We start from the raw sequence: 55,813 nt of genomic DNA on the forward strand, positions 1-55,813 counted from the left end.
CCCCGCAAGCGCCGCCACATCGGCCGCCGGATCGCCCTGGTCCTCGTCCTGCTGCTGGTCCTGGTGATCGCCTGGCCGATCGGTCTCGGCTTCTGGGCCAACGGCAAGATCCAGCACGTCGACGCGCTCTCCGGTGCCGCGAACACCCCCGGCGAGACCTACCTGCTGACCGGATCGGATTCGCGCGCCGACGGCGCGATCGAGGACACCCAGACCGTCGGCGCCCGGACCGACACCATCCTGCTGCTGCAGGTGCCCGACTCCGGTCCGCCCGCGCTGATCTCGCTGCCCCGGGACACCTACGTCGACATCCCCGGCTACTCCCCCGGCAAACTGAACGCCGCGTTCTCCTGGGGCGGCGCACCGCTGCTGGTGCAGACCGTCGAGCAGCTCACCGGCCTCACCGTCGACCACTACGTCGAGATCGGCTTCGCCGGGGTCGAGGGCGTCGTCGACGCGGTCGGCGGCGTCGACCTCTGCCTCGACGACTCCGTCCTGACCTTCCCCGTCGCGGACACCAACTCCGGCCTGTTCTGGGATGCCCCCGGCTGCAAGACCGTGGACGGTGTGACCGCACTCGCCTTCGCCCGGATGCGCTACTCCGACCCGACCGGCGACATCGGCCGGGGCCAGCGCCAGCGCCAGCTGATCAGCGCGATCACCCAGGCGGTCGCGACCCCGGGCACGGTGCTGAACCCGAACCGGCAGATCTCGCTGATCGACGCGGGCACCAGCGCCCTGACCACCAGCGAGGGCACCGACATCGTCGACATGGGCAAACTCGCCCTCGCCTTCCGTTCCGCCAGCGGTGAGGGCGGCATCACCGGCACCCCGCCGATCAAGAGCCTGGACTACCGGCCCGGCGGAGTGGGCTCCACGGTGCTCCTCGACCCGGACACGACACCGACGTTCTTCGCCCAGATCCGGGACGGTGAGCTCGCACCCGGGGTGTACGGCGGGATACCCGGTACCTGAGTCGCGGTCCACGCGACCAGGACCGTCCGGTCGACAGGTCGCTCGCGATGTGCCCCGGCGGTCTCAGCCGGCCCAGCCCACGCCCACGAGCCGCCGGCCGCCGCGCCACGCCTGCACCGCCCCGTCCCGCAGCCGCTCGCAGCCCCGGGTGGTCGCCCTCCGCAGGCGCGGCCCGAACGGCTTCTCCACGAACCGGTGCACCAGCCAGGCCAGCACCAGCGACAGCGCGATGGCCGCGCCCAGCACCGCCCACACCGGCAGGCGGTCGTGCAGCAGGTGGATCACGTACAGGCCCCAGTACTCGTGCAGCAGGTACAGCGGGTAGGTCAGCGCACCGGCGGCGGTCAGGCCGGACCAGGTCCACCGGTTGACCGGGCTGAGCGCCACCACCGCGACCAGCGCGATACAGGCCAGCAGTGCGAGCGCGAGTCCCAGGGCGACCGGCGGGGCGACCGAGTTCCGGCCGAGCGAGTCCATCCGGGCGGGGACCAGGGCCGCCAGCACGAGGACGGCGTTCCCGGCGACGATCAGCCACGGCAGGACCGCGTGACCACACCGATGGATCACGTAGAGCGCCATCCCGGCGGCGAACAGCGGGGCGTAGGGCGCGACCAGCCAGGTCACTCCGTCCGACCAGCCGAGCACCCGGGCGCCCATCGCCGCCAGCGGCCACAGCGCCGCGAAGGCCAGCACCCGGCGGCGGGTGATGCCGAAGGCCGCGAACACCGCGATCAGCAGGTAGAAACGCAGCTCGACCCAGAGGGTCCAGTACACGCCGTCCACGTGACCGACGTCGACCATCGACTGCAGCAGGGTCAGGTTCACCAGCACCTGCCCACCGGTGATCTCCTTGCCGGGCCAGATGGCCAGCAGCAGGAACCCGGTGGCCAGCACGGCCACCCAGTACCCGGGGTACAGCCGCCCGATCCGGGACCCGATGATGTCCGGCACCGAGCGACCCCACGCGGTCATCAGGATGACGAACCCGCTGATCACGAAGAACAGCTCCGGGCCCAGGGACAGGTAGGTCGCGACCGGGGCCAGAGCGGGCGCGACCTCGGCCAGGTCGCGGCCCCAGGCGTCGGTCTCCCGCGCGGTGAAGTGGTAGAGCAGCACGCCGAGCGCGGCCAGGAACCGCAGGCCGTCCAGCGCGGCCAACCGGGAGGCCGGCCGCGCCGTGGCGTGCTCCGCGCGGGGAGCCGGCACGGTGGGCAGGCTCCCCGTCAGGACGGCAGGGCTGCTGATCGTGGTCGGTGCGCTCACGCTGCGACGCTAGGTCGGCCGCTCCGGGACCGCCCGTCGAGACCGTGGCCTCAGCGCGATCCGAACCGGACCTTCACAACGTGCCGAACCCGATCGACGGGCCCACACCGCCCTGTCCGTGCCGGGCGCGCAGCTTCTCGCCCTTGGCGTCGGCCTGGGCCCGCAGGTCCTCCTGGAACCGGACCATCGCGGCCGCGACCCGGGTGGCGACGTCGTCGGTGCCGGACCCGAGGATCCGGGCGGCCAGCAGCCCCGCGTTGCGCGCACCGCCGATCGACACGGTCGCCACCGGGACCCCGGCGGGCATCTGCACGATCGACAGCAGCGAGTCCAGGCCGTCCAGCCGGGCCAGCGGCACCGGGACGCCGATCACCGGCAGCGGGGTGACGGCGGCCAGCATGCCGGGCAGGTGCGCGGCTCCCCCGGCCCCGGCCACGATCACCCGCAGCCCGCGAGCCGCGGCGGTCCGGCCGTAGTCGACCATCTTCTCCGGCTGCCGGTGCGCGGAGACCACGTCGACCTCCACCGGGACGTCGAACTCGGCCAGGGCCTGTGCGGCGTCCGCCATCACCGGCCAGTCCGAGTCGGACCCCATCACGATGCCGACCAATGGCTGTGTCACGCGTTCTCTCCCCTCACGAGGTCCGCCGCGGCACGGGCCCGCGCCCGCACGCTGTCCAGGTCGTCGCCGGTGACCGTCACGTGCCCGAGCTTGCGCCCCGGGCGGACGGCCTTGCCGTACAGATGGATCTTGACCTCCGGGTCGAGCAGGGCCAGGGCGTCGGTCAGGGACTCCCGGCTGCTGCCGAGCACGTTGACCATCACGGTCCACGGCGCACGGGCGGCGGTCCCCCCCAGCGGGAGGTCCAGCACCGCCCGCAGGTGCTGCTCGAACTGGCTGGTCACCGCTCCGTCGATCGTCCAGTGCCCGGAGTTGTGCGGCCGCATGGCCAGCTCGTTCACCAGCAGTCCGCCGTCGGGCAGCTCGAACAGCTCCACCGCCAGCACGCCGGTCACGCCCAGGCCCTCGGCGACGGCACGGCCGATCCGCTCCGCCTCGGCCGCGGTGGCCGGATCCAGGTCGGGGGCCGGGGCGACCACCTCCGCGCACACGCCGTCGCGCTGCACCGACTCGACGACCGGCCAGGTGCGGACCTCCCCGGAGGGGGTGCGGGCGACCAGCACGGCCAGCTCCCGGGTGAACGGCACCAGCTCCTCGGCCAGCAGGGGCGCCCCGGTCCCGGACGCGGCGGCGTCGAACCAGTCCCGCACCTGGTCGGCGTCCCGCACCACCCGCACGCCCTTGCCGTCGTAGCCGCCGCGGGCGGTCTTGACCACCGCGGCGCGTCCACCGGTCGCCCCGTCCAGGAACCGGTCCAGGTCCGCGGCGGAGTCCAGCGCCGCCCACCGTGGGCACGGGACCCCGAGCGCGGACAGCCGGGTGCGCATCACGATCTTGTCCTGGGCGTGCACCAGGGCATCCGGTCCCGGGTGCACCGGCACTCCGCGTCGGCCGAGTTCGGCCAGCAGCTCGTTCGGCACGTGCTCGTGCTCGAAGGTCAGCACCGAGGCGCCGGACACGAGGCGTTCCACCGCCACCGGGTCGCCGGCCTCGCCCACCGGCGCGTCGACCACCACCTGCGCCGCCGACGACACCGCGTCCTCGACCAGCACCCTCAGGTGCAGGCCCAACGCGGTCGCCGCGGGTGCCATCATGCGGGCGAGTTGCCCACCACCGACCACTGCCACCACGGGAGCTGCCACGACCGGAACCCTAGTCGACGGACCGGCGGGCACGGGACCTTCGCTCAGCACGCACTCAGGAGCCCGGGATACCGTGGGCGGATGACCTCCGGCTCACCGACCCTCCTCGACGGTCCGCGCACCTCGCGGACGTTCCGGGACCGGTGGAACGACACCCTGCGGGCCCGGGCGGTGGAGCTGGCGCGGTTCGGTTCGGTGGGCTCGGTGGCCTTCGTGGTCGACATGGGCACCTACAACCTGCTGCGCTTCGGGCCGGTCGCGCTGTTCAGCGAGAAGCCGATCACCGCCCGGATCGTCGCCGTGGTGATCTCCACCCTGGTGTCCTGGCTGGGCAGCCGGTACTGGACGTTCGCGGATCAGCGCTCCGCGCGTCAGGGCCGCGAGTTCGCCCTGTTCGGCGCGATCAACGTGGTCGGGATCGCGATCACGGTCGGTGCTCTGGCGTTCTCGCACTACGTGCTGGGCCTGTCCGGACCGTGGTCGGACAACATCGCGAACATCATCGGCATCGTGCTCGGCACCATCGTCCGCTACCTGGGCTACAAGGCCTTCGTCTTCACCGGGACCGCGACGCTGCCGACCCAGCTGGCCGAGATCGGTCAGCAGTCCGCCGAGCCGCAGGTGGTCGAGGTCATCGGCATCACCCCGGCCCAGGTCACCGAGGACGTCCGGCAGGCCACCGCGGACTAGCGCCGGCGGCGTTCCGCCCGCGGGGAGATCACCGAACCGCGCGGCAGCACCACGTCCGGGTCCATCGCCTTGGGCACACCGGTGAGGAACAGGGCGAAGACCGCCGGTCGGCGCTGCGCCAGCTCCAGCCGGGCACCGTCCCCCGCAGCCAGGTCCCGGGCCAGCGCGAGACCGAGGCCGGTGCCCTTCCCGCTGGTGACCTCGCGTTCGAAGATCCGCGGCGCCAGCTCGTCGTCGACGCCCTCGCCCTGGTCGGCGACCTCCAGGACCACAGCCCGGGAGGCGCCCTCCCGGGAGCGCACCGTGGTGGTGCCGCCGCCGTGCCGCAGCGAGTTCTCGATCAGGGTGGCCAGCACCTGTGCCAGGCCGCCCGGCGTGACGAGCACCTGCGCCCGGGGGTCGACCTCGATCACCAGCTCGCGGCCCTCGGCCTCGAAGGTGGGCCGCCACTCCTCCTCCTGCTGGTGCACCACGTCCAGCAGCCGCACCGCCTCGGTGGTGCCGCCCTGGGCCCGGCGGGAGTTGGTCAGCAGGTCGTCGACCACCCGGACCAGTCGCTCCACCTGCTCCAGCGAGATCCGGGCCTCCTCGCGCACCGCCTCGTCGTCGGTGGCGAGCATGATCTCCTCCAGCCGCATGGACAGCGCGGTCAGCGGTGTGCGCAGCTGGTGCGAGGCGTCCGAGGCGAACTGCCGTTCCGCGGCCAGCCGTCCCGCCATCCGGTCCGCGGACCGCGCGAGCTCGGCGGCCACCAGGTCGATCTCCTCCACGCCCGAGGGCTCCAACTGGGGACGCACCTGCCCCGAGCCGAGCTGCTCGGCGGACGCGGCCAGGTAGACCAGCGGCGCGGCCAGGCGGTTCGCCTGCCAGATCGCGGTCGCGATGCCCGCCGCGAAGGCGACCAGGGCGGCCGCCACCACCAGCCCCACCACCCGGCCGCTCAGCAGGAACAGGTCCCACCACTCGGCGTACAGGGTGACCCGGGCACCGCTGGCCGAGGTCTCGGTGACCGTCTCCGGCCGTGACGGCACCTCCGGGCCGGCCTGGAACCGCGCACCGTCCTCGGTCACCACGTAGATCGACACCGGGGTGCCGTCCCGTTCGACGTAGGGCTCGAGCATGGCGTCGGACAGCGGGGTGCCCTCGGCCAGCCGGTTGTCGATCATCCGGGCGACGTCACTGGCCCGGGTCTGCAGCTGGGAGACCTCGGTCTCCCGGATGTACTGGGCGCCGATGAACGCGAGCGGGAAGCCGAGCAGCACCACCGCCACGGTGACGGCCGCGATGGTGGCCTGGAGGACACGGCGACGCACAGATCAGCCCCGCTGACCCTCTCCGGTCTCGAACCGGAAGCCCATCCCGCGCACCGTGCTGATGTAGCGCGGCGAGCTGGCGTCGTCACCCAGCTTGCGACGCAGCCAGGAGACGTGCATGTCCAGGGTCTTGGTGGAGCCGGTCGGGTCGGAGCCCCAGACCTCGCGCATCAGGGTCTCGCGGGCCACCACCGTGCCGACCGAGCCGACCAGCACCCGCAGCAGGTCGAACTCCTTGGCGGTCAGGTGCAGCTCGCGCTCCCCCTGGAAGGCCCGGTGCGCGGCGACGTCCACCCGGACGTCCTGACCGCGCAGCTCTTCCTCCTCGGCCGGGTCCTGCCCGGTCCGGCGCAGCAGCGCCCGGACCCGGGCGAGCAGCTCGGCCAACCGGAACGGCTTGGTCACGTAGTCGTCGGCGCCCGCGTCCAGGCCGACCACCAGGTCGACCTCGTCCGCTCGGGCGGTCAGCACCAACACCGGGGTGGTCAGGCCCTGGTTCCGGATGGCACGGGCCACGTCGAGCCCGTCCATGTCCGGCAGCCCGAGGTCGAGCACCACCAGATCGGCCTCGGAGGCCCGGTCGATGGCACCCTGTCCGGTGCCCTGCACACGCACGTCGTAACCTTCACGGCCGAGCGCGCGCGCCAAAGGCTCGGCAATCGCGGGATCGTCCTCAGCCAGCAGCACCTGGGTCATTGCGCCATGTTAGGTCACGGAACGGTCGAGGACACGGCGAGATCGGGCATGGATTCGGTCGAGTCGCGGTGAACCGCCTCCGACCGGGGTCGTGGAGGCGGTCAGACCACGGGTGCACGCGCGCGATCCGGTCTCCTGCCTACCCTGATCCGCGTGAGCTGGTGGGAGCGCGTGACGCAGTGGCAGGAGCGCCACGGATTCGCCATCGACCTGTTGGTGGTGTTCCTCAGCGCGCCCGTCGTGGTGGCGCTCGGCTGGAGCACGCAGGGGCGGCTGGTGGACGCGCTGCTGGCCGCGGGGCTCTGGCTGCCGCTCGGCTGGCGCCGTCGCAGCCCGGTGGTCTCGGTCGTGCTGGTCTTCGTCGCCGGGGTGTTGTGCCTCCCGGTGAACGGGCCGGTGTTCTTCCCCGGCACCTTCGCCGTCCTGATCGCGCTGTACTCGGTGACCATCTTCGGCCCGGCCTGGGCGCACCGGACCGCGATCATCTCGGCCGTGGTCGGCTGCGCGCTGCTCGGCGTGATGTTCGGGCTGACCTCGATGGGCAACGGCTACGGCACCGTCGAGGCCGCGATCGGGGTCACGGTCCTGGTCGGCGGCTTCAGCATGGCGCTGTGCATCTCCACCTGGGCCTTCGCGCTGACCCGGCGCTCGCGACGTGAACTGATCACCACCCTGCGCGACCGTGCCGAGCGGCTGGAGGTCGAGCGGGACCAGCAGGCCACCATCGCCGCGGCCGCCGAGCGCACCCGGATCGCCCGCGAGATGCACGACATCGTGGCGCACTCGCTGTCGGTGGTCGTGGCGCAGGCCGACGGTGGTCGCTACGCCGCCGCCGCGGACCCCGACGCGGCGGTGCGCTCCCTGACCACGATCGCCGAGACCGGCCGCGCCGCCCTGGCCGACATGCGCCGGCTGCTCGGGGTGCTGCGCGAGGCGCCGGAGCCGCGCACGGGCGCGATCCCGGCGGTCTCGACCCTGGCGCCGTCCACCCCGCAGCCCGCCGAGCACGATCTGGAGCAGTTGGTCGAGCAGGTCCGGGCCAGCGGCGTCCGCGCCTCCCTGGTCCGGATGGGCACCGCCCGCCGACTGCCGCCCGGCATGGGCCTGACCGTCTACCGGATCTGCCAGGAGGCGCTGACCAACGTGCTCAAGCACGCCGGCCCCACGCCCGCGGTGACCGTGCTGGTGCAATGGGGACCGCGCTCGTTGGTGGTGGAGATCGCCGACGACGGACGCGGCGCCAGCGCGGACTCCGACGGCATGGGCCACGGACTGCTCGGCATGCGCGAGCGGGCGGCGATGTTCGGCGGCACCGTCAGCAGCGGCCCCCGGCCGGGTGGCGGGTTCCGGGTCCGTGCGGAGCTGCCGTTGCCGACCGGCTCGGCCACCTAGGCTGACCGGCATGAGCGACGTGATTCGGGTCGGCCTGGTCGACGACCAGCAGCTGGTGCGCGCCGGGTTCCGGCTGGTGATCGACTCCCAGCCCGATCTCGAGGTGGTGCTGGAGGCGGGCGACGGTGAGCAGGCGGTGCGGGCGCTGGTCCCGGATACGCCGCAGTCGCGCAGCCTCGGCCCGGTGGACGTGGTCCTGATGGACGTCCGGATGCCGCTGATGGACGGGTTGAGCGCCACCGCGCGGATCATCGACGCGGCCACACCCGAGCACCCGGCGCCCAAGATCATCGTCCTGACCACCTTCGACCTGGACGAGTACGTGATGAGCGCGATCCGGGCCGGGGCCAGTGGCTTCCTGCTCAAGGACGCGCCGCCGGAGGACATGCTGCAGGCGATCCGCACGGTGCACGCCGGGGACGCGGTGATCGCGCCGTCCTCCACCCGGCGCCTGCTGGAGCACCTGGTCACCGCGCTGCCCGCCGAGCAGCCCGAGGCCGGTGCCGCGCAGGAGGCGCTGGCCAGCCTCACCGACCGCGAGCGCGAGGTGCTGGTCCTGATGGCCCGCGGCCGGTCCAACACCGAGATCGGCGCCGAGCTCTACGTGGCCGAGGCCACCGTCAAGACGCATGTCGGCCGGGTGCTGGCCAAGCTCGGCGCCCGGGACCGGGTGCAGGCCGTGGTCGTCGCCTACGAGACCGGTCTGATCGTCCCCGGCAGCTGATCAGACCCCGGGATGACACCGGGTCCGGCCTCCGGGCTGACGACCGGCATCGCCGCGCTCCGTAGCGTCAGAGACGACAGTTCGACGTCTCGCACCAGGAGCATCCCGTGGACACTTCCCTCGACCCGCATCCCCGATCCGCCGTCCGGGCCCGGGCCCTGACCAAGGTCTACGGCACCGGCGCCGCCCAGGTGCACGCGCTGGCCGGGGTGGACGTCGACTTCTCCGCCGGCCGGTTCACCGCGATCATGGGCCCGTCCGGCTCCGGCAAGTCGACGCTGATGCACGTGCTGGCTGGGCTGGACGCCGCGACCTCCGGCGCCGCCTACCTGGGCGAGACCGACGTCACCACCCTGAACGACGACGCGCTGACCCGCCTCCGTCGCGACCGGGTCGGATTCGTCTTCCAGTCCTTCAACCTGCTGCCGATGTTCACCGCCGAGCAGAACATCCTGCTGCCGCTGGAGCTGGCCGGGGCCTCGCCGGACCGGGCGTGGTTCGACACCCTGGTCGCGACCCTGGGTCTGGGCGAGCGACTCAGCCACCGCCCCTCCGAGCTCTCCGGCGGCCAGCAGCAGCGGGTCGCGATCGCCCGGGCGCTGATCGCCAAGCCCGAGGTGGTCTTCGCCGACGAGCCGACCGGCAACCTGGACTCCCGCTCCGGCGCGGAGGTGCTGTCCTTCCTGCGCCGGTCGGTCCGCGAGCTGGGCCGCACCATCATCATGGTCACCCACGACCCGGCCGCCGCCGCCTACGCCGACCGGGTCGTCCTGCTGGCGGACGGACGGATCGCGGGCGACATCCAGGACCCGACCCCCGAGGCGGTCCTGACCGGCCTGGACGCCCTGCGTCAGCTGGAGACCACCAGCCCGGCGGTGGAGGCCTGATGTTCCGGCTCACCCTGGCGCAGATGCGCCGCAGCATCGGCCGTCTGGCCGCGGCCGGGATCGCCGTGCTGATCGGCACCGCGTTCGTCGCCGCCACCCTGCTGGCCGGCAGCGCGATCAGCTCGATCAGCACCGATTCGATCACCGCCTCCTTCGGGCAGGCCGACCTGGTCGCGCGCTCCGACTCCAGCCTCACCGACGAGCAGCTGTCCGCGTTGCGCGCGCTGCCCGGCGTCGCGGCCGTCGACCCGCAGGTGCAGGCCTACGGGGTCACGTTCAGCTCCGGGGACGCCTCGGTCAACCAGACCGTCATCCCGGTGTCCAGCTCCTCGCAGCTGCAGAGCCAGGAGCTCACCGACGGCGCGTTCCCCACCCGGGACGGCGAGGTCACGCTGCCGACCGACACGGCGGAACGGCTCGGCCTGGACGTCGGGGACACGGTGACCGTCGACTACTACGGCTGGGCCGCCGCGGACACCCGCACGACCGACGCCGAGGCCGTCCCCACCGCCGGCGCGACCGGCGAGGACTCCACCACCGACGACAGCGAGGTGATCAGCGTCGCCCGGCAGGCCGAGGCCACCGTGGTCGGCCTCACCGACGACCCCCACTCCGCATGGGCGTCGGTCGGCGGTGCGGCCGAGGCCACCCTGCACGACACCCTGGTCTGGGCGAGCGCCACGGACAGCACCGAGGACGGAGTGCCCGTGCTCGCGGCCTCCGCCACCTACTGGCTCACCGTCGCGCTGCGGGACGGCGCCGACCCGGCCACCGTCCGCACCGAGCTGACCTCGATCCTCAGCACCGGGGATCCGGCGGACACCTCCGCCCCGGCCGGGGTCTTCACCCGCCAGGAGGCCGCGGAGCAGTCCCTGGGCGGTGACGGCGGCCTCGGTCCGGTCACCGCGGTGGTGCTCTCCTTCGCGGCGATCGCGCTGCTGGTCGCCGGGCTGGTGATCGCCAACACCTTCCAGGTGCTGGTCGCCCAGCGCACCCGCACCCTGGCCCTGCTGCGCTGCGTCGGTGCGGTGCGCGGACAGATCCGCGGATCGGTGCTGCTGGAGGCGGCGATCCTCGGCCTGGTGTCCTCGGTCGCCGGGCTGGCGGTCGGCACCGGGCTGGTCCAGGTCACCCTGTGGGTGCTCGGTCGCACGGATCTGCCGTTCCCGGTGCCGCACTCCGTGCAGGTCACCGCGGTGAGCGTCCTGGTGCCGCTGGTGGTGGGCGTGCTGGTCACGGTCGTGGCCGCCCTCACCCCGGCCCGGGTCGCCACCCGGGTGGCGCCGATCGCAGCGCTGCGTCCGGTCGACGCCCCCGCCGCCCGCAGCACGGCCGGCCGGGTCCGCCTGGTCCTCTCGCTGCTGCTGATCGTCGGCGGCGCGGCGCTGTTGGCCGGCGGGGTGGCCATCGTGGTCCACGCCGGCCAGATCGCCGGGCTGGGGCTGTCCCTGCTCGGCGGTGCCGCCTCCTTCGTCGGACTGCTGGTCAGCGCCACGTTCTGGATGCCCCGCGTGGTCGCCGGGGTCGGTGCCCTGGCCGGACGGTTCGGCATGCCCGCCCGGCTCGCCACCGCGAACACCGGTCGCAACCCGGCCCGCACCGCCGCCACCAGCACCGCGCTGCTGATCGGCGTCACCCTGGTCGCGATGATGAGCACCGGCGCGGTCAGTGCCCGGTCCACCCTCAATCACGAGTTGGACAGCCGCTACCCGGTCGACGTGGCGGTCGGCGGCGCGACCACCGTGGACGCACAGGGCGACGCGTCCTACGCCGCGCTGCCCGCCGGTGCGGTGGAACAGCTGGACGAGCTGCCCGGGGTCGAGTCCGTCGCGGGACTGGTGTCCCAGGACATCGAGGTCGGCGGCTCCTCCACTCAGTCGCTGGTGATCTCCACCGAGCAGGCGGCGACCCTGCTGCGGAACGACGCCGTGATCACCGCCGTCGCGGACGACGCGGTGGTGATGCCGACGGCGATGGCCTCCGTCGACGGAATCTCCGCCGGGGACACGGTCAAGCTGACGCTGGACGGCGAGGTGGTCGAGCGCACCGTGCGTACCGCCGAGCTGGACGGCTGGAACGTGCTCATCACCCCCGCGACCGCCGACGCACTCGGGTTCGGTACCGACCCCGCGGTCGCCTGGGTCAAGCTCGCCGACGTCAACGACTCCGGGGCGGCGGTCCAGGACATCCAGTCGCTGTTCCTGAACGACGCACTCCCGGTCACCGGCGCCGCGGTGGAGCGGGCCGGGTACCAGCGGGCGATCGACACCGTGCTCGCGGTGGTGATCGGCCTGCTGGCCGTAGCGGTCGTGATCGCCCTGGTCGGCGTCACCAACACGCTCTCGCTGTCCGTGCTCGAGCGTCGGCGCGAGTCGGCCACCCTGCGGGCGCTCGGCCTGACCCGGCGCCAGCTACGGGCATCCCTGGCGATCGAGGGCGTGCTGATCGCCGGGGTCGGCGCGGTGACCGGGATCCTGCTGGGCCTGCTCTACGGCTGGGCCGGGGTCGCGTCCGTGCTGTCCGTGGTCGGTCCGGTCACCCTCGCGGTGCCGTGGTCCGACCTGGGCCTGGTGCTGGCGATCGCGCTGGCCGCCGGGGTGCTCGCCTCGGTGATCCCGGCCCGGTCGGCGGCCCGCACTCCCCCGGTGGCGGCACTGGCCGAGGCCTGAGCCAGGAGGTCACGGGCCCACGACGCCCCGGACGGACACAAGTCCGTCCGGGGCGTCGTGGCAGGGGCGGCGCGATCGGCGCGCGTCCTCACGCCCGAGGGCGATCCGGGCGCATCGTCGTGCGCGAAGCACGACCCGGGCTGCCGATCGCCGGGTTTCCCTGCACTGACCGGTCAGTGCGTGGCGGGCAGCGTCCAGGCGACCGTCGGCTTGAGCACCAGCGTCACCGCGGACACCGCCGCGACCAGCAGCACGAGCACGGTCCAGAGACTCGCCTCGACGCCCATCCAGCCGAGCGACAGCACGATCAGCAGCACCTGCCAGAACATCACCGGCGACCGGGCCCAGCGCTGACCACCCCGCCACACGGCCCGGAGCGCCGCGACCAGCAGCAGGCCGATCCCCACCGCGACCACCGCCATGAACACCAGCGGACCGGGCAGATCGCTCCCCCGCACCACCGTCACGACCGAGGCGACGGCCGCCACCACCAGGGCCGCGACCTCCAGGACGAGCAGGCCGCACAGCACGACGACGGCAGTGGGTCGAGCGGCGGGGGCGGTGATGGCACGGTCATCGGGACGATCGGTCACGGCCCGACCCTACGCCGAGCGGGACGGTGGTCCCGGGTGAGAGCCCGCTGACCGCGCCGGTCAGAGTGCGGGTCCGGGACCCTGGTCCCAGCAGCCGGACATCTCGGGGCCGGGATTGGTGTCGGCGCGGCAGACCGGGGTACCGTGCACACCAGGCGTTCTGGACTCACACAGCTGTGACCGACGCCTCAACGGTTACGCGCCAGAAACCTCCGCGTAACCCCTTGTGCGCTGCGAGTCCGCCGTGTGACCCTTGAGGCAGCAGTGATCCCGAGCGCCGACGCTCACGTCCCCCCACGAAATGTGTCGTGAGTCGGTCGTGTCCGTTCGCGCCAGCCGCCCCACCCCCCACGAGGCGGCTCCCCCCTGTGTGCTGAGGAGTGTTCGAGATGGATTGGCGCCACGAGGCTGCGTGTCTGACCGAGGACCCGGAGCTGTTCTTCCCGATCGGGAACACCGGCCCGGCCCTTCTGCAGATCGAAGAGGCGAAGGCTGTCTGCCGCCGGTGTGACGTCGTCGACACCTGCCTCAAGTGGGCGCTGGAGTCCGGTCAGGACGCCGGCGTCTGGGGCGGCCTGTCCGAGGACGAGCGTCGCGCGCTGAAGCGCCGCACCGCCCGCCAGCGCCGCGCCAGCTGAGACTTCCGCCCTCCACGCGGACCCGCGATGCCCGCCACTCCTTCCGGGGTGGCGGGCATCGCGCGTTGACCCCCGAGGCGGCACGGTGTTCCGCCGGGTAACGGAGCACGCCGCGAGATCGGTACATCGGTCGTGAGGTCGGTACCCCGGGGACCGAAGTGGCCACCGATGTACCGATGTCGCGGAGAGCCGACGTCGCTTGGGAGCGTCTGCCACCGGGACGCACAGGCGTCGAACGGCCGGACGGCGTCCCCACCTGGAGTCGCCGCGCGTCGGCCGGTGGTGACCGCACCTGCGGGGCGAGCCCGCACGGCGGCCAGCCCGAGGTCGGCCCTTCACCCTGAGGTCGGCACTTCACCGCCGTCCCATAGGACGCAACCGCCGACCTCGGCGACGGGCAGCCCCGTCGCCCGCCCCCGGAGACCCTCGGAACCAGGGCCGGGCAGCGAGGTGCGCCGCGAATTCGGTACCTCGGTCGTGAGATCGGCACCTCGGAGACCGAAGTGGTCGCAGATGTACCGAAGTCGCGGGGGGACCGAAGTTGGGGGGGCCGACGCCGCGCAGGGGGACCGGAGCCGAGCAGGAGGTACCGACGGCGCGTAGGGGTCACCGACGGCGCGTAGGGAGCGACTCTCCCCGGGCACCGCCCACGCGCCCGCCCCACCGGACGGTGTTCGCCGCGCAACCGGTCGGATCCCGCACCCAGGCGGTTCCCGCTCCCCGACGGTCAGGCGACCGTGTTCGCCTCGCGCCCCGGTGCTCGCAGGTGTGCGCGCAGCAGGACCTGCGTGCCTCCGCCCGTGCGCGGGGCCCAGTCGATGGAGCCGCGCAGCTCGTTGGTGACCAGGGTCGAGACGATGGTGGTGCCCAGACCCGTGCCGGCACCGGCGTCGGCGGGGATGCCGGCGCCGTCGTCGGAGACCGTGACGGTGAGCTCGTCGTCCTGGCGGTCGGCGCTGATCTCGACGGTGCCGGAGTCGCGTCCGGCCAGGCCGTGCTCGACCGCGTTGGTGACCAGTTCGGTGAGCACCAGCGCGAGTGCGGTGGCGTCCTCGGCCGAGACCGCGCCGAACGAGCCCTGCACGACGGTGCGGACGCTGGCGCCGGCGGAGGCGACGTCGGCCGCCAGACGCAGGCTGCGACCGACCAGATCGTCGAACTGGACGGTCTCGTCCAGGGTCTGGGAGAGGGTCTCGTGCACCAGGGCGATGGTGGCGACCCGGCGCATCGCCTCCTCGAGCGCGGCGCGGGCCTCCGGCACGTCCATCCGGCGGGCCTGCAGGCGGAGCAGAGCGGCCACGGTCTGCAGGTTGTTCTTCACCCGGTGGTGGATCTCCCGGATGGTGGCGTCCTTGGTGATGAGCTCCCGCTCCCGACGGCGCAGCTCGGAGACGTCGCGGCAGAGCAGGACGGCACCGATCCGCTCCTTGCCCTCGGACAGCGGGACCGCGCGCAGGGAGAGCGCCACGCCGTGCGCCTCGATGTCGGTGCGCCAGGGCGCGCGCCCGGTGAGGACCAGCGGCATCGACTCGTCGACCTGGGAGTGCTGCTGCTCGATCAGATCGGCGACCACCTCGACCAGGGAGCGGCCGACCAGGTCGTCCATGGCGCCGAGGCGGTGGAAGCAGCTGAGGGCGTTCGGGCTGGCGTACAGCACCTCCCCCTCGGAGTTCAGCCGGATCAGGCCGTCGCCGACCCGGGGGGCGCCACGCCGGGGACCGGTGGCGGCGTCCGGCAGCGGGAACTCGCCGCGGGCGATCATGCCCATCAGGTCGTCGGCCGCCTCGACGTAGTTCAGCTCCAGGCGGCTCGGGGTCCGGACACCGCCGAGGTTGGTCTGCCGGGCGATCACCGCGACGGCGCGGCCGTCCCGGACCACCGGCACCGCCTCCTCGCGCACCGCGTAGGAGCCGAACCAGCGCGGTTCGCGGGAGCGCTGGGCGCGCATCTCGGACAAGGACTGCCGGAGCTGACCGCGCTGGCCCTCCGGCGGGTGCGAGCCCACGACGTCGTCGTAGTGCACGGTGGCGCCGGTGGACGGACGGCACTGGGCGATCGCCACGAAGTCGCCGTCCCGGGTGGGCAGCCACAGCACCAGGTCCGCGAAGGCCAGGTCGGAGATGACCTGCCAGTCGCCGACCAGCAGGTGCAGCCATTCCAGGTCGGCCGCATCGAGGTCGCTGTGGCGCTGCACGAGTTCGCTGAGGGTTGACACCGGTCCAGGGTAGGCGGCGTCGCTGAACGCCGGGCGACGCGTCCGGGTCCCGGGCTAGAGTCGTCCCCACCCCGAACGTCCCGAAGGAGCCTTCGCCGTGCACCTGCAGGTCCCGCTCGCCCTCGACACCGATGCGCTGTCCGCCGGCCGGATGCTGGCCGATCCGGTGTACGTCCGGGCCAAAGTCGCGGCGGGCGGCGGCGAGGTGCTGCACGTGGACGTGACCCCGGGCGACGGCGGCGCGTTCACCGTCACGACCCGGCGGTCACTGCCGACCGACCTGATCCCGCCGCAGGCCCGCGCGTTCATCGGCGACCGGCTGGAGGTGCGGCAGGCCGAGGCATGGGAGGCCGCGGGGCCGGACGGCGGCCGGCGCGGGACGGTGGCGGTGGAGATCGCCGGCGCTCCGGTCCGGCTGACCGGCACGGTGGCCCTGATCCCGGGCGGCGAGTCCTCCCGGGTGGTCTACGACGGCGACCTCAAGGCGAACGTCCCGCTGTTCGGCGCCTTGGTGGAGGAGGCCGCCGCGAAGGCGGTCCGGTCCGCGCTGGAGGCCGAGGAGGCCGTGGCCCGCGAGTACGTCCGCACGACCGAGGCCTGAGCCGCCCGAGGCGACGGCCGACTGCACAGCCGAGGCATAACGATTCCGTAACACAGGCCGGGGCTTCGACGCTCTGACCAGTGGTTTCGCACCGTGGGATCGCTTCCATCACCCCGTTGCCGCGGCAGCCGCTTGACACTGTCCCACGATTCGGACGAGAGTCGGCCGCACGCCGTGGGAACGCTCCCGCACCCTCCTTGGGAACGCTTCCACGACCGGCATCGACGCCCCCCTCGGGCGTCGTTACTCAACGGCGATGACGCCGTTCGATCGACAAGGGAGTCCCCAGTGCGCCGAAGCACGAGAACCACCTGGATGGCCATCGCCGGAGCCACCTCCGTCGCCCTGCTCGCCACCGCCTGCTCCTCCGGCGGCTCGGGTGACAGCGAGAGCAGCGACGGGAAGATCACGCTCACCGTCTCCACCTTCAACGAGTGGGGCTACGACGACCTGCTCGACGAGTACATGGAACTCAACCCCGACATCACGGTCGTGCACGACAAGGCCGCGACCTCGGACGAGGCCCGGGAGAAGTTCAACACCGGGATGGCCTCCGGTTCCGGCCTGGCGGACGTCGCCGGCGTCGAGGTCGACTGGATGCCCGAGATCATGCAGTACGAGGACCAGTTCACCGACCTGACCTCGGACAGCGTCGAGGGTCGCTGGCAGGACTGGAAGACCGCCCAGGCCACCACCCCGGACGGCAAGCTGCTCGGCTACGGCACCGACATCGGCCCGGAGGCCATCGCCTACCGCGCCGACCTGTTCGAGGCGGCCGGCCTGCCCAGCGACCCGGCCTCGGTCGCGGAGCTCTTCGGCGGCGACAGCTCCACCTGGGACGACTTCTACGACGTGGGCGACCAGTTCATGGCGGCCGGCACCGGCGTGCCGTTCTACGACGCCTCGTCGACCATCTACCAGGGCCAGATCAACCAGGTCGAGGAGTCCTACGAGGACCCCGACACCAACGAGATCATCGCGCTGGACAACCCCGAGGTGAAGGACATCTACCAGGGCGTCCTGGACCACGCGGAGCTGTCCGCCGGTCTGAGCCAGTGGTCCGAGGACTGGGTCGCAGCGTTCCAGAACAACGGCTTCGCCGTGATGCTGGCGCCGTCCTGGATGCTCGGCGTGATCGAGGGCAACGCGGACGGTGTCGAGGGCTGGGACATCGCCAACGTCTTCCCCGGCGGCGGCGGCAACTGGGGCGGTTCCTTCCTGACCGTCCCGGCGCAGTCCGAACACCCGGAGGAGGCCCAGGCGCTGGCCGACTGGCTGACCGCCCCGGAGCAGCAGATCAAGGCGTTCCAGACCACGGGCAACTACCCGAGCCAGGTCGAGGCGCAGAAGTCCGAGGAGCTCGCCGGCATCACCAACGAGTTCTTCAACGACGCCCCGATCGGTGAGATCTTCGCCGAGCAGGCCGACCGGATCTCGGTGAACCCCTACAAGGGCCCGAACTACTTCGCGATCAACTCCGCGATGGCCGACGCCATCGCCCGGGTGACCGTCGACAAGACCGACGACGCGGACTCCTCCTGGAAGCAGTTCGAGGACGCGGTGAACGCGCTGGGCTGATCCTCGCCCCTCGCGGAGCGGCTCGTCGGCTGACCCCAGCCGGCGGGCCGCTCCCCCGCCCCGCCGTTCCCACTCGTTCCGCGAAGGACCCCCATGGCCACCTCGACAGCCTCAGCTCCGGTCACCCCCGGCAGCGTCGACGACCCCCGCCCGCCGCGGAAGATCGGCTTCCGGCAGCAGCTGGGCAAGTGGGACGTCAAGCTCTCCCCCTATCTGTACATCTCCCCGTTCTTCCTGCTGTTCGCCGTCGTCGGTCTGTTCCCGCTGATCTACACCGCGTGGGTCTCGGTGCACGAGTGGAGCCTGCTGGGCGGCCAGGGCGAGTTCGTGGGGATGGAGAACTTCCAGTTCATCCTCGGCCAGCCCAACTTCTGGAAGGCGCTGGGGAACACCTTCAGCATCTTCGTGCTGTCGACCGTGCCGCAGATGATCGCGGCCCTGATCATCGCGGCGATGCTGGACGCGAACCTCCGCGCCAAGACCTTCTGGCGGATGGGCGTCCTGCTCCCCTACGTGGTGGCCCCGGTGGCCGTCGCGCTGATCTTCTCCAAGCTGTTCGCGGACGGCTCCGGCGTGATCAACACCCTGCTCGGCCAGATCGGCATCGACCCGATCGGCTGGCACTCCCAGTCGCTGCCGTCGCACATCGCGATCTCGACCATGGTCAACTTCCGCTGGACCGGCTACAACGCGCTGATCTTCCTGGCCGCGATGCAGGCCATCCCGCGTGATCTCTACGAGGCCGCCACCATCGACGGCGCGGCCCGCTGGCGTCAGTTCCGGTCGATCACCATCCCGATGCTGCGCCCGACCGTGATCTTCGTGGTCATCACCTCCACCATCGGCGGTCTGCAGATCTACGACGAACCCCGGATGTTCGACCAGGCCGGCAAGGGCGGGTCCAGCGGCCAGTGGCTGACGCTGACCCTGTACCTGCGCGACCTCGGCTGGCGGACGAACAACCTGGGCCGGGCCGCCGCGGTCGCGTGGCTGCTGTTCCTGGTGATCATCGTGTTCGCGATCCTGAACTTCACGCTGACCCGGTTGATCGCGTCCAGCGGTGCGAAGAAGGACAAGAAGGGACAGCTGCGGGTGTCCGCCTCGGGCGCCGCGATCCCGTCCGCTCCCTCCCCCGCCTCGACCCCGGTGGTCGAGACCAGTCCGGCGACCGGCGAGCCCGGGTCCGGCACCGACGGCACCACCGGAAGGACCGCGCGATGAGCACCTCGATCCCCATGCTCGAGCAGAGCGCCGGACGTGGCGCCGCCCGGGCCGCCGCACGCCGGCGCAAGCACCAGACCCAGACCTCCGAGGGCCGCCGCGCCGGGTGGGTGACCTACACGATCCTCGCGATCGTGGTGCTGGGCTCCGCCTACCCGCTGTACTACTCGCTGCAGCTGGCCAGCTCGACCGCCAGCCAGATCGCGCAGAACCCGATCCCGGGCCTCGGCCTGGGCGGCAACCTGCTGGAAAACCTTCAGCGGGTGATGGACGCGAACATCAACCTGCCGCAGGCGTTCGTGAACTCGGTGATCGTCGCCGTGGTCACCTCGGCCTCCGTGGTGCTGTTCTCCACGCTGGCCGGATTCTCCTTCGCCAAGCTGCGGTTCCGTGGCCGCGGTCCGCTGCTGGTGTTCGTGATCGCGACGATGGCGGTGCCGACCCAGCTCGGTGTGGTGCCGCTGTTCATCGTGATGCGGGAGCTCGGCCTGGTCGGGAACCTGCTCGCGGTGATTTTGCCCGGCCTGGTCACCGCCTTCGGGGTGTTCTGGATGACCCAGTACCTGGAGTCGGCCCTGCCGTACGAGCTGATCGAGGCCGCCCGGGTGGACGGCGCGTCGATGATCCGGACGTTCTGGCACATCGCGCTGCCCGCCGCCCGACCGGCCGCAGCGATGCTGGCGCTGTTCACCTTCATCGGTTCCTGGACCAACTTCTTCTGGCCGTCCATCGTGCTCGGGACCCAGAACCCGACCCTGCCGGTGGCGTTGCAGCTGCTGCAGGCGTCCTTCTTCAAGGACATGTCCCTGATCATGGCGGGCGTGGTCATCTCGGTGATCCCGCTGCTGGTGCTGTTCGTGATCGCCGGCCGGCAGCTGGTCGCCGGGATCATGGCCGGCGCGGTCAAGGGCTGACGCTAGGCTGCCTCGCGGGGCCGGATCCCCGGCCCCGCGTCCCAGCCGCGTATCCACTACTGCGACGTCGTCCGACGAGCACCATCAGCAGAGGGGGACCATCGTGGTCGACCAGGCGATGACGCCGCTGCACACCGCTCCCACACTCGAACAGGTCGCCGAGCGCGCCGGGGTCTCCCGGTCCACCGCCTCCCGCGCGATCAACGGCGGCGACCGGGTCTCCCCGGAGGCGATGGCCGCCGTGGCCGACGCCGTGTCCGCACTGGGCTACACCCCGAACCGCGCGGCGCGGTCCCTGGTCACCCGGCGTACCGACTCGGTGGCGCTGGTGGTCCCGGAGCCGGACGAGCGCGTGCTCTCCGACCCGTTCTTCGCCGGGGTGCTGAACGGTGTCAGCCTGGCGCTGTCCGACTCCGACCTCCAGCTGCTGCTGCTGATCGCCCGGCCGGACGACGCCGCCCGCACCGTGCGCTACCTGCGGGCCGGGCACGTGGACGGCGCGATCATCGTCTCCCACCACCGCGACGACACCATCGACCGGGCCCTGGAGGACTCCGGCCTGCCCACGGTGTTCATGGGCCGCCCGTTCACCACCCGCACGCAGCTGTCGCTGATCGACACCGACAACGTGGGCGGCGCCCGCCTGGCCACCGAGCACCTGATCGAGCGCGGACGCCGCCGGATCGCCACCATCACCGGCCCGGCGGACATGAGCGCGGGCATCGACCGGCTGGAAGGCTGGCGGCAGGCGCTCCGCGCCGCCGGGCTGTCCGACGACGCGGTCGTGGTCGGCGACTTCACCCTGGACGGTGGCGCGTCCGCCGCCCGTGAGCTGGTGGAGCGCTTCCCGGACGTCGACGGGGTGTTCATCGCGTCGGACCTGATGGCGGCGGGCGCCGTGCCGGTGCTGTCGGCGGCCGGGCGCACCATCCCCGACGACCTGGCGATCGTCGGCTACGACAACAGCGGCCTGGCCGTCACCACCAAGCCCGCGCTGACCACGATCACCCAGCCGGTGGTCGCGATGGCCCGGGCCGCCGGTGCCGAGCTGATCGCCCAGCTGCGCGGCGAGCTGCCGCGCACCGCGCCGATGATCTTCGAGCCCGAGCTGGTGGTGCGCGACTCCGCGTGACCCGGTGCCGCGACGGGGGCCGGACCTGGTGGTCCGGCCCCCGTGCTGTCAGCGGGTGGGGTCGATGTGCCCGAACCGGTGCCGGGTCCGGCTGACCGCCTGCTCCCGCAGCACCGTCAGCAGCTCGCGCTCCCCCGACGCCAGCACCGGTCCGTCCAGCACGGTCACCTCCCCGACCCGTCCGGCGGCCGCCTCGCGCAGACCGGGCGCGGAACCGATCACCCGGATCCGTCCGGTGATCTCCCCCGCCGCGACCCGCCGCTCGACGTCGTCGCCGCGCAGCACGGTGACCGGGACGTCCGCGACCCGGGCAGCCGCCAGCACCCGGCGCAGGTCCCGCTCCCGGCCGTCGTCGCCGACCCGCACGGTCAGGGACGGGATCGGCCGGTAGCGCAGCGTGTTCTCCTCCGAGGCGAGCCCGGTCGGGTCGTGGTCGATCCCGAACTCCTCCGCCCAGCACCGGGCGTCGTCGCGCACCGCCCAGGCCAGCCAGGCGTCGTCGTCCAGCGCCGCGACCTCCGGGTCGTCCTGCCAGCGACCCAGCTGCGCCACGTAGTGCGGACCACCGGCCTTCGCCCCGGGTCCGACGACCGAGGCCTTCCACCCGCCGAACGGCTGGCGCTGGACCACCGCGCCGGTGATGTGCCGGTTCACGTAGGCGTTGCCGACCTCGACCCGGTCCAGCCAGTGCGCGATCTCCGCCGGGTCCAACGAGTGCAGCCCGCCGGTCAGGCCGAGGGCGACGTCGTTCTGCACCGCGATGGCCTGGTCCAGGGTGTCCACCCGGATGACGCCGAGCACCGGGCCGAAGCACTCGGTGCGGTGGAACCAGGAGCCGGGCCGCACGTCGACCTTGACCCCGGGCGACCAGAGCCGGCCCTCCTCGTCCAGCCGCCGCGGCTCGACGAGCCAGTGCTCGCCCGCGTCCAGCGTGGTCAGGGCGCGCAGCAGCTTGCCCTCGGCGGGTGCGATCAGCGGGCCCATCGTGGTGCCCAGGTCGTCGGCCGGCCCGACCCTGAGCGAGGTCACCGCGTCGGCGAGCTGGCGCCGGAGCCGGTCGGACCGGCCGGCGGAGCCGACCAGGATCGCCAGTGAGGCCGCCGAGCACTTCTGCCCGGCATGGCCGAAGGCGGAGCGCACCAGGTCCGCCACCGCCAGGTCGACGTCCGCCGAGGGCGTGATGACCAGCGCGTTCTTGCCCGAGGTCTCGGCGAACACGTCCAGCTCCGGCCGCCAGCCCGCGAACAGCCGGGCGGTGTCCAGCGCGCCGGTGAGCAGCAGCCGGTCGACGCCGGGGTGGGTGATCAGGTGCCGGCCGGTGTCGTTCTCCTCGGTCAGCACCACCTGGAGCGCGTCCTCGGTCACCCCGTGCGCGTCCAGGGCGCGCTGCACGGCCGCCATCGCCACCCGGACGCAGCGCGGGGTCTGCGGCGCGGGCTTGATCAGCACCGGCGAACCGGCCGCGAGCGCCGCCAGCACCGAGCCGGTCGGGATCGCCACCGGGAAGTTCCACGGCGGGGTGACCAGGGTGACGCCCTCGGACCGGAACCGGGCACCGGGCACCGCGCCGTCGGTCAGGTCCAGCGCCCGGGCGGCGTAGTACCGGGCGAAGTCGATCGCCTCGCTGACCTCCGGGTCGGCCTCGGCGACGGTCTTGCCGCCCTCGTGCACCATCGTCGCCACCAGGTCGCCGCGCACGGCCTCCAGTTCGGCCGCGGCCCGGTGCAGCACCGCGGCCCGCTCGGCCGGGGGGCGGGCCGACCAGGCGGGGGCCGCGGCCCGGGCCCGGTCGACGGCGGCGTCCACCTGCTCCGGGGCGGTCAGCTCCTGGGCTCCGGGCGGGGCGGCGACGTCGTGGGCGACCAGGGCGGCGGCCCACTCCCGGGAGGCCGACACCGCGGGGTCGGTGTCGCTGGCGTTGCGGAACGGACCCGGCTCCCCGGTCGGATCGACCGCCGGGCGGGCCACCCGGCGCGGGGTGGTGTCCACCGTGGCCGCGTCGGCGACCGCGGACCGGAAGGCGGCCAGCTGTGCGTCCAGCCCGGTGACCTGCTCCCCGGCGAACAGGGCGTGCAGGAAGTTCTCCGGCGCCGCGTTCTCCTCCAGCCGCCGGACCAGGTAGGAGATCGCCACGTCGAAGTCGTCCCGGGACACCACCGGCGTGTAGAGCAGCACCTGCCCGGCGTCCCGCTGCACCGCACGGGCCTGTGCGGGCGCCATGCCCTGCAACATCTCGATGTCGACGCCCTCGCCCACCCCACGGTCCGCGGCCAGCAGGTGGGCGTAGGCGACGTGGAACAGGTTGTGGCTGGCCACGCCGACCCGCAGCGCGCCGATCCGTGCCGGGTCCAGCGCTGTCGACACCAGGCGCAGGTAGTGGGCGTCCACCTCGGGCTTGCCGGCGAACGGAGCCTGTGGCCAGTCGTGCTGGGCGGCCTCGACCCGCTCCATCGCCAGGTTGGCGCCCTTGACCAGCCGCACCTTCAGCGGTGCGCCACCGGCGGCGGTCCGGCGCAGGGCGAGCTCGGTCAGCTCGTCGAGCGCGGCGGAGGTGTCCGGCAGATAGGCCTGCAGCACGATCCCCGCGGAGTGGTCGCGCAGCTCCGGGTCCGCGAGCAGCCGGTCGAAGACCCGGACGGTCATCTCCAGGTCCCGGTACTCCTCCATGTCCAGGTTGAGGAAGGTCCCGTGCGCCGCGGCCACCCGGTAGAGCGGGCGCAGCCGGTCGACCACCCGGTCCACCGATCCCGCGGTGTCCCAGGTGGAGAGCTGACTGGCGACCGCGGAGACCTTCACCGACACGTAGTCGACGTCCGGCCGCACCACCAGGTCCTGCACCCGGCGCAGTCGGCGACGGGCCTCGTCCTCCCCGAGCACCGCCTCGCCCAGCAGGTTCAGGTTCAGCCGGAAGCCGTCCCGACGGGCGCGGGCGATGTGGCCGGCCAGGCCCGGACCGGCGTCGGCGACCAGGTGGCCCACCAACTGCCGGAGCCGGATCCGAGCGGCCGGGACGACCACCTGCGGCAGCAGCGGGGCGACCCGCGACCCGATCGTCAGCAGTCCGCGGTCCGCGGCGCCGAGGAAGCCCCGGGCGTCCGCTGCCCGGTCGCCGAGCTCGACCAGCTCCTGCGCGGCCACCCGCACGTCCTCCGGCCGGGCGACCCGGTCGACGAACCGCACCGCCAGCTCCAGTCCCGCCGGGTCCGCGACCAGCGCGGCCAGCCGTTCGGTGGCCCGGCGCTCGGCGGGGGTGGCGTCCGCCTCGGTGGCCTCGGTCCACCGGCCCGCCAGCTCGATGGCACGCTCGGTCAGGTCGGCGCGCGGCGGCGCGGCCGGCTCGTGGGTCGTCGTCATGGCCTGATCGTTCCCGTCCACCCCCGGCCGCGTCTTGCACCGATCCGCGCTCACCGCGCCGGGGATCCGTCCTGTCGACCTGCTGACCGCCTACGCTGCCCCGATCATGGTCAGCCGTCCACCGCATCCCGTCCCGCCGCTGGTGCGCGCGCTCACCCCCGCCCTGCTCACCCTGGCCGAGGACCTGACCGGCACCATGTTCTGCGCCAAGGACACCGAGGGGCGCTATCTGCTGGTCAACGACGCCTTCGTCCGGCGGACCGGCGAACGGTCCCGGCGCGCGGTGGTCGGCCGGACCGCGGACCAGCTGTTCGACCCGCTGCTGGCCGCCCGGTACGACGAGCAGGACCGCGCGGTCCTGACCGAGGGCCGGGAGCTGCGCCGTGAACTCGAGCTGATCCGTCGTCCGGGCGGCACCCCCGGCTGGTACCTCACCTCCAAGTCACCGGTGCGGGCGGAGGACGGCGCCGTGCTCGGCCTGGTCTCGATCTCCCAGGCGCTGCGCGGCCAGGACGCCGACCCGGCGACCGTGGCGGCGCTGACCCGGGTGGCCACGCTGGTCCGCGACCGGATCGCCACCCCGCCGACCGTCGCCGAGCTCGCCGCCGCGGCGGACTGCTCCCCCGCCACCCTCGACCGCCGCCTGCGCCGGGTGTTCGCGCTCTCCCCGCAGCAGTACGTGCTGCGCGCCCGGGTCGATCACGCGGCCACCCTGCTCGGCACCACTCGGCTGCCGGTGGCGGAGGTCGCCCGGGAGTCCGGTTTCTACGACCAGGCGTCCTTCACCCGGACGTTCGGGCGCCTGACCGGGGAGACCCCCGCGCAGTTCCGCCGCGCGGCCCGCGACGCCGGCACCGGGCACCCCGTCACCGGCGGACTCCCCTGGCCGACACCGCCCGGGCGGGACACGATGGAGACATGACCGCAGCGAACATCCCCACCATCCAGCTGCCGAACGGCCCGATGCCCCTGCTCGGGCTCGGCACCTGGCAGTCCGAGGGCGACGACGCCGAGCGTGCGGTGATCACCGCACTGGAGCTCGGCTACACCCACATCGACACCGCCACCGGCTACGGCAACCAGGCCCAGGTCGGACGTGCCCTGGCCGCCGTCGGCATCGACCGGGACAGCGTGTTCGTCACCACCAAGCTCCCGCCGGACCACGCGGGCCGCGAGCGCCAGACCCTCACCGAGTCGCTGGCCGAGCTCGGCACCGACCACCTGGACCTGTGGCTGATCCACTGGCCGCCCAACAAGCAGGCCACCCCCGACACCTGGCGGGAGTTCATCGCCGCCCGGGACGAGGGCCGGGTGCGCAACATCGGGGTGTCGAACTACTCCCTCGACCAGATCGACGAGCTGATCGCCGCCACCGGCGAGGCTCCCGCGGTCAACCAGATCCCGTGGAGCCCCACCGACTGGGACGCCGACCTGGTGGCCGGGCACGCCGACCGAGGTGTGGCGATCGAGGGCTACAGCCCGTTCAAGCGCACCGACATGTCCGCACCCGTCCTGGCCGAGATCGCCGAGACGCACGGCGTCAGCCCGCAGCAGGTCGTGCTGCGCTGGCACCTGGACCACGGCATCGTCGTGATCCCCAAGTCGGTGCACCGCGAGCGGATCGAATCCAACCTCGACGTGCTGGGCTTCCAGCTGTCGCCCGAGGAGCTGGCGCGGATCGACGCGCTCGGGAAGTGAGCCCCGCGGTGGTGGACGACGGATCGGCGGGACGCCGCGACCGGCGCGCCCGGACCCGTCGCCACCACCGCACCCGGCTGATCGCCGCCGGGGCCGCGGTGCTGCTGATCGCCACGGGCGCGGTGGCCGGTGCGCTCGCGCTGCGCGGCGGGCCGTCCGCACCTCAGGTGGACGCCGACGCGCTCGCCCTGTCGGCGGAGCTGACCGCACAGGAGCAGGACTTCCTGTCCGACCGGTCGCGGACCGCCGACGTCGCGGCCTCCCGCCAGGTCCAGCAGCGCGCCGCCGACCGGGCCGCCGCGGCCGCGCAGGCACAGGCCGAGGCCGAGGCGGCCGCAGCAGCGGCCGCAGCCGCCGCAGAACAGGCCGCCGCCGAGGAGGAGGCCGCCCGCGCTGCTGCTGCCGAGGCCACCTCCGCCCCGCCAGGAGCCCCCACGAGCTCCCGGATCGCCGGCTGGGTCGACGGCCGTCCGGTCGACGCGAACGGCAACGTCCTGTGGGTCACCTCCGTGCCCACCGCGGACGGCGACGGCTCCAACGGCCACATGCCGATGTCCGCCATGTGCGCGATCGGCTGGGGCACCGACCAGCTCGGCTTCACCCAGTACCTGCGCTGCGATGCCGCCGACGCGCTCACCGCGCTGAACGACGCCTATCGCGCGGCCTTCGGCGCCTCCCTCGACCTGGATCTGACCTACCGCTCCTACGAGGACCAGGTCGCGATGAAGGCCGCACTCGGCGGCCTGGCCGCCACCCCCGGCACCTCCAGCCACGGTCTCGGTCTCGCGCTCGACGTGCAGGAGTGGCCGCAGACCTACGGCTTCGGCACCGAGCGGTACCAGTGGCTGGTGGCGAACGCGCCGACCTACGGCTGGTACGCACCGGACCGGGTGCGCGAGGGGCAGCCCTACGCGGAGTACTGGCACTTCGAGTACGGGCCGGGGCGGAGCAGCTGACGACACCCGGTGCACCCGCCCGCGCTGTGGCACAGTGGCCAGGTCCGGCGGCCCGGCGTCGAGGCGGCGCGACGAGGCCCCGCCCGCGGGCCGTCCAGCATCGCCCAGGAGGCATCGCATGACAGCGTCCGTCCCCGATCCGCACACCCCAGCGGCTCCGGCCACCGACGACCAGACCCGGCACCCGAGCCGATCGGGTCCGTTGGACACCGCGCAGGATCAGCTGCGCTCCGCGGTCCGGCTGCTCGGCTACGACGAGGGCATGCACGCCATGCTCGCCACCCCGCGCCGGGAACTGCACGTGGCGGTGCCGCTGCGCCGGGACGACGGCAGCGTGCAGGTGCTGGCCGGGTACCGGGTGCAGCACAACATCTCCCGCGGACCGGGCAAGGGCGGACTGCGGTACGCCCCCGGGGTCGACATCGACGAGGTGCGCGCGCTGGCCATGTGGATGACCTGGAAGTGCGCGGTGGTCGACCTGCCCTACGGCGGTGCGAAGGGCGGGGTGGCGATCGACCCCCGCGGGTACTCGACGGCGGAGCTGGAGCGGGTGACCCGGCGGTACACCTCGGAGCTGATGCCGGTGATCGGTCCGGAACGGGACATCATGGCGCCGGACATCGGGACCACCGAGCAGACCATGAGCTGGGTGATGGACACCTACTCGGTGAACACCGGGTTCACGACCCCCGGGGTGGTGACCGGCAAGCCATTGGCGGTCGGTGGCTCGCTGGGCCGGGCGACCGCGACCTCACGCGGGGTGGTGCACGCGGCGGAGGCAGCGCTGGCCGATGCCGGGACCGGGCTGCCGGAGGTGACCTGCGCGGTGCAGGGCTTCGGCAAGGTCGGGTCGCATGCCGCCCGGTTCCTGGCGGACGGCGGCGCCCGGGTGGTCGCGGTCAGCGACGAGAACGGCGGGGTGTACGCGGCGGACGGTCTGGACCTGGCCGCGTTGCAGCGGCACGTGGCGGAGACAAGCTCCGTGCAGGGGTTCCCGCAGGCGGACCCGATCGGCAACGACGAGCTGCTGGGACTGGACGTCGACGTGCTGGTGCCGGCCGCGGTGGAGAACGTGCTGGACGCCGACTCCGCCCGGCGGGTGAAGGCGCGCTGGGTGGTGGAGGGCGCGAACGGCCCCACCACCTCCGAGGGCGACCGGGTGCTGGCCGAGCGCGGGATCACCGTGGTGCCGGACATCCTGGCGAACGCGGGCGGCGTGGTGGTGTCCTACTTCGAGTGGGTGCAGGCCAACCAGGCGTACTGGTGGAGCGAGGTCGAGATCGCGGAGAAGCTGGCCCAGCGGATGCGGACCGCGTACCAGGCGGTGGCGACCCGGGCCCGGGCGGACGGGATCACGCTGCGCGACGCCGCCCTGGTGATCGGGGTGTCGCGGGTGGCGGAGGCGCACCAGCTGCGGGGCCTGTATCCGTGATCGGGATCAGCGGGCCCGGGAAGCGGTGACGGGTCGGGGACGTTGCGACCTGATGTGACCGATCAGCGCACCGTCCCCCTCTCCGTCCTCGACCTGTCCGGTGTCGGCACCGGACGCACCTCCGCCGATGCCCTGGCGGACTCGACCGCCCTGGCCCGGACCGCCGACCGGCTGGGCTTCCACCGGTTCTGGGTGGCGGAGCACCACTCGATGCCCGCCGTGGCCTCCACCTCCCCGGCGGTGCTGCTGGCCCACCTGGGCGCCCACACCGACCGGATCCGGCTGGGTTCGGGCGGCGTGATGCTGCCGAACCACCCCTCGCTGGTGATCGCGGAGCAGTTCGCCATGCTGGAGGCGCTGCACCCGGGACGGATCGACCTGGGGATCGGCCGGGCGCCGGGCGCGGATCCGATGACCGCCGCGGCGCTGCGGCGCACCGGTGAGGAGGACTTCCCGACCGAGCTGGTCGACGTGCTGGCGCTGCTGGGCCAGCCCGCCGCCGGGCTCTCCCCGACCCCCGCCGCGACCCGCCTGATCGCCACCCCGTCGGCGTCCGGGACCCCGCAGGTGTGGCTGCTCGGCTCCAGCCTGTACAGCGCCCAGCTGGCGGCCCGGCTGGGGCTGGCGTTCAGCTACGCGCACCACTTCAACACCGGCCTGACCGAGCAGGCGGCGGCCGCCTACCGCAGCGGGTTCCAGCCGTCCGCGGTACAGGCCCGGCCCCGGTTCATGGTGTCGTCGTCGGTGATCGTCGCGGACTCCGAGGAGCGGGCGGCCTGGCTGTCCGGTCCGAGCCGGGTGATGATGCTGCGGCTGCGCACCCGCGGCCCGCTGGCCCCGGTCGTCACGCCGGAGGAGGCCGAGCAGCTGCTGGACACCCTGGCGGCCGACCCGGACGGCCGCGCGGTCATGGCGCAGATCCCCGGCACCCAGATCACCACCACCGCCGAGCCCGCGGTCGCGGCGCTGCGCGAGCTGGTGGACCGGGTGGACGCCGACGAGCTGATGCTCACCGCGACGACCTACGACGTCGCGGACCGGATCCACACGCTGGAGCGGATCGCCGAGCTCTGGTGAGCGCGGCCCGGCGATGACATCATCGGCGGATGGACGAGGTCGTCGGTCGCAGCTGGATGGTCACGGATCTGTCCGGGGAGGCGGTCGGCGACCGGCCCCCGACCCTGCACTTCGAGGAGGACGGGCAGGTCTACGGCAACGGCGGGGTGAACCGGGTGCGTGGCACCTGGGCGCTGACCGACGGACGGCTGACCTTCGGCCCGATCGTCGCGACCCTGATGGCCGGTCCGCCGGAGCGGATGGCGGTGGAGCGCGCGGTCCTCGGGCTGCTCACCGGACCGCTGACGGTGACCGTCGCCGACGACGAGCTGCTGCTGTCCGCCGAGGACGGCCGCACCGCCCGTCTGGTGCCCGCCCCGCCGGAGTCCGAGCTGCTCTAGGCGCACGGCGACCGGCGAGGACTCCGGCGGCGATCGCTCAGGCGCGCGGCTGGCGCTCCGCCCACGCGCCCAGGTCGACCTTCGGCCCGGTGTAGAACGGGGTCTCCTCCCGCACGTGCAACCGGGCGCCGGTGGCCCGCAGATCACGCATCAGGTCCACGATCCGGTGCAGCTCGTCCGCCTCGAAGCCGAGGATCCACTCGTAGTCGCCCAGCGCGAAGGACGACAGGGTGTTGGCCCGGACGTCGGCGTAGTCCCGGGCGGCGTGCCCGTGCTCGCGCAGCAGCTCCCGGCGCTCGGCCTCGGGCAGCACGTACCAGTCGTAGGACCGCACGAAGGGGTACACGCACAGGTAGGCGCGCGGTTCCTCGCCGGCCAGGAACGCCGGGACGTGACCGCGGTTGAACTCGGCCGGACGGTGCATCGCCACGACGGACCAGACCGGGAGCAGGTGCGCGCCGAGCTCGCTGGCCCGCAGCCGGTGGAAGGCGTCCTGCACCGACTCGATCGTCGGACCGTGCCACCACACCATCAGATCCGCGTCGGCCCGCAGACCGGCGACGTCGTACCAGCCGCGCACCACCAGGTCCTCGGGGCGGTCGTCACCGGTCAGCGTGTCCAGCACCTCGGCCACGGCGCGCTGACGGGCGGCGGCGTCGGCCGGCAGCGGGCTGGAGACCTCGAACACCGCGTACATCGCGTAGCGCAGTGAGGCGTTGATCTGGTCGGCGACCTCGGGGGTGTGGCCGCCGGCTTCCGGGGTGGTGCTCATCGTGCAGTCGTCTCCTCCGTGGTGGCGCGGTCCGCGTCGTCGCGGCCCGCGTGATCCGATCCGGCGGTCGCCGGGATGCCGGTGTCCTGCCCGGCGCGCTGGAAGCAGCAGCCGGCGGCGCAGCGGTCGGGCCAGGCGCCCAGGTCGCCGACGGTGACCGGGGTGACGTCCTCGCCGCGTTCGCGCGCCGCGCGCTCGGTGATCATGTCGACCAGGCCGGAGACGAAGGGCGCGCGGGTGGAGGCCGATCCGGCCCGGACCGCGGTCATGCCCAGCGACTCGGCGGTGGCCATCGCCTCGGTGTCGAGGTCGAAGGCGACCTCCATGTGGTCGGAGACGAAACCGATCGGGGACATCACCACGGCGGTCGTCCCCGCGCCGGCCCGCTCGGTCAGGACGTCGTTGATGTCCGGCTCCAGCCAGGGCTGCTGCGGCGGACCGGAGCGGGAGCAGAACGCCAGGCTGGACTCCGGCATCACCCCGAACCGCTCGGCGACCAGCCCGGCCACCTCGCGGGCGACCTCCTGGTGCTGGGTGAGGTACGACGGGCGGCGCGCACCGGAACCCGCCTCCATCGCCTCCGGGATGGAGTGGGTGACGAACAGCAGCGGCGCCTCGGAGAGCAGCGCGGTGACCGGCCTGCCGGTCTTCCCGGCCAGCGCGGTGTACGCCTCGATCACCGCGTCGGCGTTCGCCCGGACGAAGCCCGGGTTGTTGAAGTAGTGCCGGAGCTTGTCGACCCGGATGCCGGCGGTGCCCTGGTCACCGGTCGGGTCGGTGTCGTCCGCGCCGAGCCCCTGGAGCGAGGCGGCCAGGTGCTCGCGGTACTGCCGGCAGCCCGAGTACGAGCCGTAGGCGCTGGTCACCACGGCGAGCACCCGGCGGTGTCCCGCCTCGCGCAGCGACTCCAGGGCACCCTCGGTGTACGGCTCCCAGTTCCGGTTGCCCCAGGCGATCGGCAGGTCGGTCAGGCCGCGGGCGTCCAGCTCGGCGCGCAGCGCGGCGATCAGGGCCCGGTTCTGGTCGTTGATCGGGCTCTTGCCGCCGAACAGCGCGTAGTGCTGACTGACCTCGACCAGGCGCTCCTCCGGGATGCCCTTGCCGCGCGTCACGTTCCGCATGAACGGCAGCACGTCCGCGGGCTGCTCGGGACCACCGAAGGACAACAGGAGCACGGCGTCGTACGGGGCGAGCGACGACGTCGTCGGGGCAGCAGAAGTCACGTCCTGCATCATGTCATCTTGAACAGTTCAAGAATTTCCAACGGCGGGGCCTCCGGCCGTGATCTTGTCCTGACGCGTCGTCAGCTCCTTGGTCAGGCGACGGTCTGCTCCCGCACCACGGCCAGCTGACCTGCGATGTCACGCGCCCAGGCGGCGACCGCCTCGAAGTCGCGGTGGTCGCCCTCCTTGGCCCGGGCGCCGGCGATCAGCGCCCGCTCCGCGAACGCCAGCTCGCTGCGCTGCAGCCGTCCGGCGAACGACCGGTGGCCGAGGGCACCGACCCGCTCGCGCAGCGCCAGCAGCTCGTGCGGCGAGTTCGCGGAGGCGGCCGGCTGGGTGGCCAGGCCGGAGGAGAACACCCACACCCGGCGGGCCAGCAGCTCGTCCTGCCACTGCCGGGCGAACTCCCGCGCGGCGGGCAGCCAGTGCGCGGTGTAGACCGCGGAGCCGAGCACCACCACGTCGACGTCGTCGAGCGAGGTGACCTCCTCCGGCGCGGACTCCACCACCTGGTGTCCGGCCTCGGTCAGCACTCGACCGATCGCCGAGCCGATCTCTGCGGTGGCGCCATGACGCGAGGCCACGGTGATCAGGACTCGCATGGGTCCCCCTCTACGGCTGATGCGGCGACGGGGCGAGGAACGCACCCGACCCGATCAATCGTCAGTGCCGGGACGGCGCAGGTCGTGGGCCGGAGGTCCCCGATCGCCGCCGCGCGCCGTGTCGCCGGTCACGATCGGTGGACGTGCGGGTCAGAGGTCCCGATCCAGGTCCGGGATCAGGCCCTGCCCCTGCCGGAGCGCCGCGGTCACCCGGCGCAGGGTCCGCAGCCCGTCCTCGTCCAGCGCCCCGCCGACGTAGTGCGCGATCGCCTCGACGTGCCGACGGCCCACCGCGCGCTGCAACGCCGCGCCCTCCGGGGTCAGGCCGACCAGGACGCCCCGGCCGTCCTCCGGCGACCGGTCCCGGCGCACCCAGCCCGCCGCCTCCAGCCGCTCGACCATCCGGCTCAGGCTGGGCTGGCTGAGCAGACTCGACTCGGCCAGCTCCCGCAGCCGCAGCCGCTGCTCGGGCGCACCGGACAGCGTGAACAGCACGTCGTACTCCCGCAGCGAGACCCGGTCCCAGATCGGGTCGCGCTGGAGCCGTCGCATGATCGCCACCTGGGTGCGGAACAGCTCCTCCCAGGCCTCGGCCGCCAGACGTGCGTCGCCGGTCATCCGTCCTCCGTTCGCGGGGCGTGCAGCCCCCATTCTGGCCGACCGGCCGTACGCTGAGCCGCATGCCCACCACCTACGTCCTGGTCGACGGCGAGAACATCGACGCCACCCTTGGGTCCTCGATCCTCAACGGTCGGCCGACGCCGGAGCAGCGACCGCGGTGGGAGCGGGTGCTCGACTTCGCCCAGCGGACCTGGGGCCAGGACACCAAGGGGCTGTTCTTCCTCAACGCGACCAGCGGCACCCTGCCGATGTCCTTCGTCCAGGCGCTGCTGGCGATCGGATTCCAGCCGATCCCGCTGTCCGGCGAGGGCAAGGTCGTCGACATCGGCATCAAGCGCACCCTGGACGCGCTCGCCGACCGCGAGGGCGACGTCCTGCTCGCCTCGCACGACGGCGATTTCGCGCCGGAGATGGAGGCGCTGCTCGAGGACGACGACCGCAAGGTCGGCCTGCTGGCGTTCCGGGAGTTCACCAGCACCCAGCTGGCCCACCTGGTCGAGCAGGGCCTGGAGACCTTCGACCTGGAGTCGGACGTCAAGGCGTTCAACGTGACGCTCCCCCGGCTGCGGATCATCCCGCTGGAGGAGTTCGACCCGCTGCGGTTCCTGTAGGCACGGCCGTGGACACCCCGGTCGTCGCCCTGCTCCAGGCGGTGAACCTGGGCGGGCGCGGCATGGTGCCGATGGCCCGGCTCCGGGAGGTCACGGCGGCGCTCGGGCACCGGGACGTGTCCACCTGGCTGGCCACCGGGAACCTGCTGCTGCGGCCCCGGCCGGACTTCACCGGGGACCGCGCGGAGCTGGTCGACGAGCTCACCGGCCGGTTCCGCGCGGAGCTGGACCTGCCGCTGGGACTGGTCGTGCGCACGCTGGACCAGATGTCCGCGGTGGTCGCCGCCAATCCTTATCCCGAGGCCGCCGCCGACCGGCCGTCCCGACTGATCGTGATGTTCTACGACGGTCCGGTCGCCGAGGGCAGTCCGGACCTGACCCGCTACGGACCGGAGTCGGCGACCTTCCACCACGAGGAGGGCTACATCGACTACGTGGACGGCATCGGGCGGTCGAAGCTCACAGGGAAGGTGCTGGACCGGGCCGCGGGGGCGAAGGGCTCCGGGCGGAACTGGAACACGGTGCTCGCCCTCACCCGCAAGCTCGCCGACCTGGGTACCGTGGCCGGATGAGCACCCTGTTCACCCGCATCATCGACGGTGAGATCCCCGGCCGGTTCGTCTGGGCCGACGAGACCTGTGTCGCGTTCGCCACCATCGCGCCGATCACCGACGGGCACGTGCTGGTGGTGCCGCGTGCGGAGGTGGCCCGGTTCACCGACGCCGACGACGACCTGCTCGCGCACCTGACCCGGGTCGCCAAGCGGATCGGCACCGCCCAGCAGGAGGCGTTCGACGCCCCACGGGCCGCGCTGCTGGTCGCCGGGTTCGAGGTGCCGCACCTGCACCTGCACGTGCTGCCGGCCTGGGGCGAGGAGCAGCTCAGCTTCGCCAACGCCCGGCAGGACCTGCCCGCCGCGCAGCTGGACGCCTCGGCCGAGCGGCTGCGCGACGCGCTGCGGGCCGGTGGGCACGGGACCCAGGTTCCGGCCGCGCTCGGCTCCTCCGCGCTCTGAGTCAGGCGACCGGGTCGTCCTCGCCCCAGGCGGCCAGCCGCAGGGTCCGGGCGTCCGTCGCCACGATGCGGTCGGCCCGGGACCGCAGCGACTCCTCGGTGTCGGTGCCGGCACGCACGAACCGACCGGACAACGCGTCCAGCCGCCCGGAGCCGAAGGCGTCGATCAGGTCCACGCTGGCCTCGACCGGCGTCCACTCCGCCCGGCCGTCGTGCAACGGCATCGCCTGGGTCATGTCCGTGACCACCACGCCGGGCGCGACGTCCAGCACCCGCACGCCGCGGTCGGCGACCTGGGTGTGCACCAGCGTGGTCAGCCGGGCCAGCGCCCCCTTGCTGATCCCGTAGCCGGTGTAGACCCCGGACGGCCGGTGCCCGGAACCGGAGTTGATGTTGACCACGTGTCCGGCGCCGCGGGCCAGCATCCCGGGCAGCACGGCATGGGTGACCAGCAGCGGACCGCGGACGTTGACCTCGATCACCCGCCAGACGTCCTCCACGTCGTCCGCGGCCAGGTCGACCTCCTGGCGCTCGATCACCCCGGCGTTGTTCACCAACAGGCCGATGCCGCCGGGCAGCCCCCGCTCGGCGGCGGCGACCACCTCGGCGACCTGGGCGGCGTCGGTGACATCGGCGGGCAGGGCGAGCACGGTGCGGTCGGGGTGCGCGGCGCCGATCTCGGCCGCCACAGCCTCCAGGTGCCCGGGGGTGCGACCGACCAGGGCCAGATCCCACCCGGCGGACCCGAGCCCGAGCGCGAGGCCGCGGCCGATCCCCCGTCCGGCTCCGGTGACGAGTGCGGTGCGGGGGTGGCTGCTCATCGGGCCATCGTCGCATCCGTCCGCGGCGGTGGGCATACTGACCGGACCAGGGGCGTTGGCACCCGTCGGGCACACACCAGCAGACGCACGAGGGAGCCGCCCGTGACGACCGAGGGACCCGAGACGGACCGGCCCGTCGTCCAGGCGGACCCCGATCCCCGACCGCCCGCCGGTCCGCTGACCCCGGGACCGTCGCTGCGGGTCCGGCTGCCGTCGGTGAACACCTCGGTGCGGGACTTCCTGGTCACCGAGTCCGGGTCCGCACTGGCGCTGCTGGCCGCGACCGTGCTCGCATTGGTCTGGGCGAACAGCCCGTGGTCGGCGGCCTACGACGCGCTGTGGTCGACGTCGGCGGGCTTCCACCTCGGGTCCTGGGGGCTGGACCTGGACCTGCACCACTGGGTGAACGACGCCGCGATGGCGGTGTTCTTCTGCGTGGTCGGCCTGGAGATCAACCGGGAGGTCACCAGCGGCGAGCTGCGCGACCGGCGGACCATCGCGGTCCCGGCGCTCGGGGCACTCGGCGGTCTGGCGGTGCCCGCGCTGATCTACCTGGCCTTCAACGGCGGGACCGAGGCCGCGCACGGCTGGGGCGTGGTGATGAGCACGGACACCGCGTTCCTGGTCGGGATCCTGGCGCTGTTCGGTCCCGCGTGCCCGGACCGGCTGCGGCTGTTCCTGCTCACGCTGGCGATCGTGGACGACATCGGCGCGATCACGGTGATGGCGGTGTTCTACACCGACGGCGTGCGCTGGCTGGCGCTCGGTGTCGCGGCGGTGCTGCTGGCCGGTCTGCTGGCCCTGCGCTGGCTCGGCGTCTGGCGGCTGACCCCCTATGCGCTGATCGGGATCGCGCTCTGGCTCGCGGTGAACGCGTCCGGGGTGCACGCCACGCTGGCCGGGGTGCTGGTCGGCCTGCTGCTGCCGTCCCGGTCGACGGCCCGCGAACACGTCGAACAGGTGCCGCAGTGGGCGGACGGGCTGGTCGCCGAGACCACCGCGGACCGCGAGCACCTGACCGAGCTGGCCGCCCGGGCCGCGGTGCCCGCCAGCGAGCGGCTGCAACGGATCCTGCACCCGTGGAGCGCGTTCGTGATCGTGCCGGTATTCGGCCTGGCGAACGCCGGGGTGCGCCTGGACGCCGAGGCGCTGCGCGCGGCGGCGACCTCCCCGGTGAGCATCGGGGTGGCGGTGGCGCTGGTGGCCGGCAACACGATCGGGATCACCGGTGCGGCCACGATCGCGATCCGCACCGGGCTGGGCCAGCTGCCCGGCCGGGTGCGCTGGGGACACCTGCTCGGCGGCGCGGTGCTGGCCGGGATCGGGTTCACCATCTCCCTGTTCATCGCCGAGCTGGCGTTCGAGGGGGCGATCCGGGAGCAGGCGAAGATCGGCATCCTGGCCGGATCGCTGCTCGCCGCGGTCCTGGGCAGCGTCCTGCTCCGCGCGCTCGGCAACCGTCTGCCGCTGTGCTCCCCCGACGAGGAGCTCCCCCCGCGCCTGCCCACCGGGCCCTGGGCGGTCGGCACCGTCTGAGCCCGCGCCGCCGTGCCGTCCGTGACCATCGAGCTCGGCAGCTCGCCCCGCAGAGGGCCCGGCGGACTGCCGACCTCGGGCAGAAGTGCCCACCTCGGGCAGAGCTGCCGACCTCGGGCGGACTGCCGACCCCGGGAGGAAGTGCCCACCTCGGGCGGGGCGACGGCGGGGGCGGAGCGGGTCAGGCGGGCAGTGCGCGCCTCAGGCCCGCGAGGGTGAGCGGGCCGTCGTACGGCATCCCGTCGACGTAGATCGTCGGGGTCCCCGCCACGCCGAGGTCCAGGCCGGCGACGTAGTCCGCCTCGACCCGAGCGGCCAGCGGCTGGGCGGCCGGGCCGGTGACGGCGTCCGGGTCCAGCCCCAGGGTGCGGGCGACCGCACGCAGGTCCGGCTCGGTGAGCCGGTTCTGCTGGGCGAACAGGGCCTGCTGCATCGGCCAGAACATCCCCTGGTCTGCGGCCGCCTCCACCGCGAGCGCCGCGACCAGCGCGTGCGGGTGCACCTGGAACAGCGGGAAGTGCCGCCACACCAGGCGCACTCCCCCGTCGGACTCCGCGACGAGCCGGCGCAGCGGTTCGGCGGCCTGGCGGCAGTACGGGCACTCCAGGTCGCCGAACTCGGTGATCGTCACCGGGGCTCCCGGGTCGCCGAGCACCAGGCGGGCCGGGCCCTCCGGGCGCGGTGCGGCGCCGGGCAGACCGCCGGGTCCGGCCTCGCAGCGCAGGACGTCGTCGGGAGTCGCGGGAGTGGTCACGGGTCCTGCAACGCCGGGTGGGCCGGATCCATGCCGGTCACGGCTTGAGCGGCGGGCTCGCGGTCCCGGCGCCGTGCACCAGGCCGTCCATCAGGTCCCGCATCGCCGCCACCGACGACCACCGCGGCCGGAACGCCAGTTCGCGCTCCGCCCGTGAGGTGTCCAACAGCGGGGCACCGACCGCCATGTCGAACCAGCCGGGTCCGACCGGGGCCAGCCGCAGCCGCCAGGCCGCCCAGAGCGCCCGGCGCACCGGGGTGTGCGGCACCTCCCGCCAGTCGCCGCCGGAGACCACGTCCGCCACATCGGCGGCCCGGACCACCCCGGTGCCCGCCAGGTTGAACGGACCGGTGGCCTGCCGGACCACCACCTCGCGGATCGCGTCGGCCAGATCGTCCCCGTGCACCGCCTGCACCCGCAGACCCGCCGGCCAGGGCAGCACCGGGAGCCGGCCGTCCAGCAGCTGCCGGGGCACGAGCGGCCCGAGGAACAGGCCCTTGATCTCCGACCCGGCCGCGCGCTGGAACACCAGGGCCGGCCGGACCCGTGCGATGCGCAGCCCGGGGTGCCGGCGCTCCGCCTCGTCCAGCAGTCGTTCCTGGGCCACCTTGTCCTGGCTGTAGGACGAGCTGCGCAGCCCGTCGGTCGGCCAGTCCTCGGCGCGGGGGTCGTCGTCGTAGGCCGGGGAGTAGGCGCCGACCGAGGACACCACCACCAGGTGGGGCACGCCGGAGAGCACCGCCGCCTCGATCACCCGGCGGGTGCCGTCCACGTTCACCCGGCGCAGTCGGTCGCGGTCCCGGCTCGGCTGGATCGCCCAGGCCAGGTGCACGACGGCATCGGCCCCGGCGAACGCCCGCCGCAGATGATCGACGGTCCGCTCATCCGGTCCGCTGGCGCCCAGGTCGACCGGCCACCACTCGGCCACGTCATAGGGCGCCGGCGGCGTGGCGTGCGGCACCCGGCGGGCCAGCGCACGGACCGAGGTGACCGACTCGTCCGCACGCAGACGGCGCAGCACCGCGGTGCCGACATTTCCGCTCGCCCCGACCACGACGACTCTCATCCTCGGCCCCCTCCGGCTCGGAACGCCTGCTGGCGGGCGCGGTCGCCCAGCCTGCTCAGGGTGGTGATCTGCTCGTCCGCGGCCGCGATCAGCTCCGCGGCGCGGGCCGGGTCGAGCCCCAGGTCCGCCGCGTGCACCGCGAGCGTCTCCCACACCCCGCGCTTGCCCAGCACCGCCGACCGCATCAGCTCCAGCTCCAGCAGCGCGGTCATCGGGGCGGGGTTCAGCACCCGGCCGTTCGGCTTCAACCGGCCGAGGCGTTCTCCGATTGTGGTCGCCAGCTGCTTGGCCCGGCTCGGCGGCAGGCCCCACTCCCGCATCGAGCGCTCCAACCAGTCACGTTCCGCGGGGATCGACTCGGCCAGCTCCGCGAGCTCCGGCCCGAGCGGGGTGTCCCGATAGGCGTGGGCCATTCGGCGCACACGCGCGGCACCGGCGGACGCCCCGGCCAGGTGGTCCGACAGGTAGATCCGCAGCTGTTGCCGGTCGAGCGCGCTCACGTCGTCGGGCGCGGGTTCAGGTTGTCCGGATCGGCGTCGGTGTCCTGGTCCGGGTCCTGGTCACCGCCCGCCGCCTGGCTGCCGGTGCGCGGGTTGAGCATCTCCGGATCGGAGTCGGGGTCCTGTTCCGGGTCGTAGCCCCGGGTGCCGTCGTCGGTGGTCATCGCTCCACGGTGGCACCGGGTCGCACGGTCCGCACCCGCAGATGTGCCGGGGCCGCGGAGTGCCGGTCCGGACCCGGGGTCGAGGTCGGGCGCGGAGCACAGATTCTGGTCAACCGGGTCGAAGGTCCCTGTTCGGTCGTTACCATCGACCTCGTGTCTGAGGTCGATGTCGCCCTGGTCGGCGGTGGCGTGATGAGCGCCACCCTCGCCACCCTGCTGTCCGAGCTGGAACCCACCTGGTCGATCGAGGTGATCGAACGCCTCGACGCCGTCGCCCGGGAGAGTTCGGACGCCTGGAACAACGCCGGGACCGGCCACGCCGCCCTGTGCGAGCTGAACTACACGCCCGAGGGCCCGGACGGGTCGATCGACATCGCCAAGGCGGTGCGGATCAACGAGCAGTTCTCGCTCTCCACCGAGCTGTGGGACCACCTGATCGCGCAGGGGCGGCTGCCCGGCGACGACTTCCGGACCCCGGTGCCGCACATGACCTTCGTGCAGGGCGAGCGGGACGTGGACTACCTGCGCCGTCGGCACGCCGCGTTGAGCGCGCACCCGCGGTTCGCCGCGATGGAGTTCAGCGACGACCCGGCGACCATCGCCGAGTGGGTGCCGCTGATCATGGCCGGTCGCGAGCCCGGACCGGTGGCCGCCACCCGGGCACCGGACGGCTTCGACGTGGACTTCGGCGCGCTCACCCGGCATCTGCTGGACGACCTGGGCGACCGGGGCACGACGATCCGTACCGGACAGGAGGTCCGCGACCTGCGCCGTGGGCCGGACGGCGGGTGGCAGCTGCTGATCCAGGACCGGTCCTCGGGCCGGTCACGGGTGCTGAACGCCCGGTTCGTGTTCGTCGGCGCGGGCGGTGGGGCGCTGCGGCTGTTGCAGCGCTCGGGCATCCGGGAGATCCGCGGGTACGGCGGCTTCCCGATCGCCGGGCAGTTCCTGCGGACCCGCAACCCGTCGTTGGTCGCGGAGCACCGGGCCAAGGTGTACGGCAAGGCCGCGGTGGGCTCCCCGCCGATGTCGGTGCCGCACCTGGACGCCCGCGCGGTGGGCGGTGGCCAGGCCCTGCTGTTCGGCCCCTACGCGGGCTGGAGCATGAAGTTCCTCAAGCACGGCTCCTGGGGCGACCTGCTGCGCACCATCCGCCCGGACAACGTCTGGCCGATGGTGTCGGTCGGCCTGAAGAACGTCGGACTGCTGCGCTATCTGATCACCGAGGTGCTGGCCGGGCGCGCGCAGCGGATGGCGAGCCTGCGGGAGTACCTGCCCGACGCGGCGGACGCGGACTGGGAGCTGATCACCGCCGGTCAGCGGGTCCAGGTGATCAAGCCGGTGCGCGGGGGCGGCGTGCTGGAGTTCGGCACCGAGCTGGTCACCGCGGCGGACGGCAGCATCGCCGGCCTGCTCGGGGCCTCCCCTGGCGCGTCCACCGCGGCGTCGGCGATGGTCGATCTGCTGGGACGCTGCTTCCCGGCCCGGATGGCCGGGTGGCAGCCGCGGCTGCGGGCGATGATGCCGTCGCTGACCGACGAGGACGCGGACGCCGACGCGCCGTCCGAGGACCCGGACCTGGTCGACCAGCCCTGACGGCGGGCGGCCCCGGACACAGGGGCGGCCCGCCGGAGTCGCCCCCTGCAGACTCCGACGGGCCGCACACGGTTGAGTGCCCTCCACACGTGACCGTGTCATCCCGTTCATCCGGTGAGGGGCGCGATGTGTCACATCGACCTTCTGTGATCTGAGTCACAGCGGTCGGGACAAGGCGAAGGCCCCGGAGCAGGGGGTGATCCGGGACCTTCGCGCGGCGAGCCTAGCGTCCCGTCGCGCGGCGCGGGAGGTGTTCGGTCGAACTCACCCGGGTGAGCACCTGCGTGTATCCAGCAGGAACATCCCGATTCGGGATGCGGAGCCCGCCGGGGGCTGCGAGCGTGGCCCGCATGGTCAGCGAGCTGTGGCTGGTACGGCACGGGGAGAGCACCGGCAATGTCGCCGCCACCCGCGCGGAGCGCTCGGGTGAGCAGGAGGTCGGTGTCCTCACCCGGGACGCCGACACCCCGCTGTCCGAGAACGGGCGGGACCAGGCGGCGGCGCTCGGCACGCACTGGGCCGACGCCCGGATCCTTCCGCAGAGCCTCTGGTGCTCGCCGTACCAGCGCGCCCGTGAGACCGCCCGCATCGCTCAGAGCCACGCCGGGATCACACTGCCGACCGTGGTCGACGAACGCCTGCGTGATCGCGAGCTGGGCGTCGTCGACGGCTTGACCAGTCACGGGATACGGGCACGGTGGCCGCAGGAGGCCGCTCGACGCGATCACCTGGGCAAGTTCTACTACCGGCCGCCCGGCGGGGAGTCCTGGGCGGATGTCGCGCTCCGGCTCCGCTCGGCGCTGCGGGACATCGACGACGCGCCCCACGAGCGGGTGCTGATCGTCGCGCACGACGCGGTGATCTGGCTGCTGCGCTACGTGCTGGAGGGCCTGGACGAGGAGGGCCTGTTCGACCTGATCGGGCGCGGCAGCGTGCGCAACACCTCGGTGACGGTCCTGACCCGCGGCCCGGAGGGCTGGGCGGCCCAGCGCTCCGACGATGTGCGCCATCTGGCCGGCGCGGATGCCGAGGTCACCGAGCACGCCGGGAGCGACGAGGCCGAGCACGGGCGGCCGGCCCGATGACCGACCCGATTCCGCTCACCCCGGCGACCCTGCGGGACTGGCCCCTGCCCGCACGCAGCGGCAGCAAGGACGACCGCGGCGGGGTGCTGGTGATCGGCGGCGCCCGGCCCACGCCCGGGGCGGTGCTGCTGGCCGGGTCCGCCGCGCTGCGGATCGGCGCCGGGCGTCTGACGCTCGCCGTGGCCGCCTCGGTCGCCCCGGCGTGCGCGGCCCAGTTCCCGGAGGCGGGGGTGCTCTCCCTGCCCGAGGACCGTGATGGATCGCCCACCGGCGCCGGCGCCCCCCGCCTGGATCAGGAGCTGAGCCGGACCGACGCGGTGGTGGTCGGCCCCGGGCTGGACGAGCCGGACGGGTCGACCACGCTCCTCGCCTCGGTGCTCGCGGCGGCCGCGGACTCGACGGAGTCCGCCCTGCTGATCGACGCCTTCGCCCTCGGGGTGCTGCCGGGGCTGGACGCGGACCTCCCCCCGCGCACGGTGCTCACCCCGAATCTCACCGAGGCCGCCCGGCTGGTGGGCCGCGAGGACGTCGAGCCGTCGCACGCCGCGATCCGGGTGGCCGAGAGGTACGGTGCGGTGGTCTCCTGCGCCGGTCTGATCGCCCATCCGGACGGCCGCCTGTGGACCACGGCGTCCGGTCACCCGGGTCTGGCCACCTCGGGCAGCGGCGACGTGCTCTCCGGTGCCATCGCCGGGCTCCTCGCCGCCGGCTGCCCACCGGAACAGGCCGCCGCCTGGGGCACCGCAGTGCACGCGAGCGCCGGGGACCGCCTGGCGGCCCGGATCGGGCCGTTGGGCTTCCTGGCCCGCGAGCTGACCGAGGAGTTCCCGGGTCTGCTGGTGGAGCTCGGCGCCTAGCCCTGGCTCGGACCCGTCACGTCGGTCCAGCCGACCGACAGGTCGTACCGGAACTGGGTGACCGTGGGGTCGTCGATGTCGAGCAGCTCGGAGGACAGCGTGACCTCCTCGCGTCCGGCGATCGAGCCGGTGCTCGGGTCGATCAGCAGCACCCGGACGAGCGGGTCGCTGTCCCAGTCCGCGGCGGGGAAGGCCAGCGCCACCGCGCCTTCGCCCAGCCGGTCGGTGACCGTCCCGGCAAGGGTGAGTCCGGGCTCGTCCGCCAGCACCTGCCACAGCGCGGCGTCCAGATCGGCGGGCAGCACCAGGCGGTCGGCCAGGTCGGTGATCGCCAGGTAGAGGCAGACCGCGGCGTTCGGCGAGTCCGGGAGGTCGCAGCCCAGCATGGAGAGGCTGCGGAGCAGTTCGGCGCGCAGCTGGACCGGGTCGCGGGAGAGCCGCGCCGCCTGCTGGGCGTCGAAGGTCCCGGCGGGCAGCAGGTCGACCGCGGCGTTGTCCGGAGCGGTGTCCACGGTCTGGTCGAACACCAGCTCGCCGGAGGGCGCCAGACCGGGGCCGCGCCACTGCACGAAGGTGGCCGAACCGTCCTCGGCGGTCCAGGTCTCCCCGATGGTGGGCTCGACGGCCATCGTGGTGGTGTCGTCGTCGACCTCGACCGACAGCAGCCAGCTCTGGGACAGCGTGTGCTGCACGGTACCGGTGGGCTCCGGGTCGACCCTCGCGGCGGCGGTGGCGGCCAGGGCGGTGAGCTCGTCGGTGGCGGGCGCACCCTCGCCCGCCGCCAGGGACTCCGGGTCGATGGGGTACGCCAGCATCGGCGGGGCGGCGGCCACCGCGGGCGGGTCGCCGAGTTGACTGGGCACCAGGGTCACGCCGACCGCGAGCAGCACCGCGGCCGCGACCCCCGCGGCCAGGGACCACGGCGACCGGCGACGGCGCAGCGGGATCACGGTCGCCGGCTCGGCAGCGGGCCGGCGCCCGACGATCGCGGCGATCTCCCGCTGCATCGCGTCGTCGTCGACCGCGGCGGCCGGCGCGGGTCCCCCCAGGCCCACGCCGTCCAGCAGCACGGCCAGCTCGTCGATCTCGGCACGCGCACGGCGTTCCTGCGGCGTCTCGGTCATCGTGCACCTCCGTCCCGGTCGAGCTCGTCCTGCAGTGCGGTCGCCAGCCGGGCACGAGCCCGGGACAATCTGCTGGTCACGGCGGTGACGCTCACGCCGAGCTCACGCGCCGCCTCGGTCGCGGTCAGTCCACCCCAGATGGTCAGCGTCATCGCGTCGGCCTCCGCCTCGGGGAGCAGCGCGACCAGGCGTCGGGCCCGGTCGTCGGCGGCGAGACCGTCAGCGGGGTCGGGCGCGTGGACGAAGGCGTCGGCGGCGACCAGGTCCGCCCCGAGCGCGGTCCGGCCGCGCTGGCTGTGCGCGTGCCGGATCTTGTTGCGGGCCACGCCGTAGATCCACGGCCGGACCCGCTCGGGCGCGGGCAGTCCGGACCACCGCTGCCAGACCACCAGGAAGACCTCCGCGAGCACGTCGTCGACCTGCTCCTCCGGCACCTGGCGCCGGACGAAGGCGCGCAGTCCCGGCGCGACCTCGCGGTAGAGGTCGCCGAAGGCAGCGACGGCACTCGCCGCCGCGGCGGGTTCGCCCGCGTCGTCGCCCCCTGCTGACACGTCACCTTCAGATCACTCACTAACAGCCGGTCGTGGTCATCGTACGGACCGACGAGCTGGAGATGGAGGTCGAGGTGAGCAGGGCACCGGACGCGACACAGGTCCACGAGCCGGTGCCGTCGTCGCTGGCGTAGAGCCGCACCGCGACGCCCGAGCGGTTCCACACGGTGCGCGCGGTGGCGACGGGCGTGGACTGGACACCGGCGCTCGCAGTGCTCCAGAACGCGCCGGCGTACCCGGCGGCCGACCAGATGCAGAACCGGCCGGCCGCGCACTGACCGGCGCTGAACGCCGTCACGGTGTCGTCGTCCGCGCTGTCGTCGGCCCGGGCGAGGGCGGGCAGCGCGAACATCATCGAACAGGACAGGGCGACGGCGGCGAGACGGCGGCGCAGCGCGGGGCGGGGGCTCATACCCCGGACATCCCGCGAGCCCTTCCCGACGTCACAGCGGCCAAATGTGATTTTCGTCACATCCGTGCACTGCCATACTCGGCGGGTGACCGAGCACTACGCCCCCGACGACCACATCGACGGCCGCAGCCTGCTGGTGGCCGCCTCCTACCTCCTGGTCCTGGACGGCAGCCGGCTCCTGCTCCAGCTGCGTGCGGGCACCGGGTACCGGGACGGGCACTGGGCCACCGTGGCCGGACACGTCGACCCCGGCGAGTCCGCGCACGAGGCCGCGATCCGCGAGGCGCAGGAGGAGGCCGGCATCGTGGTCGACCCGGCGGACCTGGTGCCGTTGACCACCCTGCACCGGTTCGAGCGGACCGGACCGCAGGTCGAGCAGCGGGCGGATCTGTTCTTCCTCACCCGGCGGTTCACCGGCGACCCCGGACTGCGCGAGCCGGACAAGGCGGCCCGGATGGCCTGGTTCGACCTGGACGCGCTGCCCGAGCCGATGGTGCCGCACGAGGCCGCGGTGATCGCCGCCTGGCGGTCGGGCGAGCTGCCCGCCGTGTGGTCGATGCCGAGCTGAGCTCAGCCCAGGACCGCGATCAGCAGCAGGACCACGGTGATCAGCGGGAAGAGGCCCTGGGTGACCGCCGCCCGGCGCTTGTCGGGCGAGGTCACCGCCAGCACCAGCGCCGCCGCCAGCATCGAGCCGGTCCCGGCCAGCGCCAGCGCGGCGCCGACCCCGTCGGACCCGGCCGCCAGCCCGCCCACCCCGCACAGCGTGACGATCGCCAGGAACAGGTTGTAGAAGCCCTGGTTCAGCGCGAGCGAACGCGTGACCTGCGCCTCCTCCTCGGTGGTGCCGAAGATCCGGCGGGCCCGCGGGCCGGTCCAGAGCACGGACTCCAGCACGAAGATGTACACGTGCACGAGGGCCGCGAGCACGGCGGGGATCAGGGCGACGACGGTCATGCGCCGATTGTGCCGGTTCCGGCCTCTTGTCCGGCGCCGGCGCGCGGCGTAACGTACAACAACATGGTTGTACGTCAGTGGGAGCAGGCCGAGGTGGACCGGGTGTTCGCGGCCCTCGCCGACGCCACTCGCCGCGACATCGTCAGCCGGGTGCTGCGGGCGGAGTCCTCGGTCACGGCCCTCGCCGAGGGCTACGACATGAGCTTCGCCGCGGTGCAGAGGCACGTCGCCGTGCTGGAACGGGCACATCTGGTGACCAAGCACCGACGCGGCCGTGAGCAGCTGGTCCGCCCCGACCTGGGGACCATCCGCTCGGCGGCCGCACTGCTGGAGGAGTACGAGCGGGTCTGGCGCGGGCGGATGGACCGCTTCGGCCAGATCCTGGACGAGCCACCCACCGAAGGGGACCACTCATGACCGTCATCAGCGCCACCCCCGACACCGACGCCCGCACCCTGACCATCGTCAGCGAGTTCCGGGCCACCCCCGAGCGGGTCTGGGAGCTCTGGGCCGACCCGCGCCAGCTCGAGCGCTGGTGGGGTCCGCCGACCTGGCCGGCCACCTTCACCGAGCTCGATCTGCGACCCGGTGGCCGGGCGTCGTACTACATGACCGGCCCGGAGGGCGAGAAGGCCGGCGGGTGGTGGGAGTTCGTCACCGTCGACGCACCCCGCACGCTGCACTTCGACGACGGCTTCGCGGACGAGGACGGCCGACCCAGCACCGAGATGCCGGTGACCCGGGCCGAGGTCGCGATCGAGCCCGTCGCCGACGGCACCCGGATGACCATCGTGTCCCGGTTCGCCGACGCTGAGCAGATGCGCCAGCTGACCGACATGGGGATGGTCGAGGGGATGTCCGAGGCGCTCGGGCAGATCGACCACCTCCTCACCGGGGACTGATCACTCAGGAGTTCAAGCCGAGGCGAGGTCGTAGGAACGCCGGGCACGCCTGGCACCCGGCCCGATCGGCGGTTCGTCCGATGCGGCCCGCCGATCGGTCCGCACCCGCACCTTCTCCGCGGGATCGACCGGACGCCCGTCGCCGCCCAGCAACGGCGAGTCCAGGCCCAGCGCGCCGAGCTCACCCCGCGCCGCCGCCTCCACTACGCCGGCCGCCAGCAGCCGCAGCGGGATGTTGCGGTCCATCGACGTGCGCCGCATCAGGACGAAGCTGTCCTCCACCGACTTGCCGGTCATCGCCGCCAGGATGCCCTTGGCCTGCTCGATCGCGGCGTGACTGGCGGCGGCCTGCTGGATCTGCCGCGACGCCTCCGCGGCCGCCAGGGTCCGGATCGGGGCGGACATGTCGACCAGGTAGCCGTGCACCAGACCGCCGGGCTGGTCCACCACGGAGCCCACGACCAGCGCCTCGAACCGGCGTCGGCGGGCATCGACCATCGCGATCACCGAGGCCCAGGTGCTGATGCTCCGGTCCCAGAAGTCCAGGGCGTCCCGCCACTTGGCGCGGTCGTCCGCCTCGGTGTGCGCGCGCACCAGCCCGGTGGTGGGTGCGATCTCGCCCGGCTCGAAGCCGAACAGCTGGAAGCACTCCTCGTTCCACCACCAGTGCTCCTGGCGCAGCTCGATGGTGAAGTGGCAGCCGGTGGCCCCGGCGGTGCGCGCCGGAGGGCGGATGGTCGTGTCGTCGGTCATGGTGGGGTACCGCCCTTCCGGAGGCCGAGCCCGCTCGTGCCGACCAGCTCCTTGCTGACCCCAGACGCTAGGCGGCCCCGGACCCCGCGTCCAGCGCACCGGGGAATCGGTCAGCCCAGCCCTGGCAACGTCCCGCCCAGCTCCGGCACCGCCGCCCGCAGCCACGCGGTGTAAGGGTGCTGCGGTTCGTCCAGCACCCGGCGGGCGGGGCCACGCTCGACCACCCGCCCGGCCTCCAGCACCACCGCGTCGTCGCACAAGCGGTCGACCACGGCCAGATTGTGCGTGATCAGCAGCATCGCGATCCCACGCTCGGCCCGCAGCGCGTCCAGCAGGTCGAGGATCCGGGCCTGCACCGTCACGTCCAGCGCGCTGGTCGGCTCGTCGAGCACCAGGAGCGCCGGGTCGACGGCCAGCGCACGGGCGATCCCGACCCGCTGACGCTGCCCACCGGACAGCTCGTGCGGGCGGCGCTCGGCCAGCTCCGGATCCAGGCCGACGTCGGTGAGCAGGCGTCGCACCCTGGTGCGACGCTCGTCCCGGGGCAGTCGCAGCCCCTCGGCCACCGCGGAGCCGACCCGCTGCCGGGGATCGAGGGTCTCCGGGCCGTCCTGGAACACCGGCTGTACGGCGCCGCGGTAGGCCCGGCGACCGGCGGCATCCAGCGATCCGAGCGCCGTGCCCCGGAACCGGACCTCCCCGGCACCCGGCGCCAGCAGGCCGAGCGCGGCCCGGGCCGCGGTGGACTTGCCGGAGCCGGACTCGCCGATCAGCGCGAGCGACGCCCCCTCCGCGACCGCCAGGTCCAGTCCGTGCACGACGGTGGTCTTCCCGTAGGCCAGGTCGACACCGGCCAGCTCCAGGATCGGATGGACGGTCATCGAGGGCCTCCGAGCGTGGGCACCGCGTCCAGCAGCGCGCGGGTGTACGGCACGGTCGAGCGGTGCAGCACGTGGTCGACGTCCCCGGCATCCAGCACCGCGCCGTCCTTCATCACCACGATGTGGTCGGCGACGGTGGAGACCAGGGCCAGGTCGTGCGAGACGAAGAGCAGCGCGGTGCCCTGCTCCCGGCGCAGCCGGTCCAGCACTCCCATCACCTCGGCCTGCACCGTGACGTCCAGGGCACTGGTCGGCTCGTCGGCGGCGATCACCGGGGCGCCGAGCGCGACGGCGGTGGCGATCGCGAACCGCTGCGCCTGCCCTCCGGAGACCTGGTGCGGGTAACGCCGGACGATGTCCGCGGGCAGCCGGACCGCGTCCAGGGCCTCGGTGGTCCGGCTGCGGGCCTCGGCTCCGCGGATGCCGTGCCGACGCAGCGCGAGGTCCAGCAGCCGGCCGAGCCGCATGGTCGGGTTCAGCGATCCCTGCGGGCTCTGCAGCACCAGGGAGATCGCCGAGCCGCGCAGGTCGCGGGCCGCGTGCTCTCCCGCCCGCAGGATGTCCGTCCCCCCGATCAGCACCGAGCCCTCCACCCGGGCCGCGGTGCCGGTGAGCAGGCCCAGCACCGCGAGCAGCAGAGTGGACTTGCCCGACCCGGACTCGCCCACGACCGCGACGCACTGACCCGGCCGCACGTCGAGCTCCGGCACCGCGGAGACCACCCGGTCGCCGTAGCGGACGACCAGATCACGGACGCTGACCAGCGGGGCCGTCACGAGGCGCTCCGCGGGTCCAGGGCGTCGCGCAGTCCCTCGCCCAGCATGTTGAAGCAGAACGCAGTCACCAGGATGGCCAGGCCGGGGAAGGCGGCCACCCACCAGTGCGTGGTGAAGAGCGACTGTCCGGACTGCACCATGAGTCCCCACTCGCTGGTCGGTTCGGTGGCGCCCAGCCCCAGGTAGGACAGGGACGCCGCGGTCAGGATCACTCCGCCGGCGTCCAACGAGAGCTGCACCAGCACCGGGGTCAGGCTGTTCGGCAGCACGTGCCGGCCGACGATCCGGATCGGGTGCACGCCCAGGCATCGCGCGGCGTCGACGTAGGGCCGGGTGCGCACGCCGGCGGCCACCGCGGCGGACAGCCGGGCGTACCAGGGCCACCAGGTCGCGGCGATGGCGATGATCGTGGTCTGCACACTGGGGCGCAGGATCGAGGCCAGCGCCAGGGACAGCAGCAGAGCCGGGAAGGCCAGGAACACGTCGGTGACCCGCATGATCACGTCCCGGACCCAGCCACCGGCGAATCCGGCCACGACGCCCAGCGTCACGCCGACCAGCGCCGAGATCACCAGCACCGCGGCGGCGATCCCCAACGAGGTCCGTGCGCCGTAGAGCACCCGGCTCAGCAGGTCACGACCGACCTGGTCGGTGCCGAACCAGTGCTCGGCACCGGGGGCCGACAGCCGGTCGGCGGGATGGGTGGCCAGGGTGCCGTCCGCGGGGAACGGCGCGATCCACGGCGCGAACAGCGCGGCCAGCACGATGACCACCAGCACCACGGCACTCGCCGCGGCGAGCGTGTCCCGGCCCACGACCCGGACCAGTCGACGGGCGAGCGCGCCGCCGCCGGGCAGCCGGGTCGCGGGGGCGACGGTGTCGGGATGGATGCTCACGTCAGCCTCACCCGGGGGTCGAGAGCGGTCTGCGCCAGGTCCACGGCCAGGTTCAGCACCACGTAGACCAGCGCCACGGTCAGCGTGACCCCGGCGATCGCGGGGGTGTCCACCGAGGAGATCGCGGTGGCGGTGTAGCTGCCCAGTCCGGGCCAGTTGAACACCGACTCGACCAGGAAGCTGTTCACCAGGGCGTAGGCGAACACCAGAGCCACCAGTTGCAGCACCGGTGCCGAGGCCGCTCGCAACGAGAACCGGACCAGCACCGCCATCCGGCCGAAGCCCAGCGCCCGCTCCATCCGGGCGTGGTCCTGCGCGCCCTCCTCGACCAGCGCCGCCCGGGTCATCTGGGCGATCACCCCGGTCGGGTAGGCGGCCAGGGCCAGGGCGGGCAACGCGAGGTGGTGCAGGACACTGCCGAGCATCGGCCAGTTGCCGGTGATCAGGGCGTCCACCGCGGTGATGTCGGTCCACACGGTGAGCGGACTGCTGCTGTCCAGCGAGCGGGCGTACTCCCCCGCGGTCGGGAACCAGCCGAGCCGGGTCGCGAACACCAGCTGCAGCACCAGCGCGAGCAGGAACACCGGCGCGGACACCGCCAGCACCGATCCGACCCGGACCGTGACGTCCACCGGCCCGGGCCGCCAGCGCGCCGCCAGCACCCCGAGTGGGATGCCGATCAGCACCGCGAGCAGCATGGCCGCGCCGACCAGCTCCAACGACGCGGGCAACGCGTTGCCCAGGTCCGAGGCGACCGGCTGCCGGGTGTGCAGGCTGGTACCCAGGTCGCCGGTGACCAGGTTGCCCAGGTAGCGGCCGAGCTGGACCAGGAGCGGCTGGTCCAGTCCCAGCCGCTCCCGGGCGGCGGCCAGCTCCGACGCGCTGGCTCGCGCGCCGGTGGCCGAGACGGCCGCGTCACCGGGCACCGCCCGGGCGACGAGGAAGCTCACGACCACCACGCCGACCACGACGACGACGGACTGCGCCAGACGGCGCACCAGGTGACGGGCCATCACGGTCAGTGGCTCAGCTCGTGCACGAAGACCACGTTCGGGTACGCCGGGTTGTCGGTGTAGCCCTGCACGTCAGCGGCGAAGGCCCGCTGGTAGGTGTCGGTCCACAGCGTCGTGACCGCCGCGTCCTGGACCTCGATCCTCTGCTGGAGCTCGACGTACGCGGCCTGCGCGGCGTCGGTGTCGGTGGCGGTCAGCGTCGGCAGCTGGTCGATCAGCGCGTCGACCTCGGGATCGGCCAGGTACGACAGATTGAAGTACGGGTCGTCGGAGGAGCGGAACACATTGACGAACCAGGAGTAGGCGTCCGCGTAGTCCGGGTACCAGTACATGACGAACACGTCCTGGCGGTCACCGGTCCGGGCCTGGTCCCACTGCGCGTTCCACTGCAGCGGCTGGGCGTCCAGCGTGACGCCGATCTCGGCCAGCGCGGAGGTCAGCAGTGTGACGTAGAGCTGCTGGTTGTCGTCGCCCTGGGCGTAGGTGAGGGTCAGGGTCAGCGGGTTCGAGGCGTCGTAACCCGCCTCGGCGAGCAGCGCGGCCGCCTGGTCCAGGTCCTGGGTGTGCGTCACCCCGGCGCCGGAGCCGAGCAGACCGTCCGGCACCAGGCCCTCGGCCTCGACCGCGGCACCGTTCAGCGCCTCGACCACGCCGGCGGTGTCGGTGGCCAGCTGCACGGCCTGCCGTACCCGGACGTCGGCCATCGGTCCGTCGGCGGTGTTGTAGAGCGCCAGGAGGTTCTGCAATGAGCTGGTCTCCGAGGTCGCCACCGCGTCGGTGCTCTCCGCCTGGGTGAAGATCTCCGGGTTCAGTGTCTCGACGAAGTCCACCTCACCGTTCTGCAACAGCTGCCAGGCGGTGGTGGTCTGCGGGGTCACCCGGTACTCGACGGTGGTGTACTGCCCGTCCGCCCAGCCGCCCCAGTAGTCGTCGTAGGCGCTCAGGGTCAGCTCGTACTCCTGCCCGCTGTTCCACTCGGCGACGGTGTAGGGACCGGTGCCGGCCTCCTGCCCCTCCGCGAACCAGGAGTCCAGGTCCCCGCCGTCACCGGCCGCGTCCACGTCGTAGATGTACGCCGCGTAGGCCGAGGACGCGATCAGGTCGATCGGTGCCGCGTAGGACAGGTGGAACACCAGGGTCGTGGCGTCCGGGGCTTCGATCGAGTCGACCGCGTCCCAGATGTACGCCGCGCCGCCGGCCTTCTCGATCGTGCGGTCCAGCGCCTCCTTGGCGGCGGTGGCGTCGAGCGGCCGGCCGGTGTGGAAGGTGACGTCGTCGCGCAGGGTGAAGGTCCAGGTGGTGCCGTCCTCGGAGGAGGTCCACTCGGTGGCCAGCCGGGGCTCGACGGTCTCGGTGGCGGAGTCGTAGGAGGTCAGCGACTCGTAGACGTTCTCCATCGAGCGGATCTCGTTGGAGTAGGACAGCGCGGGGTCCCACTCGGTGACGATCTCGGTGTTGGTCACGTAGGTGAAGGTGTCGTCCGAGGACGATCCGGCGCTGGCGTCACCGCGGACCTGACCCCCGCCGCAAGCGGCGAGGAGGACGAGGGCGGCGACCGCACCGGTGGCGGTCAGGATGCGTCGCACAGGGGGGTGCTCCGTTTCTTTCGGGAGGGGACGTCGGTCAGAGTCGGCCGAGCGGGCCGGCGGCCTTGACCTGGACGCGGGCTGCGGGTTCGGGCAGATAGGACAGCGGGACCTCGGTCAGCTCGACGATCTCGACCTGTTCCGGGTCGGCACCGGCCTGGATCGCGCGGCGGCAGGCCATCGACTTGGCCTCCTCCAGCGCCTCGGTGCGACCGGTCCCGGACGGGATGATCGCCTCCCAGCGGCCGGAGGCCAGGGCGATGGCGGCACCGACGGCGTTGGCCACCTGACCGAAGTCCGGCCGCAGCACGGCGGCTACCCCCGGCACCTGGTCCGGCACCAGGAACGCTCCACCGCCGACCGCGACCAGCGGATGCTCGGTCCGGCCCATGGTCACCATGTCGACCGCCTCGGCGATCGCCTCGTCCGCGGCGCTCAACCCCGCAGCGAGCAGCGGACGGTCCCCCTCGACCACCCGGCTCGGATCGGCGATGCCGATCGCGGTGCGCCCGGCGACGAGACCCGCGTCGGTCAGGGTCGCCGTGTCACCGCCGAAGGCCAGTCCGTGCTGCGGCAGGGCGTAGCCCACCGAGTCCGGGCCCAGCACCAGCTCGTCCACGCCGCCGTGGATCCGGGTGCCACCACCGATCGCGATGCCCAGGATGTCCGGCATCCGGAAGTTGGTCCGAACCCCGCCGATGTCCACCGCCAGCGCCGACTCGCGCGGGAAGCCCCGCAGCAGCACGCCCAGGTCGCTGGAGGTGCCGCCGACGTCGATCACCACGGCGTCCTCGACCTGGGACAGGTACGCGGCACCGCGCAGTGAGTTCGCGGGACCGGAGCCGATGGTCAGCACCGGGTAGCGGGCCGCGTAGTCCGGGGCCATCAGGGTGCCGTCGTTCTGCGCGAAGTAGGTCACCACGTCGAGGCCGTGCGCCGCCACCACCTGCTCCAGTGCCCGGGTGACGTCCCGGGCCACGCCATAGAGCGCGGCGTTCAGCGCGGTGGCGTTCTCCCGCTCGACCAGGCCGAGCGAGCCGATCTCGTGGCTGAGCGACACCGGCACGTCCGCGCCGGCCTCCTCGGCGACGATCGCGGCGACCTCGAGCTCCTGCTCCCGGAACGCCGGGCTGAACACGCCGGTCACCGCGAAGGCGTCGGCCGTCGCCGCATGGGTCCGGACGAACGCCCGGATCGCCTCGGTGTCCAGCTCCGCGATCGGGTAGCCGTCGATCAGGTGCCCGCCACGGACGATCACCGCGTCCACCAGGGCCGCGTCGCGCAGCTCCTTCGGCCACGAGTAGAGCGGCGGCACCGCGGTGGTGGCCGGGGCACCGATCCGGATCACGCCGACCCGGCCGAGGCCGCGGCGTTCCAGGATGGCGTTGGTCGCGTGCGTGGTGCCGAGCATCACCCGGCCGACCCGCTCGCGGTCGTCGCCGATCGCGGCCAGCACCGCGCCGACCGCGGTCTGCAGGCCGGTGGTGACATCGGCGCTGGTGGCCTGCTTGGTCCAGGCGAGCACGGCGCCGTCGGCGTCCAGCACGACCGCGTCGGTGTTGGTGCCGCCGACGTCGATCCCGATGCGCAGCGGGCGCTGCCGCAGGTCAGCCACGGGTGGCTCCGATCTCCTCGACGGGGACGTAGTCCAGGTCGTAGCCGAAGGCCCGCGGGCCGACGACCTCCAACCCACGAGTGGAGCGCCACAGCGGGTGGCAGGCCCAGGCGAGCACGCTGACCCGCTGGCCGTACCGCAGCCCCTCGGTCTGGATGGCGCGGGCGCTGGCCGTGTCGACCACGGTGATCAGGTCCGGCACCGAGGCCAGCAGGGTGCCCTCGTCGAGCACCACCAGGTTCTCGTTCTGGATCTCGACCCGGACCAGGCGGCCCCGGTCGTCGCCGAGCCCGTCGATCACCACCGAGCCGCGGACGAATCCGCCCCCGGTGCGCCGCTCGATGTCGATGATCTTCCCGGTGACCAGCACCCTGGCGTCCAGTGCCCGGACCAGCGCGGCCAGCGGGTCCTCGGCGCCCTCGGTGGCGTGCCCGAGCCGCACCGCCTGGGTCACCGTCCGCGGGATCACGGCGCCGTCCAGCTGCGCGCCGTCCAGCAGGTAGTCCGCCATCAGCGCGTGCGACCCGGCCGCCACCGCCACCGACCGGGCCAGGCGCTCGGCCCAGAGCCCGTCCACCGGCTTCATGGTGGTGACATTGCCCAGGTTGTCCGCGAGCGCGATCGAGTTCACCGGCAGCCCGGCCACGTACATCGAGATCATCTGCACCTCGGGGAACGCCCGGCCCATACCGTCGGCGTCCACCAGCGGCACGCCGAGCCGGGCGGCCCAGGCCACCGGCTGCACGCCGTTCGACCCGCCGATCTCCGAGGACATCACGGCAGCGACCTCGCGGCCGGTCAGCTCCTCGATCGCATCCCGCAGCCGGAGCACGTCGTCGGCGTCGGCGATCATCTCGGTGGAGACCGTCGGGGCGCCGATGCCGGACAGCGGGACCACCAGGGCGTCGGGGGCGACGTCCTCGATCTGGATCACCTCGACCGGCCCGTGCTGTTCCAGGGCGT

At 73.2% G+C, this 55,813-nt stretch carries 57 protein-coding genes (1 of these 57 cut by a window edge); 28 read left to right on the top strand and 29 right to left on the bottom strand.

Annotation, left to right across the window (positions count from 1 at the left end):
• The coding region (locus OGL89_RS06810; protein WP_263119160.1) for an LCP family protein at positions 1-975 on the top strand (975 nt) is incomplete at its 5' end.
• Positions 976-1,038: 63 nt separating this feature from the next.
• Here the strand turns inward: OGL89_RS06810 and OGL89_RS06815 are convergent.
• The 3 genes from OGL89_RS06815 to OGL89_RS06825 all read right to left on the bottom strand — a co-directional run bounded on the left by OGL89_RS06815 (position 1,039) and on the right by OGL89_RS06825 (position 4,002).
• On the bottom strand, positions 1,039-2,238 hold the full coding sequence (locus OGL89_RS06815; RefSeq protein WP_263119161.1) for an acyltransferase: 1,200 nt from the start codon (positions 2,236-2,238) through the stop codon (positions 1,039-1,041).
• Positions 2,239-2,311: 73 nt separating this feature from the next.
• Complete coding sequence (purE, locus tag OGL89_RS06820) at positions 2,312-2,833, bottom strand: 5-(carboxyamino)imidazole ribonucleotide mutase (RefSeq protein WP_263119223.1); 522 nt, start codon at positions 2,831-2,833, stop codon at positions 2,312-2,314.
• Positions 2,834-2,856: 23 nt separating this feature from the next.
• The gene (locus OGL89_RS06825) at positions 2,857-4,002 is read right to left on the bottom strand and encodes a 5-(carboxyamino)imidazole ribonucleotide synthase (RefSeq protein ID WP_263119162.1); all 1,146 of its coding nucleotides are present in this window, start codon (positions 4,000-4,002) and stop codon (positions 2,857-2,859) included.
• 81 nt (positions 4,003-4,083) lie between these two features.
• On the opposite strand from OGL89_RS06825, the gene OGL89_RS06830 reads away from it, so the two are divergent.
• Positions 4,084-4,692 carry a GtrA family protein gene (locus tag OGL89_RS06830; RefSeq protein ID WP_263119163.1) on the top strand — a complete coding sequence of 203 codons (609 nt, stop codon included), beginning with the start codon at positions 4,084-4,086 and terminating at the stop codon, positions 4,690-4,692.
• Here OGL89_RS06830 and OGL89_RS06835 read toward each other — a convergent pair.
• Positions 4,689-6,005: an ATP-binding protein gene (locus tag OGL89_RS06835; protein WP_263119164.1), complete on the bottom strand. Its 1,317-nt coding sequence runs from the start codon at positions 6,003-6,005 to the stop codon at positions 4,689-4,691. The genes OGL89_RS06830 and OGL89_RS06835 overlap by 4 nt on opposite strands.
• A gap of 3 nt (positions 6,006-6,008) precedes the next feature.
• Positions 6,009-6,701, bottom strand: a complete 693-nt coding sequence (locus tag OGL89_RS06840; RefSeq protein ID WP_263119165.1) for a response regulator transcription factor — start codon at positions 6,699-6,701, stop codon at positions 6,009-6,011.
• 153 nt (positions 6,702-6,854) lie between these two features.
• Here OGL89_RS06840 and OGL89_RS06845 point away from each other — a divergent pair, with 153 nt between their 5' ends.
• The 4 genes from OGL89_RS06845 (at position 6,855) to OGL89_RS06860 (ending at position 12,373) form a co-directional block, all read left to right on the top strand.
• Positions 6,855-8,093 carry a sensor histidine kinase gene (locus OGL89_RS06845; protein ID WP_263119166.1) on the top strand — a complete coding sequence of 413 codons (1,239 nt, stop codon included), beginning with the start codon at positions 6,855-6,857 and terminating at the stop codon, positions 8,091-8,093.
• Between the two features lie 10 nt (positions 8,094-8,103).
• Positions 8,104-8,817 (top strand): response regulator transcription factor, encoded by a 714-nt coding sequence (locus tag OGL89_RS06850; protein WP_263119167.1) that lies wholly within the window; start codon positions 8,104-8,106, stop codon positions 8,815-8,817.
• 107 nt (positions 8,818-8,924) lie between these two features.
• Entirely contained in the window at positions 8,925-9,704 is a 780-nt protein-coding gene (locus tag OGL89_RS06855; RefSeq protein WP_263119168.1) for an ABC transporter ATP-binding protein, read from the top strand.
• On the top strand, positions 9,704-12,373 hold the full coding sequence (locus OGL89_RS06860) for an FtsX-like permease family protein (protein WP_263119169.1): 2,670 nt from the start codon (positions 9,704-9,706) through the stop codon (positions 12,371-12,373). Before OGL89_RS06855 ends, OGL89_RS06860 begins: the two co-directional genes overlap by 1 nt.
• Positions 12,374-12,546: 173 nt before the next feature.
• Here the strand turns inward: OGL89_RS06860 and OGL89_RS06865 are convergent, their stop codons facing one another.
• On the bottom strand, positions 12,547-12,966 hold the full coding sequence (locus OGL89_RS06865; RefSeq protein ID WP_263119170.1) for a hypothetical protein: 420 nt from the start codon (positions 12,964-12,966) through the stop codon (positions 12,547-12,549).
• A 389-nt stretch (positions 12,967-13,355) separates the two neighbouring features.
• Between OGL89_RS06865 and OGL89_RS06870 the strand changes: the two genes are divergently transcribed.
• Positions 13,356-13,604: a WhiB family transcriptional regulator gene (locus tag OGL89_RS06870; RefSeq protein ID WP_169166161.1), complete on the top strand. Its 249-nt coding sequence runs from the start codon at positions 13,356-13,358 to the stop codon at positions 13,602-13,604.
• 727 nt (positions 13,605-14,331) lie between these two features.
• On the opposite strand, the gene OGL89_RS06875 is transcribed toward OGL89_RS06870, so the two are convergent.
• Complete coding sequence (locus OGL89_RS06875; RefSeq protein WP_263119171.1) at positions 14,332-15,819, bottom strand: PAS domain-containing sensor histidine kinase; 1,488 nt, start codon at positions 15,817-15,819, stop codon at positions 14,332-14,334.
• Positions 15,820-15,916: 97 nt separating this feature from the next.
• On the opposite strand from OGL89_RS06875, the gene OGL89_RS06880 reads away from it, so the two are divergent.
• The 5 genes from OGL89_RS06880 to OGL89_RS06900 all read left to right on the top strand — a co-directional run bounded on the left by OGL89_RS06880 (position 15,917) and on the right by OGL89_RS06900 (position 21,265).
• The gene (locus OGL89_RS06880) at positions 15,917-16,420 is read left to right on the top strand and encodes a DUF2505 domain-containing protein (protein WP_263119172.1); all 504 of its coding nucleotides are present in this window, start codon (positions 15,917-15,919) and stop codon (positions 16,418-16,420) included.
• 315 nt (positions 16,421-16,735) lie between these two features.
• The gene (locus OGL89_RS06885; RefSeq protein ID WP_263119173.1) at positions 16,736-17,998 is read left to right on the top strand and encodes an extracellular solute-binding protein; all 1,263 of its coding nucleotides are present in this window, start codon (positions 16,736-16,738) and stop codon (positions 17,996-17,998) included.
• Positions 17,999-18,091: 93 nt separating this feature from the next.
• Entirely contained in the window at positions 18,092-19,219 is a 1,128-nt protein-coding gene (locus tag OGL89_RS06890) for a sugar ABC transporter permease (RefSeq protein ID WP_263119174.1), read from the top strand.
• Entirely contained in the window at positions 19,216-20,133 is a 918-nt protein-coding gene (locus OGL89_RS06895) for a carbohydrate ABC transporter permease (protein WP_263119175.1), read from the top strand. The genes OGL89_RS06890 and OGL89_RS06895 overlap by 4 nt, the downstream gene beginning before the upstream one ends.
• A 118-nt stretch (positions 20,134-20,251) precedes the next feature.
• Positions 20,252-21,265 carry a LacI family DNA-binding transcriptional regulator gene (locus OGL89_RS06900; RefSeq protein WP_263119176.1) on the top strand — a complete coding sequence of 338 codons (1,014 nt, stop codon included), beginning with the start codon at positions 20,252-20,254 and terminating at the stop codon, positions 21,263-21,265.
• 48 nt (positions 21,266-21,313) lie between these two features.
• On the opposite strand, the gene OGL89_RS06905 is transcribed toward OGL89_RS06900, so the two are convergent.
• Positions 21,314-24,619, bottom strand: a complete 3,306-nt coding sequence (locus OGL89_RS06905) for a bifunctional proline dehydrogenase/L-glutamate gamma-semialdehyde dehydrogenase (protein WP_263119177.1) — start codon at positions 24,617-24,619, stop codon at positions 21,314-21,316.
• A gap of 106 nt (positions 24,620-24,725) precedes the next feature.
• On the opposite strand from OGL89_RS06905, the gene OGL89_RS06910 reads away from it, so the two are divergent.
• From OGL89_RS06910 to OGL89_RS06935, 6 genes are all read left to right on the top strand, one after another.
• Positions 24,726-25,541 carry an AraC family transcriptional regulator gene (locus OGL89_RS06910; RefSeq protein ID WP_263119178.1) on the top strand — a complete coding sequence of 272 codons (816 nt, stop codon included), beginning with the start codon at positions 24,726-24,728 and terminating at the stop codon, positions 25,539-25,541.
• Positions 25,538-26,317 (top strand): aldo/keto reductase, encoded by a 780-nt coding sequence (locus OGL89_RS06915; protein ID WP_263119179.1) that lies wholly within the window; start codon positions 25,538-25,540, stop codon positions 26,315-26,317. Before OGL89_RS06910 ends, OGL89_RS06915 begins: the two co-directional genes overlap by 4 nt.
• A complete protein-coding gene (locus OGL89_RS17155) occupies positions 26,314-27,273 on the top strand; it encodes a M15 family metallopeptidase (RefSeq protein ID WP_263119180.1) in 960 nt (319 codons plus the stop codon). The genes OGL89_RS06915 and OGL89_RS17155 overlap by 4 nt, the downstream gene beginning before the upstream one ends.
• A 118-nt stretch (positions 27,274-27,391) precedes the next feature.
• On the top strand, positions 27,392-28,705 hold the full coding sequence (locus OGL89_RS06925) for a Glu/Leu/Phe/Val dehydrogenase (RefSeq protein WP_263119181.1): 1,314 nt from the start codon (positions 27,392-27,394) through the stop codon (positions 28,703-28,705).
• Positions 28,706-28,759: 54 nt separating this feature from the next.
• Complete coding sequence (locus OGL89_RS06930; RefSeq protein WP_263119182.1) at positions 28,760-29,782, top strand: LLM class flavin-dependent oxidoreductase; 1,023 nt, start codon at positions 28,760-28,762, stop codon at positions 29,780-29,782.
• A 29-nt stretch (positions 29,783-29,811) separates the two neighbouring features.
• Entirely contained in the window at positions 29,812-30,162 is a 351-nt protein-coding gene (locus OGL89_RS06935; protein WP_263119183.1) for an META domain-containing protein, read from the top strand.
• Between the two features lie 37 nt (positions 30,163-30,199).
• On the opposite strand, the gene hemQ is transcribed toward OGL89_RS06935, so the two are convergent.
• The 4 genes from hemQ to OGL89_RS06955 all read right to left on the bottom strand — a co-directional run bounded on the left by hemQ (position 30,200) and on the right by OGL89_RS06955 (position 33,377).
• Positions 30,200-30,934 (bottom strand): hydrogen peroxide-dependent heme synthase, encoded by a 735-nt coding sequence (gene hemQ, locus OGL89_RS06940; RefSeq protein ID WP_263119184.1) that lies wholly within the window; start codon positions 30,932-30,934, stop codon positions 30,200-30,202.
• Complete coding sequence (locus OGL89_RS06945) at positions 30,931-32,166, bottom strand: ferrochelatase (protein WP_263119185.1); 1,236 nt, start codon at positions 32,164-32,166, stop codon at positions 30,931-30,933. Before OGL89_RS06945 ends, hemQ begins: the two co-directional genes overlap by 4 nt.
• A gap of 83 nt (positions 32,167-32,249) precedes the next feature.
• Complete coding sequence (locus tag OGL89_RS06950) at positions 32,250-32,759, bottom strand: flavodoxin domain-containing protein (protein WP_263119186.1); 510 nt, start codon at positions 32,757-32,759, stop codon at positions 32,250-32,252.
• Positions 32,760-32,909: 150 nt separating this feature from the next.
• Positions 32,910-33,377, bottom strand: a complete 468-nt coding sequence (locus OGL89_RS06955; protein ID WP_263119187.1) for a MarR family transcriptional regulator — start codon at positions 33,375-33,377, stop codon at positions 32,910-32,912.
• A 62-nt stretch (positions 33,378-33,439) separates the two neighbouring features.
• Here OGL89_RS06955 and OGL89_RS06960 point away from each other — a divergent pair, with 62 nt between their 5' ends.
• Genes OGL89_RS06960 through OGL89_RS06970 form a run of 3 tightly spaced genes read left to right on the top strand, consistent with a single transcriptional unit; the run spans position 33,440 to position 35,006 of the window.
• Positions 33,440-33,991 (top strand): NYN domain-containing protein, encoded by a 552-nt coding sequence (locus OGL89_RS06960; RefSeq protein WP_263119188.1) that lies wholly within the window; start codon positions 33,440-33,442, stop codon positions 33,989-33,991.
• A gap of 8 nt (positions 33,992-33,999) precedes the next feature.
• On the top strand, positions 34,000-34,563 hold the full coding sequence (locus OGL89_RS06965; RefSeq protein ID WP_263119189.1) for a DUF1697 domain-containing protein: 564 nt from the start codon (positions 34,000-34,002) through the stop codon (positions 34,561-34,563).
• Positions 34,560-35,006: an HIT family protein gene (locus OGL89_RS06970; RefSeq protein WP_263119190.1), complete on the top strand. Its 447-nt coding sequence runs from the start codon at positions 34,560-34,562 to the stop codon at positions 35,004-35,006. The genes OGL89_RS06965 and OGL89_RS06970 overlap by 4 nt, the downstream gene beginning before the upstream one ends.
• A gap of 1 nt (position 35,007) precedes the next feature.
• Here the strand turns inward: OGL89_RS06970 and OGL89_RS06975 are convergent, their stop codons facing one another.
• Positions 35,008-35,826: an SDR family oxidoreductase gene (locus OGL89_RS06975; protein ID WP_263119191.1), complete on the bottom strand. Its 819-nt coding sequence runs from the start codon at positions 35,824-35,826 to the stop codon at positions 35,008-35,010.
• A gap of 102 nt (positions 35,827-35,928) precedes the next feature.
• Between OGL89_RS06975 and nhaA the strand changes: the two genes are divergently transcribed.
• Complete coding sequence (gene nhaA, locus OGL89_RS06980) at positions 35,929-37,362, top strand: Na+/H+ antiporter NhaA (RefSeq protein WP_263119192.1); 1,434 nt, start codon at positions 35,929-35,931, stop codon at positions 37,360-37,362.
• 181 nt (positions 37,363-37,543) lie between these two features.
• Here the strand turns inward: nhaA and OGL89_RS06985 are convergent, their stop codons facing one another.
• The 4 genes from OGL89_RS06985 to OGL89_RS07000 are packed head-to-tail and all read right to left on the bottom strand — an operon-like array spanning position 37,544 to position 39,846.
• A complete protein-coding gene (locus tag OGL89_RS06985; RefSeq protein ID WP_263119193.1) occupies positions 37,544-38,116 on the bottom strand; it encodes a DsbA family protein in 573 nt (190 codons plus the stop codon).
• Positions 38,117-38,153: 37 nt separating this feature from the next.
• Positions 38,154-39,182 carry an NAD-dependent epimerase/dehydratase family protein gene (locus tag OGL89_RS06990; RefSeq protein ID WP_263119194.1) on the bottom strand — a complete coding sequence of 343 codons (1,029 nt, stop codon included), beginning with the start codon at positions 39,180-39,182 and terminating at the stop codon, positions 38,154-38,156.
• Positions 39,179-39,682: a hypothetical protein gene (locus OGL89_RS06995; protein ID WP_263119195.1), complete on the bottom strand. Its 504-nt coding sequence runs from the start codon at positions 39,680-39,682 to the stop codon at positions 39,179-39,181. Before OGL89_RS06995 ends, OGL89_RS06990 begins: the two co-directional genes overlap by 4 nt.
• A complete protein-coding gene (locus OGL89_RS07000; RefSeq protein ID WP_263119196.1) occupies positions 39,679-39,846 on the bottom strand; it encodes a hypothetical protein in 168 nt (55 codons plus the stop codon). Before OGL89_RS07000 ends, OGL89_RS06995 begins: the two co-directional genes overlap by 4 nt.
• A gap of 153 nt (positions 39,847-39,999) precedes the next feature.
• On the opposite strand from OGL89_RS07000, the gene mqo reads away from it, so the two are divergent.
• From mqo to OGL89_RS07015, 3 genes are all read left to right on the top strand, one after another.
• The gene (mqo, locus tag OGL89_RS07005; RefSeq protein ID WP_263119197.1) at positions 40,000-41,442 is read left to right on the top strand and encodes a malate dehydrogenase (quinone); all 1,443 of its coding nucleotides are present in this window, start codon (positions 40,000-40,002) and stop codon (positions 41,440-41,442) included.
• A 350-nt stretch (positions 41,443-41,792) separates the two neighbouring features.
• Positions 41,793-42,527 carry a histidine phosphatase family protein gene (locus OGL89_RS07010; protein ID WP_263119198.1) on the top strand — a complete coding sequence of 245 codons (735 nt, stop codon included), beginning with the start codon at positions 41,793-41,795 and terminating at the stop codon, positions 42,525-42,527.
• On the top strand, positions 42,524-43,384 hold the full coding sequence (locus tag OGL89_RS07015) for an NAD(P)H-hydrate dehydratase (RefSeq protein WP_263119199.1): 861 nt from the start codon (positions 42,524-42,526) through the stop codon (positions 43,382-43,384). Before OGL89_RS07010 ends, OGL89_RS07015 begins: the two co-directional genes overlap by 4 nt.
• Here the strand turns inward: OGL89_RS07015 and OGL89_RS07020 are convergent.
• From OGL89_RS07020 to OGL89_RS07030, 3 genes are read right to left on the bottom strand one after another with little or no spacing between them, the layout of a single operon-like run.
• Positions 43,381-44,508, bottom strand: a complete 1,128-nt coding sequence (locus OGL89_RS07020) for a CU044_5270 family protein (RefSeq protein WP_263119200.1) — start codon at positions 44,506-44,508, stop codon at positions 43,381-43,383. The genes OGL89_RS07015 and OGL89_RS07020 overlap by 4 nt on opposite strands.
• A complete protein-coding gene (locus tag OGL89_RS07025) occupies positions 44,505-45,059 on the bottom strand; it encodes a sigma-70 family RNA polymerase sigma factor (protein ID WP_263119201.1) in 555 nt (184 codons plus the stop codon). The genes OGL89_RS07020 and OGL89_RS07025 overlap by 4 nt, the downstream gene beginning before the upstream one ends.
• A 19-nt stretch (positions 45,060-45,078) precedes the next feature.
• Entirely contained in the window at positions 45,079-45,471 is a 393-nt protein-coding gene (locus OGL89_RS07030; protein WP_263119202.1) for a peptidase inhibitor family I36 protein, read from the bottom strand.
• An 85-nt stretch (positions 45,472-45,556) separates the two neighbouring features.
• Between OGL89_RS07030 and OGL89_RS07035 the strand changes: the two genes are divergently transcribed.
• Positions 45,557-46,039, top strand: coding sequence for an NUDIX domain-containing protein (locus OGL89_RS07035; RefSeq protein ID WP_263119203.1), 483 nt, complete (start codon positions 45,557-45,559; stop codon positions 46,037-46,039).
• A gap of 2 nt (positions 46,040-46,041) precedes the next feature.
• Here OGL89_RS07035 and OGL89_RS07040 read toward each other — a convergent pair whose 3' ends face one another.
• Complete coding sequence (locus OGL89_RS07040) at positions 46,042-46,428, bottom strand: DUF1304 domain-containing protein (protein ID WP_263119204.1); 387 nt, start codon at positions 46,426-46,428, stop codon at positions 46,042-46,044.
• Positions 46,429-46,491: 63 nt separating this feature from the next.
• Between OGL89_RS07040 and OGL89_RS07045 the strand changes: the two genes are divergently transcribed.
• Both OGL89_RS07045 and OGL89_RS07050 read left to right on the top strand, forming a co-directional pair.
• Positions 46,492-46,845, top strand: coding sequence for a metalloregulator ArsR/SmtB family transcription factor (locus OGL89_RS07045; protein ID WP_263119205.1), 354 nt, complete (start codon positions 46,492-46,494; stop codon positions 46,843-46,845).
• Positions 46,842-47,330 carry an SRPBCC domain-containing protein gene (locus OGL89_RS07050; protein WP_263119206.1) on the top strand — a complete coding sequence of 163 codons (489 nt, stop codon included), beginning with the start codon at positions 46,842-46,844 and terminating at the stop codon, positions 47,328-47,330. The genes OGL89_RS07045 and OGL89_RS07050 overlap by 4 nt, the downstream gene beginning before the upstream one ends.
• Before the next feature lie 12 nt (positions 47,331-47,342).
• Here the strand turns inward: OGL89_RS07050 and OGL89_RS07055 are convergent, their stop codons facing one another.
• The 8 genes from OGL89_RS07055 to OGL89_RS07090 all read right to left on the bottom strand — a co-directional run.
• Positions 47,343-48,083, bottom strand: a complete 741-nt coding sequence (locus tag OGL89_RS07055; protein ID WP_263119207.1) for an ANTAR domain-containing protein — start codon at positions 48,081-48,083, stop codon at positions 47,343-47,345.
• 110 nt (positions 48,084-48,193) lie between these two features.
• Positions 48,194-48,964 carry an ABC transporter ATP-binding protein gene (locus OGL89_RS07060; protein WP_263119208.1) on the bottom strand — a complete coding sequence of 257 codons (771 nt, stop codon included), beginning with the start codon at positions 48,962-48,964 and terminating at the stop codon, positions 48,194-48,196.
• Complete coding sequence (locus tag OGL89_RS07065; RefSeq protein ID WP_263119209.1) at positions 48,961-49,740, bottom strand: ABC transporter ATP-binding protein; 780 nt, start codon at positions 49,738-49,740, stop codon at positions 48,961-48,963. Before OGL89_RS07065 ends, OGL89_RS07060 begins: the two co-directional genes overlap by 4 nt.
• Positions 49,737-50,636, bottom strand: a complete 900-nt coding sequence (locus OGL89_RS07070; RefSeq protein ID WP_263119210.1) for an ABC transporter permease — start codon at positions 50,634-50,636, stop codon at positions 49,737-49,739. Before OGL89_RS07070 ends, OGL89_RS07065 begins: the two co-directional genes overlap by 4 nt.
• The gene (locus OGL89_RS07075) at positions 50,633-51,649 is read right to left on the bottom strand and encodes an ABC transporter permease (RefSeq protein WP_263119211.1); all 1,017 of its coding nucleotides are present in this window, start codon (positions 51,647-51,649) and stop codon (positions 50,633-50,635) included. The genes OGL89_RS07070 and OGL89_RS07075 overlap by 4 nt, the downstream gene beginning before the upstream one ends.
• Before the next feature lie 5 nt (positions 51,650-51,654).
• Entirely contained in the window at positions 51,655-53,235 is a 1,581-nt protein-coding gene (locus OGL89_RS07080) for an ABC transporter substrate-binding protein (protein ID WP_263119212.1), read from the bottom strand.
• A gap of 37 nt (positions 53,236-53,272) precedes the next feature.
• Positions 53,273-54,850, bottom strand: coding sequence for a hydantoinase/oxoprolinase family protein (locus tag OGL89_RS07085; RefSeq protein ID WP_263119213.1), 1,578 nt, complete (start codon positions 54,848-54,850; stop codon positions 53,273-53,275).
• Positions 54,843-55,813 carry the 3' portion of a DUF917 domain-containing protein gene (locus OGL89_RS07090; RefSeq protein ID WP_263119214.1) on the bottom strand. 118 nt of this gene lie beyond the right edge of the window, so 971 of the gene's 1,089 nt are visible here — the last part of the coding sequence; its start codon lies beyond the right edge, outside the window; the stop codon is at positions 54,843-54,845. The genes OGL89_RS07085 and OGL89_RS07090 overlap by 8 nt, the downstream gene beginning before the upstream one ends.

Origin of the sequence: Cellulomonas sp. RIT-PI-Y (assembly GCF_025642745.1) — a bacterium.
Lineage (GTDB): Bacteria > Actinomycetota > Actinomycetes > Actinomycetales > Cellulomonadaceae > Cellulomonas.

Coding starts and splice junctions, on each gene's coding strand:
- OGL89_RS06950 (WP_263119186.1), bottom strand. CDS start 32,759: ATGCGAGTCCTGATCACCGTGGCCTCGCGTCATGGCGCCACCGCAGAG.
- OGL89_RS07045 (WP_263119205.1), top strand. CDS start 46,492: ATGGTTGTACGTCAGTGGGAGCAGGCCGAGGTGGACCGGGTGTTCGCG.
- hemQ (WP_263119184.1), bottom strand. CDS start 30,934: ATGAGCACCACCCCGGAAGCCGGCGGCCACACCCCCGAGGTCGCCGAC.
- OGL89_RS06870 (WP_169166161.1), top strand. CDS start 13,356: ATGGATTGGCGCCACGAGGCTGCGTGTCTGACCGAGGACCCGGAGCTG.
- OGL89_RS06830 (WP_263119163.1), top strand. CDS start 4,084: ATGACCTCCGGCTCACCGACCCTCCTCGACGGTCCGCGCACCTCGCGG.
- OGL89_RS06895 (WP_263119175.1), top strand. CDS start 19,216: ATGAGCACCTCGATCCCCATGCTCGAGCAGAGCGCCGGACGTGGCGCC.
- OGL89_RS07000 (WP_263119196.1), bottom strand. CDS start 39,846: ATGACCACCGACGACGGCACCCGGGGCTACGACCCGGAACAGGACCCC.
- OGL89_RS07015 (WP_263119199.1), top strand. CDS start 42,524: ATGACCGACCCGATTCCGCTCACCCCGGCGACCCTGCGGGACTGGCCC.
- purE (WP_263119223.1), bottom strand. CDS start 2,833: ATGGGGTCCGACTCGGACTGGCCGGTGATGGCGGACGCCGCACAGGCC.
- OGL89_RS06975 (WP_263119191.1), bottom strand. CDS start 35,826: ATGAGCAGCCACCCCCGCACCGCACTCGTCACCGGAGCCGGACGGGGG.
- OGL89_RS06990 (WP_263119194.1), bottom strand. CDS start 39,182: ATGAGAGTCGTCGTGGTCGGGGCGAGCGGAAATGTCGGCACCGCGGTG.
- OGL89_RS06970 (WP_263119190.1), top strand. CDS start 34,560: ATGAGCACCCTGTTCACCCGCATCATCGACGGTGAGATCCCCGGCCGG.
- OGL89_RS06935 (WP_263119183.1), top strand. CDS start 29,812: ATGGACGAGGTCGTCGGTCGCAGCTGGATGGTCACGGATCTGTCCGGG.
- OGL89_RS07050 (WP_263119206.1), top strand. CDS start 46,842: ATGACCGTCATCAGCGCCACCCCCGACACCGACGCCCGCACCCTGACC.
- OGL89_RS06925 (WP_263119181.1), top strand. CDS start 27,392: ATGACAGCGTCCGTCCCCGATCCGCACACCCCAGCGGCTCCGGCCACC.
- OGL89_RS06910 (WP_263119178.1), top strand. CDS start 24,726: ATGGTCAGCCGTCCACCGCATCCCGTCCCGCCGCTGGTGCGCGCGCTC.
- OGL89_RS06850 (WP_263119167.1), top strand. CDS start 8,104: ATGAGCGACGTGATTCGGGTCGGCCTGGTCGACGACCAGCAGCTGGTG.
- OGL89_RS07075 (WP_263119211.1), bottom strand. CDS start 51,649: ATGGCCCGTCACCTGGTGCGCCGTCTGGCGCAGTCCGTCGTCGTCGTG.
- OGL89_RS06955 (WP_263119187.1), bottom strand. CDS start 33,377: ATGACCGGCGACGCACGTCTGGCGGCCGAGGCCTGGGAGGAGCTGTTC.
- OGL89_RS06960 (WP_263119188.1), top strand. CDS start 33,440: ATGCCCACCACCTACGTCCTGGTCGACGGCGAGAACATCGACGCCACC.
- OGL89_RS07055 (WP_263119207.1), bottom strand. CDS start 48,083: ATGACCGACGACACGACCATCCGCCCTCCGGCGCGCACCGCCGGGGCC.
- OGL89_RS06860 (WP_263119169.1), top strand. CDS start 9,704: ATGTTCCGGCTCACCCTGGCGCAGATGCGCCGCAGCATCGGCCGTCTG.
- OGL89_RS06915 (WP_263119179.1), top strand. CDS start 25,538: ATGACCGCAGCGAACATCCCCACCATCCAGCTGCCGAACGGCCCGATG.
- OGL89_RS07010 (WP_263119198.1), top strand. CDS start 41,793: ATGGTCAGCGAGCTGTGGCTGGTACGGCACGGGGAGAGCACCGGCAAT.
- OGL89_RS06840 (WP_263119165.1), bottom strand. CDS start 6,701: ATGACCCAGGTGCTGCTGGCTGAGGACGATCCCGCGATTGCCGAGCCT.
- OGL89_RS06890 (WP_263119174.1), top strand. CDS start 18,092: ATGGCCACCTCGACAGCCTCAGCTCCGGTCACCCCCGGCAGCGTCGAC.
- OGL89_RS06945 (WP_263119185.1), bottom strand. CDS start 32,166: ATGCAGGACGTGACTTCTGCTGCCCCGACGACGTCGTCGCTCGCCCCG.
- OGL89_RS07020 (WP_263119200.1), bottom strand. CDS start 44,508: ATGACCGAGACGCCGCAGGAACGCCGTGCGCGTGCCGAGATCGACGAG.
- OGL89_RS07040 (WP_263119204.1), bottom strand. CDS start 46,428: ATGACCGTCGTCGCCCTGATCCCCGCCGTGCTCGCGGCCCTCGTGCAC.
- OGL89_RS06885 (WP_263119173.1), top strand. CDS start 16,736: ATGGCCATCGCCGGAGCCACCTCCGTCGCCCTGCTCGCCACCGCCTGC.
- OGL89_RS07030 (WP_263119202.1), bottom strand. CDS start 45,471: ATGAGCCCCCGCCCCGCGCTGCGCCGCCGTCTCGCCGCCGTCGCCCTG.
- OGL89_RS07060 (WP_263119208.1), bottom strand. CDS start 48,964: ATGACCGTCCATCCGATCCTGGAGCTGGCCGGTGTCGACCTGGCCTAC.
- OGL89_RS06900 (WP_263119176.1), top strand. CDS start 20,252: ATGACGCCGCTGCACACCGCTCCCACACTCGAACAGGTCGCCGAGCGC.
- OGL89_RS06905 (WP_263119177.1), bottom strand. CDS start 24,619: ATGACGACGACCCACGAGCCGGCCGCGCCGCCGCGCGCCGACCTGACC.